This is a genomic window from Bacillus hominis, assembly GCF_018332515.1.
GTDB classification, from domain to species: Bacteria; Bacillota; Bacilli; order Bacillales; family Bacillaceae_G; genus Bacillus_A; species Bacillus_A hominis.
Window position 1 is genome coordinate 1 of record NZ_BOQD01000018.1, and the last position, 47,980, is coordinate 47,980.

The 47,980-nt window shown below is 35.6% G+C and carries 51 protein-coding genes and 1 riboswitch; of the genes, 33 read left to right on the plus strand and 18 right to left on the minus strand.

What is annotated here, in order from left to right; translation table 11 throughout:
- Window positions 1–443: 443 nt before the first annotated feature.
- The 7 genes from KI356_RS02650 to KI356_RS02680 all read left to right on the plus strand — a co-directional run bounded on the left by KI356_RS02650 (window position 444) and on the right by KI356_RS02680 (window position 7,074).
- Complete coding sequence (locus tag KI356_RS02650; RefSeq protein WP_212934727.1) at window positions 444–1,532, plus strand: DUF871 domain-containing protein; 1,089 nt, start codon at window positions 444–446, stop codon at window positions 1,530–1,532.
- A 146-nt stretch (window positions 1,533–1,678) separates the two neighbouring features.
- On the plus strand, window positions 1,679–3,619 hold the full coding sequence (locus KI356_RS02655) for a BglG family transcription antiterminator (protein WP_212934728.1): 1,941 nt from the start codon (window positions 1,679–1,681) through the stop codon (window positions 3,617–3,619).
- Window positions 3,620–3,730: 111 nt separating this feature from the next.
- Window positions 3,731–4,051, plus strand: coding sequence for a PTS lactose/cellobiose transporter subunit IIA (locus tag KI356_RS02660; protein ID WP_212934729.1), 321 nt, complete (start codon window positions 3,731–3,733; stop codon window positions 4,049–4,051).
- Between the two features lies 1 nt (window position 4,052).
- Window positions 4,053–4,358, plus strand: coding sequence for a PTS sugar transporter subunit IIB (locus KI356_RS02665; RefSeq protein ID WP_212934730.1), 306 nt, complete (start codon window positions 4,053–4,055; stop codon window positions 4,356–4,358).
- A gap of 76 nt (window positions 4,359–4,434) precedes the next feature.
- A complete protein-coding gene (locus KI356_RS02670; protein ID WP_212934731.1) occupies window positions 4,435–5,745 on the plus strand; it encodes a PTS sugar transporter subunit IIC in 1,311 nt (436 codons plus the stop codon).
- Window positions 5,721–5,999 carry a hypothetical protein gene (locus tag KI356_RS02675; protein ID WP_002150399.1) on the plus strand — a complete coding sequence of 93 codons (279 nt, stop codon included), beginning with the start codon at window positions 5,721–5,723 and terminating at the stop codon, window positions 5,997–5,999. Before KI356_RS02670 ends, KI356_RS02675 begins: the two co-directional genes overlap by 25 nt.
- Window positions 5,989–7,074, plus strand: a complete 1,086-nt coding sequence (locus KI356_RS02680; RefSeq protein ID WP_212934732.1) for a DUF871 domain-containing protein — start codon at window positions 5,989–5,991, stop codon at window positions 7,072–7,074. The genes KI356_RS02675 and KI356_RS02680 overlap by 11 nt, the downstream gene beginning before the upstream one ends.
- A 192-nt stretch (window positions 7,075–7,266) precedes the next feature.
- On the opposite strand, the gene entC is transcribed toward KI356_RS02680, so the two are convergent.
- The 8 genes from entC to KI356_RS02720 all read right to left on the minus strand — a co-directional run bounded on the left by entC (window position 7,267) and on the right by KI356_RS02720 (window position 15,247).
- Window positions 7,267–8,655 (minus strand): cell wall-binding protein EntC, encoded by a 1,389-nt coding sequence (entC, locus tag KI356_RS02685; RefSeq protein ID WP_212934733.1) that lies wholly within the window; start codon window positions 8,653–8,655, stop codon window positions 7,267–7,269.
- Window positions 8,656–9,218: 563 nt separating this feature from the next.
- Window positions 9,219–10,370 (minus strand): ABC transporter permease, encoded by a 1,152-nt coding sequence (locus KI356_RS02690; RefSeq protein WP_438820835.1) that lies wholly within the window; start codon window positions 10,368–10,370, stop codon window positions 9,219–9,221.
- A gap of 26 nt (window positions 10,371–10,396) precedes the next feature.
- Window positions 10,397–11,071, minus strand: a complete 675-nt coding sequence (locus KI356_RS02695) for an ABC transporter ATP-binding protein (protein ID WP_212934735.1) — start codon at window positions 11,069–11,071, stop codon at window positions 10,397–10,399.
- The gene (locus KI356_RS02700) at window positions 11,068–12,171 is read right to left on the minus strand and encodes an efflux RND transporter periplasmic adaptor subunit (RefSeq protein ID WP_128283144.1); all 1,104 of its coding nucleotides are present in this window, start codon (window positions 12,169–12,171) and stop codon (window positions 11,068–11,070) included. Before KI356_RS02700 ends, KI356_RS02695 begins: the two co-directional genes overlap by 4 nt.
- A 319-nt stretch (window positions 12,172–12,490) precedes the next feature.
- The gene (gene brnQ2, locus KI356_RS02705) at window positions 12,491–13,807 is read right to left on the minus strand and encodes a branched-chain amino acid transport system II carrier protein BrnQ2 (RefSeq protein WP_128283148.1); all 1,317 of its coding nucleotides are present in this window, start codon (window positions 13,805–13,807) and stop codon (window positions 12,491–12,493) included.
- A 217-nt stretch (window positions 13,808–14,024) separates the two neighbouring features.
- On the minus strand, window positions 14,025–14,594 hold the full coding sequence (gene cotJC, locus KI356_RS02710; RefSeq protein WP_016089202.1) for a spore coat protein CotJC: 570 nt from the start codon (window positions 14,592–14,594) through the stop codon (window positions 14,025–14,027).
- 165 nt (window positions 14,595–14,759) lie between these two features.
- On the minus strand, window positions 14,760–15,023 hold the full coding sequence (locus tag KI356_RS02715) for a spore coat protein CotJB (protein WP_212934736.1): 264 nt from the start codon (window positions 15,021–15,023) through the stop codon (window positions 14,760–14,762).
- A gap of 8 nt (window positions 15,024–15,031) precedes the next feature.
- On the minus strand, window positions 15,032–15,247 hold the full coding sequence (locus tag KI356_RS02720) for a spore coat associated protein CotJA (protein ID WP_212934737.1): 216 nt from the start codon (window positions 15,245–15,247) through the stop codon (window positions 15,032–15,034).
- 108 nt (window positions 15,248–15,355) lie between these two features.
- Between KI356_RS02720 and KI356_RS02725 the strand changes: the two genes are divergently transcribed.
- The 5 genes from KI356_RS02725 (at window position 15,356) to KI356_RS02745 (ending at window position 17,747) form a co-directional block, all read left to right on the plus strand.
- Entirely contained in the window at window positions 15,356–15,742 is a 387-nt protein-coding gene (locus KI356_RS02725) for a VOC family protein (protein WP_212934738.1), read from the plus strand.
- Window positions 15,743–16,015: 273 nt separating this feature from the next.
- Window positions 16,016–16,297, plus strand: a complete 282-nt coding sequence (locus tag KI356_RS02730) for a YkvA family protein (protein WP_000733843.1) — start codon at window positions 16,016–16,018, stop codon at window positions 16,295–16,297.
- A gap of 11 nt (window positions 16,298–16,308) precedes the next feature.
- Window positions 16,309–16,914 carry a DedA family protein gene (locus KI356_RS02735; RefSeq protein ID WP_212934739.1) on the plus strand — a complete coding sequence of 202 codons (606 nt, stop codon included), beginning with the start codon at window positions 16,309–16,311 and terminating at the stop codon, window positions 16,912–16,914.
- A 105-nt stretch (window positions 16,915–17,019) separates the two neighbouring features.
- Window positions 17,020–17,388 (plus strand): DUF3992 domain-containing protein, encoded by a 369-nt coding sequence (locus KI356_RS02740; protein WP_212934740.1) that lies wholly within the window; start codon window positions 17,020–17,022, stop codon window positions 17,386–17,388.
- A 20-nt stretch (window positions 17,389–17,408) separates the two neighbouring features.
- Window positions 17,409–17,747: a DUF3992 domain-containing protein gene (locus tag KI356_RS02745; RefSeq protein ID WP_128283154.1), complete on the plus strand. Its 339-nt coding sequence runs from the start codon at window positions 17,409–17,411 to the stop codon at window positions 17,745–17,747.
- 71 nt (window positions 17,748–17,818) lie between these two features.
- Here the strand turns inward: KI356_RS02745 and KI356_RS02750 are convergent, their stop codons facing one another.
- Window positions 17,819–18,253, minus strand: a complete 435-nt coding sequence (locus KI356_RS02750) for an S-Ena type endospore appendage (protein WP_212934741.1) — start codon at window positions 18,251–18,253, stop codon at window positions 17,819–17,821.
- Between the two features lie 305 nt (window positions 18,254–18,558).
- Here KI356_RS02750 and KI356_RS02755 point away from each other — a divergent pair, with 305 nt between their 5' ends.
- Window positions 18,559–21,021 carry a LamG-like jellyroll fold domain-containing protein gene (locus tag KI356_RS02755; RefSeq protein ID WP_212934742.1) on the plus strand — a complete coding sequence of 821 codons (2,463 nt, stop codon included), beginning with the start codon at window positions 18,559–18,561 and terminating at the stop codon, window positions 21,019–21,021.
- Window positions 21,022–21,101: 80 nt separating this feature from the next.
- Entirely contained in the window at window positions 21,102–21,305 is a 204-nt protein-coding gene (locus KI356_RS02760; protein WP_000391508.1) for a hypothetical protein, read from the plus strand.
- Window positions 21,306–21,434: 129 nt separating this feature from the next.
- On the opposite strand, the gene bcaP is transcribed toward KI356_RS02760, so the two are convergent.
- Complete coding sequence (gene bcaP / locus KI356_RS02765) at window positions 21,435–22,838, minus strand: branched-chain amino acid transporter BcaP (RefSeq protein ID WP_212934743.1); 1,404 nt, start codon at window positions 22,836–22,838, stop codon at window positions 21,435–21,437.
- Window positions 22,839–23,092: 254 nt separating this feature from the next.
- On the opposite strand from bcaP, the gene KI356_RS02770 reads away from it, so the two are divergent.
- The 7 genes from KI356_RS02770 (at window position 23,093) to KI356_RS02800 (ending at window position 29,726) form a co-directional block, all read left to right on the plus strand.
- On the plus strand, window positions 23,093–24,220 hold the full coding sequence (locus KI356_RS02770) for a cation:proton antiporter (protein WP_002116450.1): 1,128 nt from the start codon (window positions 23,093–23,095) through the stop codon (window positions 24,218–24,220).
- Between the two features lie 124 nt (window positions 24,221–24,344).
- On the plus strand, window positions 24,345–24,662 hold the full coding sequence (locus tag KI356_RS02775) for an outer surface protein (protein ID WP_212934761.1): 318 nt from the start codon (window positions 24,345–24,347) through the stop codon (window positions 24,660–24,662).
- Between the two features lie 30 nt (window positions 24,663–24,692).
- A complete protein-coding gene (locus tag KI356_RS02780) occupies window positions 24,693–25,556 on the plus strand; it encodes a MurR/RpiR family transcriptional regulator (protein ID WP_212934744.1) in 864 nt (287 codons plus the stop codon).
- A gap of 150 nt (window positions 25,557–25,706) precedes the next feature.
- The gene (gene murQ, locus KI356_RS02785) at window positions 25,707–26,591 is read left to right on the plus strand and encodes an N-acetylmuramic acid 6-phosphate etherase (RefSeq protein ID WP_212934745.1); all 885 of its coding nucleotides are present in this window, start codon (window positions 25,707–25,709) and stop codon (window positions 26,589–26,591) included.
- A 23-nt stretch (window positions 26,592–26,614) separates the two neighbouring features.
- Window positions 26,615–27,979, plus strand: a complete 1,365-nt coding sequence (locus tag KI356_RS02790; protein ID WP_212934746.1) for a PTS transporter subunit EIIC — start codon at window positions 26,615–26,617, stop codon at window positions 27,977–27,979.
- Window positions 27,980–28,035: 56 nt separating this feature from the next.
- Window positions 28,036–29,088, plus strand: a complete 1,053-nt coding sequence (locus tag KI356_RS02795; RefSeq protein WP_212934747.1) for a DUF871 domain-containing protein — start codon at window positions 28,036–28,038, stop codon at window positions 29,086–29,088.
- A gap of 314 nt (window positions 29,089–29,402) precedes the next feature.
- Window positions 29,403–29,726, plus strand: coding sequence for a hypothetical protein (locus KI356_RS02800; RefSeq protein WP_212934748.1), 324 nt, complete (start codon window positions 29,403–29,405; stop codon window positions 29,724–29,726).
- Window positions 29,727–29,767: 41 nt separating this feature from the next.
- Here KI356_RS02800 and KI356_RS02805 read toward each other — a convergent pair whose 3' ends face one another.
- Window positions 29,768–30,679 (minus strand): DMT family transporter, encoded by a 912-nt coding sequence (locus KI356_RS02805; protein ID WP_212934749.1) that lies wholly within the window; start codon window positions 30,677–30,679, stop codon window positions 29,768–29,770.
- A 205-nt stretch (window positions 30,680–30,884) separates the two neighbouring features.
- On the opposite strand from KI356_RS02805, the gene KI356_RS02810 reads away from it, so the two are divergent.
- Window positions 30,885–31,379, plus strand: coding sequence for an Lrp/AsnC family transcriptional regulator (locus KI356_RS02810; RefSeq protein ID WP_212934750.1), 495 nt, complete (start codon window positions 30,885–30,887; stop codon window positions 31,377–31,379).
- 138 nt (window positions 31,380–31,517) lie between these two features.
- The gene (locus tag KI356_RS02815) at window positions 31,518–32,012 is read left to right on the plus strand and encodes an N-acetyltransferase (RefSeq protein WP_212934751.1); all 495 of its coding nucleotides are present in this window, start codon (window positions 31,518–31,520) and stop codon (window positions 32,010–32,012) included.
- 39 nt (window positions 32,013–32,051) lie between these two features.
- On the opposite strand, the gene KI356_RS02820 is transcribed toward KI356_RS02815, so the two are convergent.
- On the minus strand, window positions 32,052–32,822 hold the full coding sequence (locus KI356_RS02820) for an SDR family NAD(P)-dependent oxidoreductase (protein WP_128283166.1): 771 nt from the start codon (window positions 32,820–32,822) through the stop codon (window positions 32,052–32,054).
- 141 nt (window positions 32,823–32,963) lie between these two features.
- Here KI356_RS02820 and KI356_RS02825 point away from each other — a divergent pair, with 141 nt between their 5' ends.
- The 5 genes from KI356_RS02825 to KI356_RS02845 all read left to right on the plus strand — a co-directional run bounded on the left by KI356_RS02825 (window position 32,964) and on the right by KI356_RS02845 (window position 36,598).
- Window positions 32,964–33,323: a MerR family transcriptional regulator gene (locus tag KI356_RS02825; RefSeq protein WP_212934752.1), complete on the plus strand. Its 360-nt coding sequence runs from the start codon at window positions 32,964–32,966 to the stop codon at window positions 33,321–33,323.
- 469 nt (window positions 33,324–33,792) lie between these two features.
- Window positions 33,793–34,149 (plus strand): DMT family transporter, encoded by a 357-nt coding sequence (locus tag KI356_RS02830; RefSeq protein ID WP_128283168.1) that lies wholly within the window; start codon window positions 33,793–33,795, stop codon window positions 34,147–34,149.
- A gap of 2 nt (window positions 34,150–34,151) precedes the next feature.
- Window positions 34,152–34,466: a DMT family transporter gene (locus tag KI356_RS02835; RefSeq protein WP_000539672.1), complete on the plus strand. Its 315-nt coding sequence runs from the start codon at window positions 34,152–34,154 to the stop codon at window positions 34,464–34,466.
- Window positions 34,467–34,604: 138 nt separating this feature from the next.
- On the plus strand, window positions 34,605–35,183 hold the full coding sequence (locus KI356_RS02840) for a TetR/AcrR family transcriptional regulator (protein ID WP_002116480.1): 579 nt from the start codon (window positions 34,605–34,607) through the stop codon (window positions 35,181–35,183).
- Window positions 35,184–35,395: 212 nt separating this feature from the next.
- Window positions 35,396–36,598 (plus strand): MFS transporter, encoded by a 1,203-nt coding sequence (locus KI356_RS02845; RefSeq protein WP_128283169.1) that lies wholly within the window; start codon window positions 35,396–35,398, stop codon window positions 36,596–36,598.
- Window positions 36,599–36,651: 53 nt separating this feature from the next.
- Here KI356_RS02845 and KI356_RS02850 read toward each other — a convergent pair whose 3' ends face one another.
- Window positions 36,652–36,990: a winged helix-turn-helix transcriptional regulator gene (locus KI356_RS02850; protein WP_128283170.1), complete on the minus strand. Its 339-nt coding sequence runs from the start codon at window positions 36,988–36,990 to the stop codon at window positions 36,652–36,654.
- A 169-nt stretch (window positions 36,991–37,159) separates the two neighbouring features.
- Here KI356_RS02850 and KI356_RS02855 point away from each other — a divergent pair, with 169 nt between their 5' ends.
- Window positions 37,160–37,699 (plus strand): ester cyclase, encoded by a 540-nt coding sequence (locus KI356_RS02855; protein WP_212934753.1) that lies wholly within the window; start codon window positions 37,160–37,162, stop codon window positions 37,697–37,699.
- 23 nt (window positions 37,700–37,722) lie between these two features.
- Window positions 37,723–38,268: an NAD(P)H-dependent oxidoreductase gene (locus KI356_RS02860; RefSeq protein ID WP_128283171.1), complete on the plus strand. Its 546-nt coding sequence runs from the start codon at window positions 37,723–37,725 to the stop codon at window positions 38,266–38,268.
- Between the two features lie 146 nt (window positions 38,269–38,414).
- On the opposite strand, the gene KI356_RS02865 is transcribed toward KI356_RS02860, so the two are convergent.
- Together KI356_RS02865 and KI356_RS02870 are read right to left on the minus strand one after the other, a co-directional pair.
- Window positions 38,415–38,933 carry a general stress protein gene (locus tag KI356_RS02865; RefSeq protein ID WP_212934754.1) on the minus strand — a complete coding sequence of 173 codons (519 nt, stop codon included), beginning with the start codon at window positions 38,931–38,933 and terminating at the stop codon, window positions 38,415–38,417.
- Between the two features lie 32 nt (window positions 38,934–38,965).
- On the minus strand, window positions 38,966–40,705 hold the full coding sequence (locus tag KI356_RS02870; protein WP_212934755.1) for an SgrR family transcriptional regulator: 1,740 nt from the start codon (window positions 40,703–40,705) through the stop codon (window positions 38,966–38,968).
- 252 nt (window positions 40,706–40,957) lie between these two features.
- Between KI356_RS02870 and KI356_RS02875 the strand changes: the two genes are divergently transcribed.
- A complete protein-coding gene (locus tag KI356_RS02875; RefSeq protein ID WP_238486168.1) occupies window positions 40,958–42,220 on the plus strand; it encodes an MDR family MFS transporter in 1,263 nt (420 codons plus the stop codon).
- Window positions 42,221–42,272: 52 nt separating this feature from the next.
- Here KI356_RS02875 and KI356_RS02880 read toward each other — a convergent pair whose 3' ends face one another.
- The 3 genes from KI356_RS02880 to KI356_RS02890 form a co-directional block, all read right to left on the minus strand.
- Window positions 42,273–42,476, minus strand: coding sequence for a hypothetical protein (locus KI356_RS02880; protein ID WP_002150326.1), 204 nt, complete (start codon window positions 42,474–42,476; stop codon window positions 42,273–42,275).
- A 160-nt stretch (window positions 42,477–42,636) separates the two neighbouring features.
- Window positions 42,637–43,836 carry an ABC transporter permease gene (locus KI356_RS02885; protein WP_212934757.1) on the minus strand — a complete coding sequence of 400 codons (1,200 nt, stop codon included), beginning with the start codon at window positions 43,834–43,836 and terminating at the stop codon, window positions 42,637–42,639.
- Between the two features lie 60 nt (window positions 43,837–43,896).
- Entirely contained in the window at window positions 43,897–45,321 is a 1,425-nt protein-coding gene (locus KI356_RS02890; RefSeq protein WP_212934758.1) for an amino acid permease, read from the minus strand.
- 147 nt (window positions 45,322–45,468) lie between these two features.
- A riboswitch (Lysine riboswitch) is annotated at window positions 45,469–45,650 on the minus strand.
- A gap of 201 nt (window positions 45,651–45,851) precedes the next feature.
- Here KI356_RS02890 and racE point away from each other — a divergent pair.
- Both racE and KI356_RS02900 read left to right on the plus strand, forming a co-directional pair.
- Entirely contained in the window at window positions 45,852–46,682 is an 831-nt protein-coding gene (racE, locus tag KI356_RS02895) for a glutamate racemase (protein WP_212934759.1), read from the plus strand.
- Window positions 46,683–46,794: 112 nt separating this feature from the next.
- Entirely contained in the window at window positions 46,795–47,886 is a 1,092-nt protein-coding gene (locus KI356_RS02900) for a DUF3626 domain-containing protein (RefSeq protein ID WP_212934760.1), read from the plus strand.
- Window positions 47,887–47,980: the final 94 nt, after the last annotated feature.

Consider the following 47,980-nt stretch of genomic DNA (forward strand, 5'->3'; position numbering starts at 1 on the left):
AAGGTTAATCTTTTTGTTTATTTTATTAAACCCTTGTTTTGGGGTGTGAGTGCTGGTTGGGGGATTTGGGGGCTAGCCCCCAAGATTTTAACGTAACTAAATACGGCATAAGAATACTATTCAGAGCGATAGAACTGGGTGGTTCGGCTGGTACAATTGCTAGTCCAAGATTTGTAGATTGATTGCAATTGTCCTGAAGTTTTTGCACCAGAACCACAATTTTTGAGGCGAAAAAACTGACAAATTTGTGGAAAGACTACACAATTTTGAAAAAAAGATGTAAAGTATAGATGTATAGACTAGTAGTTGTTATGAATGATAGAAAATATTTTTTCTTTAAAGAAAGCGGATTCAAATGGTAGTGGATGAGAAGGGGATACATACTTTTTTACTACATATATTTGAAAAGGTTTACAATATGATGAAGAAAGAGGCATGTACATATGAGACGCTTAGGTATTTCTATTTATCCAGAACATTCAACAGTGGAGAAAGATAAAGAGTATGTAACATTAGCAAGTAAATACGGATTTACACGTGTATTCACATGTTTATTATCTGTAGCTGGCGAAAAAGAGACAATTATAGAAGAGTTTAAGAAAACGATCTCTCATGCGAATGCATTAGGGTTTCAAGTATTAGTTGATATTAGCCCAGCTGTTTTTGAACAAATAGGTATTTCGTATAATGATTTATCGTTCTTCCATGAACTAGGTGCGTACGGTATTCGCTTAGATGTTGGTTTCTCAGGATTAGAAGAATCAATTATGACTTACAACCCGTATGGATTAAAAATCGAGATTAATATGAGTAACGGTACGAAATATGTAGATAACATTATGAGTCATAGACCAAATCGTGAAAATTTAATTGGATGTCATAACTTTTATCCGCACCGTTATTCAGGATTATCATACGATCATTTCATTAAATGCTCGAAACAATTTAAAGATTACGGTATGAGAACCGCTGCTTTTATTTCATCATTCGATGCAACATATGGGCCTTGGCCAGTAACGGAAGGCTTATGTACGTTAGAGCAGCATCGTGAATTGCCAATGACGACACAGGCTAAGCATTTATTTGCGACAGAATTAATTGATGATGTTATTATTGCGAACGCTTATGCTTCAGAGGAAGAATTAAAAGCATTAGGTACATTAAATAAAGAGAAACAAACATTTGATATAGGAATATATGATACAACAACAGAATTAGAAAGAATTATTGTGTTAGATGAACCGCATTTTTATCGCGGAGATGTATCTGAATATATGATTCGTTCTACACAAAGTCGTGTGAAATATAAAAAAGAAGAGTTCAAACCACACAATACACGTGAAATTAAACGTGGGGATCTTTTAATTGATAATGAACAATATGGTCAATATAAAGGTGAATTACAAATCGCTTTAAAAGATATGGTGAATACAGGAAAAACAAATGTAGTTGGCCGAATTGTAGAGGAAGAAATCTTCTTATTAGATTATTTACAGGCTTGGGATAAGTTTGGATTTATGCTAAAGAAATAATGAAAGCGGGATAAAGTGAAACTTTAATCAGTGGGGATTTAGTTCATCTCCACTGATTATTATCCTTCACCAACCGGGATAAAAGGGAAAAAACTACTGATTTTAGTGGCTTTTTCCTTTTTATATAAAGAGCGAGAGGAAGAGCTATGACAAAAGTGCATCAGCGATTAATTTCCATTTTAGAGGAGTTTTTAGAAGAGAAATCGATGTTAAATCGAGCTTTTTTAGCGAGCCGTTTACATGTATCAACGAAGACGATTCAAAAGGATATAAAATTATTAAATGATATATTGGAAGAACACGGAGCGAAAGTTGAATCACAAAGGGGAAATGGGTACGAACTAGAAATTATACAAAAGAAGAAGTTTGAAGATTTTTGCGTAAATGTATTTCAAAAACAGACGGAAAAGATTCCTACTTCTTATGAAGAAAGAGTAGCATATATTTTACAACGTATTTTAACGACAGATGGGTATGTGAAGCTTTCACAGTTAGCAGAAGAGATTTACGTGAGCAAATCTACTGTGAATTTAATTATGAAAGATGTTACGGATATTTGTAGTCGCTATAAATTGCAAATTGAAAAGAGACCATACTATGGTATACGTATTGTTGGAGAGGAATTTAATATTCGTTCTTGTTTATCACAATATGGTTTACCGCGTTATGACCATACTCCGTTTCATGAGCAATTTGAGCAGACGGATACATATTTATCGTTACCCCATATTTCTCTCATCCGCTCAGTTATACTAAAGTATATCGAGGGAGGAACGATATATTTATCAGATATAGAAGTTGATAATTTAGCAATTCATATTGCGATTGCGTTAAAGAGGTGCAGGGATGATCATTACATTCAAGCACTGCATGTAGAGAAATCTGAAATTATAATAAAGAAAGAATATAAAATTGCGAAACAGATTTTAGGGGATTTAGAGGAAGAGCTAAAACTTCAATTTCCAGAAGAAGAAATTTTATATGTGACGATGCATTTATTAAGTACAGCTGTTACAGCGAGAGATCGCTATGAAAATGTGGAAGAGCTATTAGGGAAAGATGTATATGCATTCATGCAGCATATTCTTTTCAAAGTAGCGGAAGAACGGAATCTTACTTTTTATTATGATGAAGAATTATTATTTGGATTTGGTGTTCATTTAAAAACGTTATTAAATCGTTTGAAATATAAGTTGAATACGAGAAATCCTCTTTTGGCAGAAGTGAAAAAGAATTATCCGTATGCCTTTGAAATTGCGGTTCTCGTTGGAGATATAATTGGTGAATATACGGGTGAATCGATTCCGGAAAGTGAAATTGGTTATATTGCTATTCACTTCGGCGGGGCGATGAGCCGTTTACAGGAAAAGAATCAAAAGAAAAGATGTTTATTAGTTTGTGCGACTGGTCAAGGAAGTGCACAGCTACTGAAATATAAAATTCTATCACAGTTCCGAGATAAATTAGAGATTGTAGGTATTACAGGCTATTATCAATTGAAAGTAGAAGACCTTTATAAAGATAAAGTAGATTGTATTATTAGTACGATTCATATACCGAGTGGTTTGCCTGTGCCAGTTATAAAAGTGAACTCAATATTTGATGATAAAGAGATTAAATCGATTGGTCAGCAGTTGTTTACACATGTGGATAATAGTGTGAAGCAATATATTAAGGAAGATTTGATCTTTTTAAATCGTAGTGCTTCTACGAAAGAAGAAGTTATCCAGTTTTTATGTGAGAAAGCTGCTGAGAAAAATTATGTACCAGCAAACTTTTATGCTTCTGTTATGGAGAGAGAGAACACATCTCCTACAGCGGTTGGGAATTTAGTTGCGATTCCACATCCGATGCAGTTATTAAGTGAGCAAACATTTTTGATGTTTTGTACACTTGATAAAGCAGTTGACTGGGGAGATAAGAAAGTACAAGTTATTATTTTATTTAGTGTGAAGCGTAATAATAATGAAGATTTACAAAAGCTTTATGATTTTTTATATGATATTATGTCTAGTCAAAGTGCGATAGAGAAATTAACGCAGGCTGAAGTAATTGAAGATTTCCAAGAGATATTAGTATCTTTATAAGAAAAGTATATAAAAACTTCCGTTACATAACGGAAGTTTTTTGTGTTTAATTGTATGCGTTTTCATAATAAGATAAAAATATAGAAAAAACATAGCTTGGGGGAATTTAAAATGACTGATATGCAAACTCCATTTGCGTTAATTTTACATGGTGGCAACGCTAGAAGCGCGGCACTTGAAGCAATTGCTTTTGCAAGACAAGGAGATTTTCAGAATGCGAGTGAAAAGATGGAACTTGCTAGTGAGGAAATTTCAGCAGCTCATCGCATTCAAACAGATTTAATTCAAGAGGAAGCAAGAGGGAATCATGCAGAAATAAGTTTATTATTAGTGCATGCACAAGATCATTTAATGAATGCCATTACAGTGAAAGAACTTGCTGAAGAATTTATTACTCTTCATAAACGAGTGGAAGAGAAAGTGACAGTATAATATGTACATTTTATTATGTTGTGCGGCAGGCATGTCGACGAGTATGGTTGTAAGAAAAATGCAAGAAGAGGCAAAGAAACAAGGGAAGGATTATAAAATTAAAGCAGTCGATTCGGAACTTGTGAAACTGGAAATAAAAAATGCTGATGTTGTTTTAATTGGACCACAGGTGAAATATTTGTTTCCAGCGGTACAGTTTCTTGCGAAGTCATACGATATACCAGTTGCAATTATAGAGCAACGAGATTATGGCATGTGTGATGGTTTGAAAGTACTTAAGCAAGCCGAACAATTGGTTTTAACATAATTATATTTTTTTAAACAGTAACATTATAATGTTATAACTTTTGTTTTCGTCAGATTGAAAATAGGGAGGGTTATCGATGAATGGTTTTATGAGTTTTATGGAACAGAAGATTATGCCGACAACGCAAAAGATTGCGGGGCAACGACATTTATTAGCAATTCGAAATGGAGTTATTTCTACATTACCGTTAACGATTGTCGGTTCATTTTTCGTTATCTTTTTAAACTTACCAATTGATGCATATATGGAGTGGATTGCACCGTTTCGCCATATTTTAGATATTCCATTCCGATTTACAGTAGGTTTAATGGCTCTATATGCAGCATTCGGGGTAGGGGCCTCACTTGCGAACTTTTATCAGCTCAATCAATTAAGTGCAGGATTATTATCTGTACTCGCCTTTTTACTAGCATCAGTTGAACCTATTCAAATAACAAAAGCTGTACCAGGTGTTATTGATGCAGGAAGATATATTTCAGTAGGGACATTAAGTGCGACTTCTTTATTCGGAGCAATTGTTACAGCATTAATTGCAGTTGAAATTTATCACTTTATGATTAAGCATAATATTTCGATTAAATTACCAGATAGTGTACCACCAGCAGTTGCAAATTCATTTGCAGCATTAATTCCAACTTTAGTCGTTATTCTTTTATTCTGGGGTATTCGTTACGGTTTGAAATTTGATGTAAACACAACAATCACATATTTGATCGCACCATTAAAATCAGTATTAGTAGGAAATAATTTATTCGGTGGTTTATTAACAGTATTCCTAATCGTATTCTTCTGGTCGTTCGGTATACATGGACCAGCGATTTTAGGACCAATCATTCGTCCGATGTGGGATTCAGCAATTCTTGAAAATATGGAAGTATTCACGGCTACAGGAAATGCACATCAGTTACCAAACTTATTTACAGAGCAATTTATTCAATGGTTCGTATGGATCGGTGGATCAGGCTCAACGTTAGCTTTAGTTATTATGTTTATGTTCTCTAAATCTAAGTTCCTAAAAGAATTAGGTAGATTATCATTCGTACCAGGTTTATTCAATATTAACGAACCAATTATTTTCGGGGCACCAATTGTAATGAACCCAGTTTTAATTATTCCGTTCGTAATTACACCGTTAGTTACAACGACAGTATCATATTTCGCAGTTGTTTCAGGGATGATTCCGATGATGATGGCGAAACTGCCATTTACGATGTTGGCGCCAATTGCAGCGGTTATTAGTACGGACTGGACAATTATGGCTGGCGTACTTGTAATTATTAACTTTGTAATCTCATTTATTATTTACTATCCATTCTTCAAAATGTATGAGAAACAACAATTAGCAGGAGAGGAGAAAGCAGAATGCTCGGAGCGATTATCATCTTAATTACATTTGTAGCGGGACAGTGTATTGCACATTATTCAAAATGGGTACAAAGTAAATCTTTATTAGTTTTACTACTTGTGTCGATATTATTTATCGGATGTTCGATGGGAGCTTATGTGGCATTTAGTTTACAATCACCATTCTTTATCATCGTACCAACGATTTTATGTGCAACATGTTTATCTGCAAAATATAGATTTACGAGCATGGCATTAATACAACGTGTGAAGGAGATGCAAAAGCATGGAGCGTAAATTAGGAATTTCACTTTATCCAGAGCATTCAACGAAAGAAAAAGATATGGCATACATTTCGGCAGCGGCACGCCATGGTTTTTCAAGAATATTCACTTGTTTATTATCCGTTAATCGTCCGAAAGAAGAAATTGTAGCTGAATTTAAAGAAATTATTAATCATGCAAAAGATAACAATATGGAAGTTATTTTAGATGTGGCTCCGGCTGTATTCGATCAACTTGGCATTAGTTATAGTGATCTATCATTTTTCGCAGAGTTAGGCGCAGACGGTATTCGATTAGATGTAGGATTTGACGGATTAACAGAAGCAAAAATGACGAATAATCCGTACGGCTTAAAAATTGAGCTAAACGTAAGTAATGATATTGCATACTTAGAAAATATTCTTTCGCATCAAGCGAATAAACCAGCTTTAATTGGTTGTCATAACTTCTATCCGCAAAAATTTACTGGCCTTCCGTATGACTATTTCATTCGCTGTAGTGAACGTTTTAAAAAGCACGGTATTCGCACGGCAGCCTTTATTACGTCACATGCAGCTGACATTGGTCCATGGGATATTAATGACGGATTATGTACGTTAGAACAGCATCGCAGCCTACCAATTGAAGTACAAGCGAAGCATTTATGGGCGACAGGGCTTATTGATGATGTGATTATCGGAAATGCTTATGCAAGTGAAGAAGAGTTAGAGAAACTAGGAAACTTAAATCGTTACATGTTACAGCTGAAAGTACAATTTGTAGATGAAGCGACTGAAGTAGAGAAGAGAGCGACCCTGCAAGAAGTACACGTAAGACGCGGTGACATAACAGAATATATGGTACGTTCTACAGAAGTACGTAAAAAGTATAAAGACTATGACTTCCCGGTGCGCGAAAGTGTACGACAGGAAAGAGGGCAAGTTGTAATTGGTAACAACTCCTTTGGAAAGTATAAAGGTGAACTACAAATTATCTTGAAAGAAATGCCGCTAGATGAACGGAAAAATATTGTCGGTACAATTGCGGAAGAGGAGTTATTCTTACTAGATTACGTAGGGGCGTGGACACAGTTTACTTGTGTGGAATAGGGAAGAGAAGGAGAGGATGCTATGGCATCCTCTTTTTTCTGTTGAAATGATAGTCTATCGTATATAGAATTCAAAGGGGTAGATTTCATTTGGACGGGAGTGAAGGAGATGGAAAGAATGTAAGAGTCATAAAAAAAGAGTCATAAAAAAAGAGTCAGCCTCAACGTTGAGACTGACTCTTTTTTATAGTAATTAGTTTAAAATTTTCACTGTAACTGTTTGGCGTCCCCAGTTACTTGATGTACCTTTATCTGGCATTAAAACATCAATTTTATTACCTTTAATAGCTCCACCAGTATCACCAGCGATTGCTACTCCGTAACCTTCAACCCATACTTTTGAACCTAATGGAATTACACTTGGATCAACTGCAATTAGTTTCATGTTTGGATTAGCTGTTAAGTTATGACCCATAGCTGATTTTACTTGGTCGCCTGCTTTATAACCATTTTCAAGTGGATCTGCTGTGTAAGCTGTCGCTTCAACGCGTAATTCACGAGAAGATGATTGTGTGTTTTTCTCAGTTTCTTTTGCAACAGGTTGTTGTGTAGCTGGTTTTTGAGCTTTAGCCGCTTCACGAGCTTTAGCTGCCTCTTGAGCTTTAGCTGCTTCGCGAGCTTCAGCAGCCTCTTGAGCCTTAGCTGCTTGAGCTTCAGCTGCTTCACGAGCTTTAGCTGCCTCTTGAGCTTTAGCTGCTGCTTGAGCTTCAGCCGCTTCTTGAGCTTTAGCTGCTTCACGAGCTTTAGCCACTTCTTGAGCTTTAGCTGCTGCTTGAGCTTCAGCCGCTTCTTGAGCTTTAGCTGCCTCTTGAGCTTTAGCTACCTCTTGAGCTTTAGCTACTGCTTGAGTTTCAGCCGCTTCTTGAGCTTTAACTGCTTCACGAGCTTTAGCCGCTTCTTGAGCTTTAGTTTTTGCTTGAGCTTCAGCTGCCTCTTGAGCTTTAACTGCTTCACGAACTTTATCTGTATCTTGAACTTTAGTTACTTTTTCAGCTTTAACTACTGGCTGAACTTTAACTGGCGCTTTCCCTGTTAAGTAAGGAACGTGTACATAAGCTGTTTGGCCGTTATATTCAAATTGGATCCAATCATTTTGTACTTGGTGTGTTGTTTCGATTACATCATCTTTTTTCAATTTACCAAGAATCGCTGAATCTGTATTCGCTCCAGCACGTACGTTTAATACGTTTGCTGTTACGTAGTAAGTATCTTTTGTGTAGTCAGCGCTTATGAAAGCCTCTTTACCACTATTTAATTTAACTTTTGACCATCCGTTTTCTGTATGTAAAACGTTAACTTTATATCCATCTAATAACTTTCCGACAACTTGTGATTCAGTAGTTGGGTTTTCTCGTACATTTAGTACATCAGTCGTTACGATTGTTTCTGCTTTAGCAGATGTTGTGAAAATCCCAAGACCAAAAACCGCTGCTGTTGCTATACCCATAAATTTTTTCATAATAGCCTCCATTGCATTTGTTTTCGTTGACCTCATTATAGCAACCATTATTTTCTTATTTGCGGAAAACACAAAACTACAAAGCATTCGTAACGAGGCATTAATATTCTGTAATAATTCCATTAATATCCTGATAGCGTTTTCTTTGCGTTTTTGGGGGGATTAGAACATATGATTCATAAAATCAATACTATTTTAATTACTAATAGATTAATAATATGTCAGTAATATTGCACTGAAGTTTCTGTAATGTTACAAAAGAGGGGTGTTTAACGGTTTGAATCGCAATGTAGTTATGAAAATATAATCTTTTTGTGTGTGAAGTCATATATATAGGGTGAATTTTAATAAAATAGAGATATAATTGTTACAAAATAAGTTGTAGTATGGAAAAAATTACGCCTTGAATTTGTTCTTTTACATATTATTTTTGCAATAATAGGATTGCTTGATAGCTGTAACGCGAAATGAAAGTTTAAATGATAAAAAGATAATCGCAACATGAAACATATATAATAGAAGAAACATGATTTAAAGGGACGATATTGTTATGAATTGGTTCGCCAATTGTTGTAGAGTTACATAGTAGAAGTTAGAGACTCATATTTTTAATAAAACAGCGATAAAATTGTATTCGCCTTCAATAAAATAAAAAACGTAGGAGTGTAAACTCCCACGTTTTTTATTTATTCATATCGTAAACATTCAATTGGATCAAGTTTTGCAGCTTTGTTAGCTGGTAGTAGACCGAATGCAATACCGATTAGCATTGAAATACCTACTGAAAGAAGTCCAAGTTCTTTTGAGATAACGAGTGGCCATCCGGCAAAGATTGAGACGATCCAAGCGAAGAAAATACCGAGCATGAATCCGATGAAACCACCGAGTCCCGTTAAAATACAAGATTCAATTAAGAATTGCATTAATACTTTACCACGTGTTGCGCCAAGTGCTTTACGAATACCGATCTCACGTGTACGTTCTGTTACAGATACAAGCATAATGTTCATTACACCGATACCACCAACAAGTAAGGAGATAGCAGCGATACCACCGAATACCATTTTCATCATACCGATTGATTCGTCTAGTTGCTTCGTAAAGTCACCCATATCTTGCGCTTCAAATTTATGCTCAAATTTAGGAGCTTTCATTTCATTTAAAACGGAAACGGCTTGTTTTTCTACACTTTTACGTTCTGCTGGAGAAACTAGTGTTAGTTTTACAGTTTCATATTCAGTTACTCCAGAAATAACAGGAGCGTTTTCAATAGATGTATAACCTTCAGCCATAGCCATTCCGAAGTCATTTTTTGTTTCATACACACCGACTATTTTATACGGTTTTCCTTTTATATCGGCGTATAAATTTGATTCCCAACTATTAAATAATTTGTTGAAAGCTTCTTCATTTAATATAATAGCAGGAATTGCTTGATTTAATTCACTATCGTTTAATTCACGACCATGAACTAATTTTAGCTTTTCATCTGTCATAAAGCTACCGGTTCCACCTTTTAAGTTGAGAGAGGTAGTTTTTGATCCAGCTGAAGCGTTGATTTGCATACGCACATCTGGATAAACATCTTTAACGCCTGGTACAGTTTGAAGACGTTTCAGCATATCAGCTGTAATTTTGGCACCATCTGTTCCAAAGTCGGGATTGTTGTAGTAAATCGTTACTTCATTATCTTTTCCTTGGCCTAATTCTTTTTTAAACTTTGCGTTTGTACCATCCCCCATTGAAATGATAGTAATAATAGCGCTAATACCGATAATAATCCCCAGCATTGTTAAGATAGAGCGCATTTTATGAGCAAATATAGAGGAAAGGGCCATGCGTATATTTTCACTCGTGTTCAAAATTAACCTCTCCAATCTTGGACGATATTTCCATCACGAATTACAATTTGGCGTGCAGCTGCTTCCCCAATTTCACGATCGTGGGTAATCATAATGATTGTTGAGCCTTGTTTGTTTAATTCGTAAAAGAGGTCCATAATTTGTGTACTTGTTTTCGTATCAAGTGCACCCGTCGGTTCATCGGCTAAGAGAAATTTCGGGTTATTTACGATTGCACGTGCGACTGCGACACGCTGCTTTTGTCCACCTGATAATTCGTTCGGTAAGTGAGTAGCACGATCAGCTAAACCAACTTTTGTTAAAGCGGCTAATGAGCGCTCACGTCTTTCTTTTTTATCGACTCCAGCGTAAATAAGAGGTAGCTCTACATTTTGAAGTGCTGTAAGTCTTGGTAGTAACATAAAGTTTTGGAATATGAATCCGATCTCTTTATTACGAACGTGTGCAAGTTCTGTCTCAGACATGTTTGAGATATTTTGACCAGCTAGTTCGTACGTACCTGTCGTTGGTTTATCTAAGCAACCGATAATGTTCATTAACGTTGACTTACCAGAACCAGAAGGTCCCATAATAGAAGTAAATTCGCCTTGATTTAGTGTTACATCAATTCCATGTAATATTTGAACTGATTCAGCGCCGTTTTGAAAGGATTTCGTGATGCCTTTTAAGTTAATCACTGGGCGACAACCTCCATACCATCTTTTAAGTCTTTTTCAGGTTTAGAGATAATTTGCTCTCCTTTTTTCACTCCAGAAACTTTTGCTTCGCTATCTGTCTCGAACTCAACAGTAATCGCTTGTTCTTTCGCTTTACCATCTTTTACAACGAAGACAACATTTTTGTCCCCTTTTTTCACAATACTGCTCTTCGGAACAACCGTACCAGTTGCTTCGCCAGATTTACTTGTTACGTAAACGTGAAAGCCGTTTTGTAATTCTTCACTGTTATCTAATGTGACAGTAAATTGATAATTAGAAACAGTTTTATTTTCGTCCATACTCTTTAATGGTGTAGAACCGATTTCTGTTACTTTTCCTGTCCAAGTCTTACCAGCGATAGTTTTTGATGAAACGGTTACTTCTTGCCCAACTTTCATACTAGCAAGCTCATATTCAGAAAGTTGACCTTTTACTTTAAATGGACCAGCGTGACGAAGTGTAATGCCGCTCATACCTGTTTTTTCATCAGCAGTTTTCACGATATCATCAATTACGCCATCGACAGGGCTTGTTACAGTAAGAGTATTTACTTTCTCTTTTGCTGCTTTAATCATTTCATCAGCTTTTTCTACTTCAAACTTCTTCATTTCAAGTTGTGATTCTAATTGTTGCACTTCAATTTCCGATGCTTTTAATGCTTCCTGAGGAAGACCTGCATTTTTATCTTTTTGTAATTTTTGTTTCGCTGCATCAATTTGTTTTTGATGTAATGTTACGTCTTTTTGTGCGATTCTCTTTTGCATTTCTGCTTCCGTTACACCTTGTTTAGCAGTAGGGTCATTATATTTAAATAGAAGCTGACCCTTTTTCACTTCATCACCTTTTTTAACAGCTAATTCATACGTACCTTTTGTTGGATCGAATGAAATTGTTTCAATTCCATTTGGGATTACTTCGCCGCCAAATTTTTGGGCATTTTCAATTTGTTTTTCCGTAACTTTATAACCGCTATATGCCATTGCTACTTCTGAACTACCGCCAGCTAAAGCAAAATATGATCCAGCTGCAATTCCGATTGCTACTACACTAGTAATTAACACTTTATTTTTCTTCTTCATCTATTTATCACCTTTTCGTTCGTTTTAGTATCTACATTAAGTATAGAAGAGGTGAAGAATATGACAAATCGTTTTAGCTTACAATAACCTTACAGTTTTGTAAGGTATAAATATGTAGATGTAAGGTAGAGGTTGTCTCAATACATTTTCGTGTTTTAGGGAATATGATTGTAAAAAGTATAGAAGAGGCGATGATGAAAGTTTGATTAGGGGAGAGATAAAGAAACGGAACACACTACTGTGCAGTCAGTTTACATTTAAACAGACGATGTGAAAATAAAAAAGAAGCAAGCATGGATTTCATGCTTGCTTCTTTTCTTTATTTCGTAGAAACTTCACCTTCAGCTGCTGTTTGCGGAATAAAGTATCCGATTATACCACCGATTATTGCTGGAACGATCCAGCCAATTCCTAAGTTGTACAAAGGAATTGTGTGTACGATATTAGCGATAAAACTTGGTATCATTCCCACATTATCAAGTGCATGAATACAGCTAATAATGAATGCTGCGATCATCGCTCCGATATAGACGGAAGGTTTACGTTTCGTATATTTATCAATAAATGACACGAAAATTAAAATGATTGTAATTGGATATAAAATAATTAATACAGGTAATGTAATTTTAATTAATAAACTTAATCCTAAGTTTGAAATAACAAAGCTAAAGATACAAACGTATAGTACAAGCTTCTTGTATGAAACGTTTGTTAGGATTGCTGTGAAATAGTTGGCGAATGCACTTACAACACCGATTGCAGTTGTTAAACAAGCAGCTATAATCGCGATGCTTAATAAAATGTTGCCGCTTGTCCCGAAGAATTGGTACATAATAACTGCTAGCAGCTGACCACCGTTTTCAAATTGTCCTAAGTTTCCGTTTGAAGCGCCGATATAACCGAGTAAGAAATAAACAATTGTTAAGAAAAGAGCAGCAATGCTTCCACAAATAATTGTATATTTCGCAATGGACTTTTTATCTTGTATACCGTTTTGGCGAATGGCATTTACAACAATTGTTGATAATACGAGAGCACCGATTGCATCTAATGTTAAAAAGCCTTCGAGAAATCCTTTGAAAAATGGAATTTCTTTATAGTCACCGATAGGTTCTGTAAATGATCCTGGTGAAAGAATTGCTTTTGTTGCCATAATTGCAATAATTAAAAGTAAAATTGGCGTTAATATTTTACCGATATGATCTACTAATTTGGATGGATTTAATGATAAGAAGTAGACGACTGTAAAGAAAATCGCACTAAAGACTAACATAGAGTACCATTGATCTGGGAAAAGTGGTGCGATCCCAATTTCGTAAGATACAGATCCAGTTCGTGGAATAACAAATAGTGGGCCGATTGAAAGATAAATAATGATAGCGAATACTGCTGCGAATTTTGGATGAACACGGCTTGCTAAAGTGTTGAAACTACCACCGGCAAGGGCAACAGCAACGATAGCTAGTAAAGATAAACCGACGTCTGTAATAATAAATCCTGTAATGGAAACCCACATATTTTCTCCAGAAGAAAGACCAAGAAGGGGCGGGAAAATCATATTACCAGCACCGAAGAAAACTGCGAATAGTAATAAACTAATCGAGAGTATTTGCGCTGGTTTTAAAGTTGTACGCATATAAAGAAAATCCTCCTAATGAGTATTTTTGTCGAAAATTCAAATAATTTGTCGAGTAACTGTTATTATTTTAAAGGTCTGATGACTAGAAAGCAATAGGGAATTTTAAAAATATTAAAAAATAATGCACTAAATTGAATAAATATACTATTTATATGTTAATTAGGAAGGATTTAACTTTTAACGTAAAAAAACACATATCGCTAGGATACGTGTTCTAAAAATATATTTTTCTATCGCGTTCTTCTTTTAAAATTTCAACCGCTTCTCGGAAACGTTGTGAATGGACAATTTCTCGTTCGCGTAAAAAGCGTAAGCTATCATTTATATCGGGATCATCTGATAAATCAATTAGCCATTGATAAGTTGCTCGTGCTTTTTCTTCAGCTGCAATATCCTCGTATAAATCTGCGATAGGGTCTCCTTTTGCTTGAATATAAGTAGCAGTAAAAGGCACACCACCGGCATTATGATAAAACAACGCACTATCATGATTAGCGTATTGCGCATCTAATCCAGCGGCCTTCATTTGTTCAGGTGTTGCATCTTTTGTTAATTTATAAATCATTGTAGCGATCATTTCTAAATGCGCGAACTCTTCTGTACCAATATCAGTTAGTAAGCCAACGACTTTGTCAGGAATAGTATAACGCTGATTTAAGTAACGAAGGGCAGCAGCTAGTTCGCCGTCCGCACCACCGTACTGTTCAACTAATAATCTTGCGAGTGCCGGATTACAAGTACTCACTTTAACAGGATATTGTAATTTTTTTTCATAAATCCACATAGTTTCTCTCCTTTATCCCGCTATTTGTCGGCAGTAAGACTCCTACCTCAAAATTCGGCTGGAGCAAAGAAGTTAGGTGGGAGCCCTGCTGCCCGTAAACGCCCGATTGGTGAGGGCTGATAATCAGTGGGGGATGAACAAAACCCCCACTGATAAAGTTTCACTTCATATTTGCCATGGCCAAGGTCCTTTGCTCCATTCCCATGGAGCGTTAGAATAACTATTTCCAAACTGCTGAAGTGGCCCATATTTTTCTTCAATTTTTTGTTGTAATACTCTTCGTTTATAAGAGAAATCATTGAATTGATTTATAGCTGCAGTATCGTCGGGATGCGTATCTAAATAGAGGGTGAGTTCAACTAATACAAAGTCTAGCTCTTGTAGTTCTTCGATCCATTTGTAATATTCCTCAGGCAATGTTTGTGTCACGTTTTTGTTCACCGTCCTTTTTTGTGAGGGTTTTCATAAAAATCATAAAATGCAGGCCATAGAGTCCCTTTTCTTAAAGCTTCTTTTGGTGGGAATTGGGGTAAATTAGTTGGTTGAAAGCCCATGTATAAGTGGGGGGGAGTTGAGTAATATTTTTTTCCAATTGGAGGGCAAGGATCGTTTGGGCCGTGATAAGGTATGTAAGATTTCATGTATTTATCCATGTTACACTCCTCCTTTATTAATGAAATATTCATCACTACGTATTGTATTCGTACATAATTAAGATTTATGACACATATAGAAAACTAATAGAGACAGGGGGAGTGCGGATGGAAAGGATTACAACATGCATTGTATTAGAATCTAAAAACTTAAAGGAAACATTATATTTTTATGAAGGAATTTTAGGTTTTAAGCCAAGCAAGGAGAGACCACAATTACGTGTAACAGGTGTTTGGTATGATATTGGTTCGACGAGAATTTGTTTTGTTGTAAACAGGGGACTGGGAGAGTATAGAGAGACTGTCACATCACCAGCTAAGGAGATATTTTTAAGAACTGCAAATATCGAACGAATAAAGAAGAAGTTGAAATTTTATCATATATCATTTACAGAAGAACGCTGTGGTGAAGAAGTAAGAATAATTTTCTATGATCCAGATTGTTATGAGCTCCAAATCGTTTCAAAAGAGAATATGGAAGAGAGTCTCTTTTAATTTAATAATCGTAATAGGAAATGTAAGTAATGAAAAAAATATTGACAAGCCCCTCCAAATATTTTAATGTGATTGTATAAAATTGTGTATCTAAAGGGGAGTAACTTATTACAGTAAAGTCGTCATTACAGGGAGAAACCCTCGGCTTTATTGGCAACATTACGTTGTTAGTGAGACCTTTACCAGCAATGGTAAAGGCCCCTTATTGTCTTTTTAGGACCCTTACCATATTTGGTAGGGTCCTTTTTGTATACAAAGAGAGGAGATATAAAAATGAAAAAACTTATTAGTAGATTAAGAGTTGTATTTCATGTCCGCCGTTTTGTTCCATTCCTATTTGACTTTTTCACTTCAAAAGAGGTTTCAATAAAGAAGAAAATTTTATCTATTGCTTTTTTAGTTGGTTATGTTGCAATGCCACTCGATTTAATTCCAGACTTCCTGCCGTTTATTGGTATTTTAGATGATATTGGAATTGTTTTATTTATTTTGAATCGAATTGTAAAAATGGCACCAGTGCAATTGCAAGAAAAGCATAATGTAAATATCGGATAGGAGTTAAAAGTATGGAGCAAATTATTTTAGATATAATTGAGTATTTAAAGCAGTTTTCTTATTTTGGAGTTATGCTAGCGTTAACGTTTGAGTTTATTCCAGCAGAGGTAGTTTTGCCTATGGTTGGATATTGGGTATACGAGGGTGATATGAATTTTTGGCTTGCTGTATTGGCTGGAACACTTGGCGGAACGACAGGGCCATTAACTTTATACGCGCTCGGTTATTACGGGGGGCGCCCTATATTAGTGAAGTATGGGAAATACTTCTTTATTAAAGAAGAACAAATTCAAAAAGCAGATGATTTCTTTGCGAAGTATGGTCCAGTTGTGGCATTTGTTGGACGCTTCGTACCGGGAGTTCGAACACTTATTTCTGTACCGTGTGGTATGGCGAAAATGAACATATGGAAATTTAGCATATATACATTTGTAGCAATGTTCCCGTTAACGACTTTGTATATTTATTTTGGAATGAAATTAGGACCGCATTGGGAAAAAGCAGCGGATGTTGTTGGACAATATATGTTACCTATATTAGTAGGCGTGCTAATTATTGTAGGTGGTATCTTAATCTATAAATATATGAAAAAGAGGGACAAAACGGAATCTATTTAAAGATAAAGGCGCATAATTTTTGGTGAATATAGATGAATAATACAGGCAAAGGACTCTTAAGGACATACACATATAAGGAATAAGTAAGAGAGAGGGGAAAATTCTATGGCTTGTGAATGCTCAGGAACAGCGTTAACATGTTGTCCAGATAAAAATTTTGTACAAGATAAAGTGTGTAGTCCATGGTCAGGAACTGTAGTTGCTACTGCAATTATAAATGTGCTGTATAACAATAATATTAATCAAAATATGATTGGAACAGGGTTCGTTCGATATGACGTCGGGCCAGGTCCAATCACGCTGACAGTTTTAGATGGAACAGGAGCTACAATTGACACACAAACATTAAATCCTGGAACGAGTATTGCTTTTACGTATCGTCGTTTCCAGACAATTGAAGTAACTTTACCTGCTGGAACAGCTGGAACATATCAAGGAGAGTTTTGTATAACAACACGTTATCCACTTTCATAATAGAAAAGGAGAGGACTAGGATGTGCAATTCTAACTTATCATGCTGTTCCAATAAAACACTTGTTCAAGACCAGGTATGTATAGATTGGTCTGCTACTGGTGCAGTCACTGAAACGGTATATACGAATAATATTACACAAGACTTGTACGCATCTGGATATGTAAAATATGATGTAGGTGTAAATCCAGTTACAGTAAACTTTTTAGTAGGAGCGACAGTAGTTAATACAATTACTATACAACCACAAAGTAGCGGGTCGTTTACAGTAAGGTATTTTACTACCATTCAGATTGTAACGACAGGAATAGGAACGAGCCAAGGACAGTTGTGTCTTACGGTACGTTATCCGATTTCATAAAAAAAGCATACCACAATGGTATGCTTTTTTTATGGTTTGTAGGTTCATAAATAAGGAAGTGGAAACCTATTCTATAAACAAAATGAAAATTGGCAACAATATTTTCCCTCTATATATTGAGTCGGGGTATTCGGAATATTAATGATTGTAACGGACTGTAATGACTTCCCTGTGTACGACATCGTGTTGCCAGGATAAACAGTAAAGGTATTTGTAACTTGGCCGACAATTTGAACAGTGACTTCTCCTGTACTACTAGTACTATTATATATAGAAATTGTACCGGATATTTTAAGCACGCCATCACCTTCCCAAAGTGGTAATGTACGGAAGGGATTTGGATTCTCTTTGGGAGGTAGTGGAATTTCATTAGTTATGAAAAAATTACCGGCAAATTCATTCATAACTAATTCACAGCCTGGTGGTTCTGGTGGATTAGGCGGGGCACAGGGAGGACAGATGATAGATAAAGGAGCATAGCAGCCGATATTTTTTTTACAAGCCATTAATAGTTCCTCCCTTCATAGCTACTATTTATTACTATTAAATGTTGTAAAGCGATAGGTTGTGTTAATAAAGGGACGAAAAATTTCACGAAAGATGTTTAATAGGCTTACAGTTCGTAATAAGTTATGAGAGTCTGTAAGACAAAAGGTGGTTGTATAAGATAATACAAGTAATGTGGGATGTCACATGAAATTGACTGTATATTTACAAAAAATAAATAAATTTCATTCTTAATTTAAACGAAGTTAATATGTGTCCGATACAATAACCATTGTAATTAATTTATTATATGAGGAGGATTTACGTGGAAAGAACTGCTTTACGAAAAGTAAAAGGTCTTATTGGATTATTGATGGTTTTTGTGTTAGCTTTTGTATCATTGCCGTGGAATACATCAGTCAAAGCGGAAGAGAAAAAACAAGAAAAGTCGCCAAGTGAGAAGAAGCTTGTTTTTCCAGTTGTAAGTGATGTGCATATTAAAGATAATGAAACGGATGATATGTTCCGCTGGAAACGAGCGATTGAACAATTGAATTCAATTGCACCAAAGCAAGATGCCTTTGTCATTGTAGGTGATTTCACGGATACAGGATCAGTAAAACAATATGATCGTTTCATGCAAGTGTATAATGACAATGCAAATAAAGATGCGGTACGAATGAATTCTCTAGGTAATCATGATTATTGGAACGGTTTATCTGTAGAGGGAGCGCAGAAGCGTTTCTTAGAAAAGACAGGAATGGAATCGATTTATTATCATAAAGTGGTAAAAGGCTATCATTTTATCGTAATGTCTCCAGAAAATGAAACGACACATGGGTATTATTCGGACAAGCAAATTAATTGGTTAAAAGAAGAAATGGCAAAGGCACAAAAAGATGATCCGGAAAAACCGATTTTTGTGTTTTTACATCAACATATTAAAGATACAGTGTACGGTAGCCAAGAATGGGGAACGAAAGATAGTGCGAAAATTAATGCGGTATTAAAAGAATACCCACAAGTAATTACGTTTTCAGGTCATTCGCATTATCCGTTAGATGATCCAAGATCGATTCATCAAAAAGACTTTACATCAGTTGGTACATCTTCTGTAAGTTATATGGAAGTTGAAGGTGGTAAAGTGCAAGGGAATATCCCTGCAGAATCTCGTGCATTAAGTCAAGGTTTATTAGTAGAAGTGGATGATAAAGAAGTAACAATTAATCGCCGTGATTTCCATACAAATTCTTGGACAGGCGAGCCATGGAAAATTCAGCTGCCATCAAAGAAAGAAACATTTACGCATGTAGAAGATCGTGATAAAGAAAAGCCATCTTTTACGAAAGATGCGAAATTGTCAGTATCAAATGTAACGGAAAACGCAGCAACAGTAACATTCCCGCAAGCGGTGGACAACCTTCTTGTTCATTCTTATCGTGTACAAGCGAAGGATAAACAAACAGGAGAAATTAAAAACAAACTGTTAGCATTCTCAGAGTTTTATCGTGATCCAGTGCCGAAAGAACTTACATTTACACTTGCAGGATTAGATGGCGGGAAATCATATACACTTGAAGTAGTTGCAATTGATTCGTTTGGTAATGAAAGCGCACAGCCGTTAACTGCAGAAATCACAACGAAAAAAGATAATATTGATCCGAATGTAAAAGTGCCAAAGGCAGACGTTTTTGATGTGAATTTCTTAGATGGTACATTTAAAGACAACTCACCGTTTGGAACAAAAGGTGATGTGAAAGGGAATGTATCGATTGAATATGATAAAGCGTTGAAAACAAATGTAATGAAATTAAGTGGAAAAGCAAATACATTTGGTTATCTTCCATTTTCAGCAGCACAAAAAGAAAAAGTAGCAAATTCATTTACGTTAGAAACTGTATTTTCGATGAATGAAATTCGTGGACAAGGAATTTTACAAAATACAGAGAGCGGCGGAATTGGTTTTGAGTCGACAGGAAGTGGATATGTTGAATTATGGGCTCATATTGGCGGTAGCTATAAACGTGTTGGCGTTCAGTTAGAAGCAAATAAAACATATCATTTAACAGGAACGTATAACGGAAGTGAAGTAGCCATTTATGTAGATGGTAAAAAAGTAAATAGCCAACCAGCTCAAGGGAAAGTATATCATCCAAACGTACCGTTTGCATTGGGAGCTGATCCAGATAGCAATGGAAATGGTGGCATTCCGTTAAATGGTCAAATTGCGCTAGCAAAATTATATAGTAAAGCATTAAGTTCTTCAGAAGTAGTAGCAGCGTACAATGAGTTTTCTAATCGTACGAAGTTAGAGCAAGTAAATGCGTTATTTGAAGAGCTTGGAAAAGTGAAAGAAGTATTGGCAGGTACTTATGAATTTGGTGAAAAACCAGGCCAATATTCACAAGAAGCTTTCAAAGAATTACAAAAAAACTATGACAATGCTAAGAAAGTGTTTGGGAATATGACAAGTACAGGTGAGCAGGTTGTTCAAATGTATAATGAATTAAAAACAGCAAACCAAACATTTGTACAATCAAAAGTGGCAGAAGAACAGCCAAAAACACCGAAAGAAAAATTACAAATCAATATTGAATCTGCTAAAGCTGTCGTAAAGAAAGCGCAAGCTGCCAATGTAACAGACGGTTCAGTTAAATCATTAAGTCAAAAAATCACTGTTGCAGAAGTTGTGTTAAAAGATAAAAATGTAAAAGATGGGTATGTTGAATCAATGAATCGTACATTAGAGCACGCTATTTCACTTGTTGAAAAAAGTATCAACAAGTAAGGTATAAGAAAAAGAAGCTTATCATGATAGGCTTCTTTTTTGTTATACTAAAAGTAGTATAGAAAAAGGGAGCGAATAATTTGGAAGAGAAAAAGCTAAAAAGAATTCTTGAATATGTATGGATCGCCGTTGTGCTCCTTGTAGGATATTATTTATTAAAAGATAAAAGTATATGGGTTTTATTTTTAATGACATTTTTATTAGCGGGATTAGGAACGCTATTTATTAACTTTTTCTTTGATAGTGTAAACGCGTGGAGAAAGAAAAAGAAAGAAACGAAGTAAGGGAGAATAAGTATACCAATGCAGATTATGTACTAACTTGCATTGGTATACTTTTCGTTTTACAATCGTTAACGAAAAAACATAATAGAACATGAAAATAGCTCGCCTTTATTATAGGCAAGCTATTTTTTATGCTTCTTTTTTCTCATCACCTGTTTTTTCAGTAGCTAAATGACTATGTTTTCTAGAGTAGAAGAAATAGACGCATAAACCGACTATAAGCCAGACTGCAAAGCTGATCCATGTCGTTTTAGACAAATTAATCATTAAATATAAACAACAAAGAATAGCGACAACCGGTAGCGCAGGTACGAGCGGCGCACGAAAGCCTCGTTTTAAATCAGGATGAGTTTTCCGTAAAATAAGTACAGCAAAGCAAACGAATGTGAAGGCTGTTAACGTACCGATGTTTACTAAATTCGCTAGTAAATGTAAATCTAAAAGCCCTGCTAATAAAGCTGCAAATACTCCAGTAATCCATGTGTTTAGTAAAGGGATTTTTACTTTTTTATTTACGCGTGATAACGCTTTTGGGAGTAAGCCGTCTCGGCTCATTGCATAAGAAACACGAACTTGTCCATACATAACGACTAAAAGAACGGTTGTCATTCCTGTCATCGCACCAACTGCAAGTAGCCCCGCAATAGTATCTTCGCCAACGAAATGCAGTGCAAATGCAACTGGATCAGAAACATCTAATTGCGTATAAGGAACCATACCTGTTAAAACGAAAGATACGATCATGTATAAAACTGTACAAATAAGAAGGGAACCGATAATGCCAATTGGTAAATCACGCTGCGGTTTTTTCGTTTCTTCTGCCGCAGTTGCGATTGCATCAAAACCTAAAAAGGCGAAGAAGACAGTGGCAGCGCCAGTAATAATACCGTCGTATCCGAATGGAATGAACGGTGTCCAATTTTCAGGCTTTACATATTTTGCGCCTGCTACGATAAAGGCGATAATAACTGCTAATTTTATAAGGACCATAATATTATTAATGCGTGCGCTTTCGCGTATACCAAAACTTAAAAGGCCAGTAATGAGAAGTAAAATACAAACAGCCGGTAAATCAATGAGACCACCTTTTCCTGTTCCGGGGGCTGAGGAAATAATGGCGGGAAGGTGTATATTGAACCCTTGAAGCAATGATTGTAAATATCCAGACCAGCCAACAGCTACCGCTGCAACTGCGAGTAAATATTCGAGCATTAAACACCAACCAACGATGAAGGCGACGACTTCTCCGACGGTCATGTATGCATAAGTATAAACACTGCCAGAGACTGGTATAGAAGAAGCGAATTCGGCATAACAAAAGGCCACACAAGCACAAGTAAATGCAGCAATAAGGAATGATAGCATAATACCAGGACCAGAATGTTTCGCCGCTACAATACCTGTTAATACAAAAATCCCTGTCCCAATTACGGCGCCGATTCCTAAAAACGTTAAATCGAGTGCCGTTAATGTTCGATCTAGCTGCCTCGGTGATTCAGTACTAAGCGCTTTTTTTCGTAATAATGACTTCACTTTGGACTCTCCCCCCGTTTTTCATCTCCATAACTGTGAATAGTGTGAACCGATTGGAAAAGAGTACGTAAGTGAATGAAGGTACAGTTATGGTATGTAGTTTTTTGAAATTTCTGGATTAATTTTAATATAATTCAGAATATTTTGTCAAATAAAACTTTAACAAATAAAATGCCAGTTGTAAGGAGAAACTATGTGCAGAAATAGATACGTGTTAACAAAAAGATTCACTTTATATAGTAGGAGAAGATGCTATGTTATTTTATTTCGAACTTGTTGTTATTTTACTTTGTACGAAATTAGCTGGTGATATTAGCGTTAGGCTTGGCCAACCTTCTGTACTTGGTAAATTAATCATTGGTATTATTATCGGTCCTGCGGTGTTTGGTATTATTAATAGTTCAGAACTTATTGATGAGCTTAGCGAAATCGGTGTTTTGCTACTTATGTTTATGGCGGGACTCGAAACAGATTTAGAAGAGTTAAATCGGAATTTAAAAGCGTCATTCGCAGTAGCGGCTGGTGGGATTATTTTCCCTTTCATTGGTGGATATGTAACGGGACTGCTTTTCGGATTAATGCAATCCCATGCTATTTTTTTAGGATTATTACTTTGCGCAACATCGGTTAGTATTACGGTGCAAACGTTAAGAGATTTAGGGAAAATGAATACGAGAGAAAGTACAACGATTTTAGGAGCGGCTGTATTTGATGATGTGATAGTCGTTATTTTATTAGCATTTGTAATGAGCTTTTTAGGAACGCAAGATGTGAATATAACACTTGTCATTGCAAAGAAAATTATTTTCTTTGTAAGTATTGTTTTTATCGCATGGAAAGTCGTTCCATGGATTATGAAAATGCTTGTCCCACTTCGTGTGTCTGAAGCGTTAATTAGTGCGGCTCTTATTATTTGTTTTTCATTTGCTTATTATAGTGAACAAATGGGAATCGCAGGTATTATTGGAGCTTTTGCAGCAGGAATTGCGATTTCTCAAACCGAGTACAAGCATGAAGTGGAACATAAAATTGAACCGATTGCGTATGCGGTATTTGTACCAGTTTTCTTCGTAAGTATTGGAATGGAAATTACATTTCAAGGTATCGGAAGCCAACTTTGGTTCATTATCATTATGACGCTCATCGCAATTTTCACAAAGTTAATTGGATCAGGTTTAGGAGCAAGACTAACAGGATTTAACTTACAATCTTCTATTAGTATTGGTGCGGGGATGGTGTCGCGTGGGGAGGTAGCGCTTATTATCGCAGCAAATGGATTAACTGCTAATTTATTAGCGAAAGAAAATTTCACAGCTATTGTCATTGTTGTTATATTGACGACGATTATTACGCCGCCACTTTTGAAGAAGTATTTTGTATAGAGAGAAAGGGCTTATCTTATGTAGGTAAGCTCTTTTTTTATCACAAAAAGCAATAGTCATGTAGCGTGAAGAGGTTGTAATTATGGTAAAATCTACGTATATGTTAGGACAAGGAGAGAAATGTGTGAAGATTACGAAGGGGAAGGTTATAGGTGTAGTTATACTCCTTTTACTGTGTTTACCATTTATTATAGGGAAAGAATCAAAAGTGAAAGGTTTTCCGGTTTCTATTTTTTCTTCTCAAGTGGAAGGCCGTTATCCACAAGAATATAAATACACTGCATTTCTACCTGACTTTTCAGTTTGGATAAATGGATGGGAAAAGAAGTGGACAGAAGGGGAAAGAACCGTGTATCAAAAAGGGGAGCGTACTGTAAATGTGTTTCATCCTCCTGGTGATGATGGCTATTATCTCTATGAAGAAGGAGAATATGCGAAATAAAAAGCAGCCGCAAGAAGTGGAGGGTAAATAGTGAAAGCTTCAACATTACTATTTAAAATTGAAAATAATATGGATCAATTTTCACCAGCTGAAAAGAAGGTTGCCATGTACATAATGGAGAACGCAGAGATTGTTCCAAATTTAACGACAAAAGAAGTGTCTACAAATGCGGGATCGAGTGAGGCGAGTGTTGTACGTTTTTGTAAAACAATCGGTATTGGAAGCTTTAAAGCATTTAAGCTAGCGCTCGTTCGTGAATTAACAATTGTTGATTATAATATTAACGATTTTTCAGTGATGAATACAGAAGATGGACCGTATGATTTGTTTAATAAAGTTACATATGTGAATAAAGCTGCAATTGAGGCGAGTGTTACTGCGATAGATAAGAAGGAACTTGAGAAAGCTGCAGATAGTATTGTAAATACTAATAAGATTATATTTTATGGTGTTGGTGGATCAGCTACACCGGCGATGGACGGAGCTTATAAATTTACTAGGCTTGGATTTACTGCGATGATGCTATCCGATTTTCATATGATGTTGCCACTCGTAACAAATTTAAAAGAGGGAGATATATTTGTGGCGATTTCAACTTCTGGGCGGACGAAAGATGTACTTGAAATGGCGCAATATGCGAAAAGACAAGGTGCTACAGTTATTGCGATTACGAAGCTAGATCAATCATCTCCTTTATATAAAGCGGCAGACATTCGCCTTTGTATGCCAGATGTAGAGCAAGATCATCGCATTGCAAGTATTGCTTCACGAATGACGCAACTGAATATGATTGATGCTTTATACGTTATTACTTTTAACCGTATTGGTAATAATGTGATAGATCAATTTATGGAGACAAGAGAAGAAGCTCTGCGGTTACGGAAGTTAAAGTAAAAAGATGGGGCAACCCATCTTTTTTTGTGGCTGGACATAAATTTGTCATGAAAAGAAATGAAATTTCATAAAATAAGAAAGTAATATTGATTTTAAATTTCTTAAAGTTATAATAAAAGTATGAAATTAAATTTCAAAGAAGGTGACAACATGTTAGAAAATTTATCTACAGAACATCGTAATGAGAAGACAATGAATTTAGATGAGATGAGCATAAAAGAAGTTTTACAAAGTATGAATCAAGAAGATCGAACTGTTGCGTTAGCAGTTGAAAATGAAATAGAAGAAATTGAAAAGGTTGTACAGATTGTTATTAAATCTTTTGAAGAAGATGGACGATTAATTTATATTGGTGCTGGTACGAGTGGTCGTTTAGGCATTTTAGACGCAGTGGAGTGCCCGCCGACATTCGGTACAGATGACAAAATGGTACAGGGATTTATAGCAGGTGGATTGAAAGCGTTTACTAAGGCGGTAGAAGGTGCTGAAGATCGTGAAGAGTTAGCAGAAGAAGATTTAAGAAGTATTGGATTAAACGAGAAAGATACGGTTATTGGAATTGCAGCAAGTGGTAGAACACCTTATGTAATTGGCGGATTGAAATACGCAAATAGCGTGGGAGCGAGTACGGCGAGTATTTCTTGTAACAAAAATGCTGAAATAAGTAAATATGCAAAACTAAATGTGGAAGTGGAGACAGGCGCAGAAATATTAACAGGCTCAACACGTTTGAAGGCTGGGACAGCGCAGAAGTTAGTACTGAATATGATTTCTACAGCGTCTATGATTGGTGTAGGGAAAGTATATAAAAACTTAATGGTAGATGTTCAATCAACAAATGAAAAATTAGTAGAACGCTCAAAACGAATTATTGTGGAAGCGACAGGCGCTAGTTATGAAGTAGCCACAGAGTATTATGAGAAAGCAGATCGAAATGTGAAAGCTGCAATCGTTATGATATTACTACAGTGTGAATATGGGGAAGCACTAGAAAAATTAAAAGGTGCGAAAGGATTTGTGAAGAAGGCACTTTAAACTCTGGGGAGGGGGATTCTGTTATGAAGAAAGAAGAGATAATGGCGAGTAGGATTACGGAGCAACTTGGGGGAGTAAAAAATATTCGTGGCATTGCTCATTGTATGACGAGGTTACGATTAACGCTTCATGATGAAAGTAAAGTGAACATAGACCTTTTGAAAAAGGTTGAAGGCGTTATGGGTGTGATTGAAGATGAAACACTTCAAGTTGTCGTTGGTCCAGGAACGGTAAATAAAGTAGCGGCTGAAATGGAAGGTTTAACAGGACTGCGAATTGGTGAAGTGGCAGATCATCATCTTGAAGATCTTGGGCAAGAGATGAAGTCAGAAATTAAGAAGAAAAATAATACACCAGTGAAAAACTTTTTACGAAAAATAGGAAGTATTTTTATTCCGTTAATTCCTGGTCTTGTTGCATCGGGAATTATAAACGGGGTTGCCAACTTTGCGAAAAATGCTGGTGCTGATCCAAATGCTACATGGCTACAAATGTTACTTTTAATTGGCGGCGGTATCTTTACATTCTTAGGCATTTTAGTCGGCTGGAATACAGCGAAAGAATTTGGAGGGACACCAGTTCTTGGGGCAATTGCAGGTATTTTAATTTTCAACCCAGCGATGGCGAATGTAAAATTATTCGGTGAAGCGCTCGTACCTGGACGGGGCGGATTATTTGCAGTTATTTTTGCAGCATGGCTTATGGTTGTAGTTGAAAGACAAGTTCGAAAAGCAGTGCCAAATGCAGTTGATATTATCTTGACACCACTCATTACTGTATTAGTGGTAAGTATAGTAACGATGTTAGCAATTCAGCCAGTTGCAGGTTTCTTATCTGAAGGAATTACAAGCGGAATTAATGCTATCTTAAATATTGGCGGAGCATTTGCCGGAGCTGTGCTTGCCGGAACATTTTTACCTCTCGTTATGGTCGGATTGCATCACGGTTTAACACCGATTCATATGGAATTTATTAATCAAACTCACGTAACGCCTTTATTACCAGTACTCGCAATGGCAGGTGCTGGGCAAGTAGGAGCAGCGATTGCTATTTATGTGAAAACAAAAAACAAACGACTTCGCAACGTGATTAAAGGTGCATTACCAGTTGGTTTTTTAGGAATTGGCGAACCGTTATTATACGGGGTTACATTACCACTTGGGAAACCGTTCCTTACTGCTTGTTTAGGTGCAGCTGTCGGTGGTGCATTCCAAGCGGTTATGCACACAGCTGCACTCGGAATTGGCGTATCAGGATTATCTTTAATCCCATTAATTGCTGATAATAAATATTTATTATATTTCCTTGGATTAGTAGTTGCATATACTTTCGGATTCATCTTTACGTACTTCTTCGGCTTTAAAGAAGAAATGGCAGAAAATATATAGAAAAAGAGAAAGGGATTTCCTTTCTCTTTTTCTATTAAATAGAGAGGGAGATTTATATGATAGGAGTTTCAATTTATCTTTCAAAAGAGAGAGTAGAGAAACAAGAAGAATGGTTAAAAGTAGCGAAGGAAAACGGTTTTTCATCTATTTTTACATCACTTCATATACCAGAAGATGATCCGGGTACGTATCGGGAGTTAATTCAAATACTTGGGAAACAAGCTCTTGAAAATGAAATGGAGTTAATGGTCGATGTGTCGCCAAAGTCGTTAAACCATTTAGGAATAACATATGAAAACGTGGAGGAGTTATTGAACTGGGGCATTACTGGTTTACGAATGGACTACGGCATTGCGCCGAAAGAAATTGCACGCGTATCTCATAAGATGAAAGTGGCTTTAAATGCGAGTACGATTACAGAATCATTTTGGAAAGAGTTACTTGCAGAAAATATACAAGTAGAGAATGTAGAAGCATGGCATAATTTTTACCCGCGTCCAGAAACAGGACTAGCAAAGTCTTTCTTACAAAAGAAAAATCAATATTTACATGAGTGTGGAATAAAAACGATGGCATTTATTCCAGGTGATGGGGAAAAACGTGGCCCATTATATGAAGGTTTACCAACGTTAGAAAAGCACCGCAATATGCGCCCGCTGGAAGCGTATTTAGAGCTTGTTCAAGATTGTCATGTCGATAAAGTGTTAATTGGAGATATAAGCGGGAGTCTAGAAAGTGTACAAGAAGTCGCGAGTGCAAGTGGTGGAATTATTCCGGTGCGGTATCAATCATTTATAAATGATAGCCGTGCGGTACAACTGATAGAACGGGTGCATACGAACCGGCTTGATCCAGCGCGTGATGTAATTCGCTCTGTAGAATCGCGTGAAGAAAATAAAGTTGTATTACAACCGATGAATACAATTGCAAGAAAACGTGGCAGTATTACAATCGATAATGAATTGTACGGTAGATATGCTGGGGAGCTGCAAGTTGTTATAAATGATTTACCTGAAGATGAGAGAGTGAATGTTGTTGGAATGGTGATTGAAGAAGATGTGTCTTTATTGTCTTATATTGGTGCTGGGAAAAAATTTCAACTTTTTTAAGTAATGGAATGAAAGCTTGAATTAGCACTATTTTGTAAAAAACATTATTCGTAAAGAGGATAATGTTTTTTGTTTTCTTTAAAAAAGCATTTGACGAATAAAAGGAAATATTTTGTTGTTTTTATAAATAACTATTCAAAAAACACAAAAATTGAAGGTGATAACTTATTTTTTGTTGAATCATATAATCACTTAAAAATGAGTGGGAAGAGCAATACCTGGAGTAGGCACATTAATTAGTATAGTAGCTTGGGGAAATGCTATATATCATGCAAACAACGCATACCGTTCCATTTAAATAAAGGAGATGTAATATGGAAAATTCATTTTTAAATATTGTTTTCCCAATCCTTTTGTACATGATAAGTATGCAATTTCTAGGAAAAATGGTAGAAAAATATATAAGTAAAAAGAGTATGTTCGTAGAATATATTTATGGATCAAGTTTCTTTATTTGTTTTATTGTCACACTGCCGATTTTATTATTAACAACTTCTACTTCAGGTGTACATTCCATTTTATTAGCAGGGGTATTAGTAGGTGGATTAGGAACACTGTTTTATGGAATATTATTCGTGCTTAGAAAAATTAATAGCCGAATGTATGAGAAGATTAGTAAGTGGTTAAAGGCTGATTAATAAATACACCTCGCCATTATTTATATGGTGAGGTGTATTTATTAAGAATGTTTCCGCATTAAAGCTCTAGTCGGCTGAACAGCAACGGTTTTAAAATGAGAAAATAAATAACATCCTGTCACGACGATAATTGTCCCGAAAATTTGAATCCATGTTAGTTCTTCTCCGAGGAAAATAAATGCTAGGATAGCTGTAAAAATCGGATTGAAATTTAGAAAAATTCCCGATGTAGTAGCACCTAATTTTTGTACACCAATATTCCAAAATACCATACAAAGGACTGTTGAAACGAGTCCTGTATATAAAAGTGATGTAATAAAGGAAGAGTTAACATTTGAAACAGTGAAGTTGCCTATGTTAAATGGAAGCAATAAAATGACGCCAAAAATGCCAGAATATAACGTCGCCATTAGTGGTGTAACTGTTTTTGTCGCCCATTTACTACAAACAGAATATATCCCCCAAATACATACTGCCGCCATCATCCATAAATCTCCGCTATTAAAATGTAGTGAAAATAATAGAGCGAAATTTCCTTTCAAAAGAACAAGGATGACCCCGGAAAATGAAAGAATCATAGAAAGAATTTGAAGTGTATTAACTTTTTCTTTTAGAAATAACACAGAAAATAATGCAATCGAAATAGCGTTCAATGTAGAAATAAGACCTACATTCGTTGCGGACGTTTTTTCTAGTGCTAAAAATTGAAAAATGTTAAAAAGGACGACTCCTGAAATTCCCATAAGTATTAATGGAAGTATTGCAGAGCGTGGTGGTATGATTTTTTTCTCTTTAAACCATACGATCGGTAATAAACAAATGATCGCAATCATCCATCTTAAACTTGTTAGTGTCATCGGAGACGCATGATCAACGAGTGATTTCCCAACGACGAAATTTCCTCCCCATAGTAAGCTCGTTAGTAATAGTAAAAAGACGTAAAAATAAGGCATGCTAAAAACCCCTTTGTTGAAATAAGAATGAACTGTAAATAATTTTAGCATTTTTCTTTATTATCTAATATATTCTTTTGTATAATGATAAAAACTCGATAAAATGTTTCGTTAGAAATCTTATTTACAGAAAAACATTCAGTTTTATATAAGTTATGAGATGTTTCTTCGAATAATCGTCGGTAAGAAAAAAGGGGGGATTTTGATGGAGTCATCTGTTATTAAGGTGTTAGATGATTTGGATATACAAATTTTAGATATACTGCAAAAGGAGTCACAAGTAAGTAATGCGGAGCTTGCACGCCGCGTTAATTTATCACCGGCTGCGATGCATGCACGAATAAAAAGATTAGATGGGGAAGGGTTTATTGATAAGCAAGTGGCAATTTTAAATCAAGAAAAGCTTGGGTTTGATTTATTATGTTTTATTTTTATGAGTACGAATATTCATCAATCGGATAAGTTGGAAGTGTTGGAGAAAGAATTAGAATCGATGCCGGAAGTGTTAGAATGCCACTGTTTAACAGGAGAGTATGATTATTTATTAAAGGTGGCGAACCGTGATCGTAAAGAGCTGGAGCATTTTATTAGAAAGCTGAATAAGCTTGGTATTACACGTATACAGACGAGTTTAGCACTTCGTGAAATTAAATATTCGACGGTATTGCCGATACGAAACGAGGGACCAAGCATCGATTAGATTGCTTGGTTTTTTGTTTGTGTAATATTCAGAAAAGTGATTGACGGGGAGAAAAGAGGACTGTATTATTATATATAATTATGAATTAATATTCATTTCTTTTTATAAATATTAATGTGCTGGGTAAGGGGATATAATATGAAAATTTGTAATGCGGTTACAAGTGATGTGAAAGAGATTTATAACTTAATTGAAGTGTACGCGAAAGAGGGAGTTGTTTTGCCACGTTCTCTCTTGTCTCTTTATCAATATTTACAGTGTTTATATGTCATGAAAGAAGACGGGAAAATTGTTGGAGTTGCTGGATTGCATGTATTAGGGGAAGACCTTGCAGAAATCCGGTCATTAGTAGTTTCGCATAAATATGCAGGGAAAGGGATAGGGCGCATGCTCGTAAATCATGTGATGGAGGAAGCTACGAAAATAAATGTAAAAAGAGTAATTTCCTTAACGTATGAAACAGTATTTTTTCAAAAGTGTGGATTTGATTTTGTAAATAAAGAAGCATTGCCAGAGAAAGTATGGATTGATTGTAGACATTGTCCAAAGGTTGATTATTGTGATGAGGTGGCGATGGTTCGGTATGTTGGTGAAAATTTTATAGAGAAAAAGAGCCCACTATTATGTAAATAATAGTGGGCATCTATATTTCAATAAGAAATGAGAGTGTTATTAAGAATTTGAATTCGTTTGTCTCACGGCAAAATTATAAAGTGGATCTCTAAGTTCATAGTTATACGTAAAACCGTCGACAATTCCTACAACTTTATCGTTATCATAAAGGTCGAGCATAAATTGTGCCATTTGTTTTGCAGTGTGGAATTTCGGTACAACATTATCGTATTGGAACTCATCAATATCAAATGAGCGTTTTGCAAATTCTGTTTCAGTTGCAGCAGGAGCTAAAACTTTTGCTTGCAGTTTTGCGCCTTGTTCTTTCAGTTCGTGAGATAGTCCTTCTGTAAATGCACTTACATAAAACTTCGTAGCGCAGTACGTAACAGCATTGGCAACAATCGTGTATCCACCGCCCGATGAAACGTTGATAAGCTGTGTTCCATCAACCATTGAATAATCTCGAACGAAAAGAGAAGAGAGTATAGTTAGTGCTTCTATATTTAAATGCAACATCGTCTCTATTTTATTTAAATTTTGTTCAGCAATTGAGGCGAAATTACCAAAACCTGCGTTGTTAATCCACGTTTCAATTTGAAAACTTTGTAGACTTTCATAAAGTTTATAAACTTCTTCTGTGACGGATAAATCAGTTTTTCGAATGACAACATCCAATTTCGGATTCATTTCGTTAATTTTCAATTTTAACTCTTCTAATTCTGCTTGTCTTCGAGCTACAAGTATTAAGTTTTTTCCGCGAGATGCAAAGGCTAAAGCTGATTCGTAGCCGATTCCTGAACTAGCACCAGTAATAACAGTATATTTCATATAAAAGCCTCCTAAATTCAAATTATTTTATTATGGTTAGATTGTATTTGTTAGAGTATACTCTAAGTCAAATGTTTTTTTATAATCTGGATGTGGCAGTAAAATATATGAGGATAAATGGCATGCGGAGGGAGTATGAGTATGTACACAATTAGTGAGGTAGCTAAATTATTAGGAATGAGCACACATACATTACGTTATTATGAAAAGGAAAATATATTAATTGCAAATCGCGATGCAAATGGGAATCGAATTTATGAAGGGTCACATATAAAGTGGTTGCAGTTTGTAATGAAATTAAAACAAACACAAATGCCGATAGCAAAAATAAGAGAATACGCTAGATTATATACAGAAGGTGAGCATACAACCGGGGCTCGGTTGCAATTGTTAGAGGATCATAAAAAATCTATTCAAACTCAAAGAGAAAACTTAGTAATTACAGAGAAGATGCTTGAAAATAAAATTATTGCATACAAAGCCTCGTTGGAAAATAAATAGATTAAAAAATACTCTGTTCCTTGTTACGTGATGAAAGATGGATTTGATCTATGAGTATTTCATCATAGTGTGCGGACAAATTAAAAAGAGCAGCTAGCAAAAGCTAACTGCTCTTTTTAAGGGATCTCTCCAAGGGGGAATGGAGAAAATCTTATGTTACTAGCATTATTGACAGATTATTGAGAAATATACATGCAAATTTAAGAAATTTAAAATGTTTTTTGGTTAATAAAATCCGGGTGTTGACACTTTATCAATTGGTCATGTAGAATATTTGTGAATGACATTCAGTCATTTTTCTGTAAAAGGGTGTAGATAAGCAACTTTTATATGTAGTTAGCTTAATAACGGAACAAATATAAAGATAAATGAGGATGATATTGTTTTTTAAATAGTAGTTAGCATGAGATTATATTTTTTAATTAAAAATGACTGACGGTCAGTCATTAAAAAATAGAAGGTGAGAGATATGAAAAATAAATCTTGGTTATATGTCATATTAACATGTATTTTTGAAGTCTTTTGGGTGTTTGGTTTTAATACAGCTCATACTTGGTGGCATTGGGTCATTATTGTAGGAGTTATCGCTGTTGATTTTCACTTCCTTTCTAAAGCGTGTGAACATCTTGCGACAGGGACAGTATATGCGGTGTTTGCTGGGGCTGGTACTGTAGGTACTTTCTTAATGGATGTTTTTCTTTTCGGTGGAAGTTTTAGTTTAGGAAAACTATTCTTCATTGTGATGGTTGTAGCAGGCGTTATCGGTTTAAAATTGGCTGATAATAAAGCAGAGACGGTGGAAGAAACTATGGAAGGAGCTGCTTAAAAATGGGTTGGTTTTTCGTATTTTGTGCTGCAATTAGTGAAATAGTCGGTGTGATAGGCCTTAAAATGTATAGTAAAGATAAGACGTTAGCAAATGGAGCGATTTATATAGGTGGATTTGCAACTTCCTTCGCATTTTTATACACATCTTTCTTGTTCTTACAAGTAAGTGTGGCTTATGCGGTTTGGATTGGCATTGGAACAGCAGGCGCAGTTTTATTAAATATGTTTCTGTTTGGTGAATCGAAAAGTAAGGCACGTTTGATTAGTGTAGCTCTTATCGTATGTGGAGTTACGGGATTAAAGGCTCTTTCATAAGAAATTGATATTAAATTTGAATCTCCTAACGATTTGTTGGGAGATTTTTATTATGAAAAGTGCACTATAATTGACAGTACAGCTAGTTATTTTATAAAATGAGTGACAGTCATTCAATACGCGTGTGAAAGGGTTTAAATGATGAATAAAAAAGAGAAAATTGTCTTTGCGGCTATTGAAGTGTTTCAGGAAAAGGGCGTTGAAAAGACGAAGATTTCTGATATCGTGAAGTTGGCTGGTATTGCGCAAGGAACTTTCTATTTATATTTTCCTTCTAAGTTATCTGTTATGCCTGCAATAGCAGAAGTGATGGTTGAGAAGATGATACTTGCAGTGAAAGAAAAAGTACAGAACGATGCGCCTTTTTCAAGTAAAGTTGAGCAGGTAATAGATGCAGTATTTAACTTTATAGCTGAATATCGTGAAATACAAGCATTAATGTATGCGGGCCTTGCATCTACTGAACATATAAAAGAATGGGAAGCTGTATATGAGCCTCTTTATATATGGCTAAGTGAATTTTTAAGTGAGGCAAAAGAATCAGGTGAAATTCGCGATTCAGTTCACGCAGAAAGAACAGCAAAGCTATTTATCGCCCTTGTTGAATCAGCAGCGGAACAAGTTTATTTATATGATCATAAAGATGATGAGCAAGTCGAGCTACAAAAGGCAGAAGTACTAGATTTTTTAACACATGCACTACATATAAAGAAATAGTAAGATGAACCTGTCTGAAAAGGTAGGTTCATTTCTGCGGAAAACTGAATGATAGTCATTCACCGTGTATTTATGTATGTGTGGAAGAATAGAGTGAAACTTTAATGAGTGGAGGGCATCTTCATTCATTATTAGCCCGCAAAGAGCAGGATAAAGAAAAAGCTTCTTGGGCATTATTTTTGAGAGGAACTTACGGGAAGAGGTGTTAAAAAGTGAAGAAACCGATAAAAGAACAAAAGATGGTATTGATCATTCTTTTGAGTAATATATTTATCGCTTTTTTAGGGATTGGATTAATCATTCCGGTTATGCCATCCTTTATGAATGATATGAATTTAACAGGAAAGACGATGGGCTATCTCGTTGCAGTATTTGCAATGGCTCAGCTTATTTCTTCACCTATTACGGGTCGTTGGGTCGATCTTTACGGTAGGAAGAAAATGATAATCATTGGATTATTTATTTTTGGTGTTTCAGAGCTTCTGTTTGGATTAGGAAAAGATGTGTGGATGCTTTATGCAGCGAGGGTGTTAGGCGGGATTAGTGCTGCGTTTATTATGCCGGGTGTTACGGCATATGTTGCTGATATTACATCTATTAAGGAACGTCCAAAGGCGATGGGATATCTTTCAGCGGCTATTAGTACCGGGTTTATTATAGGGCCTGGAATCGGTGGCTTTATTGCAGAATACGGTATACGTGTACCGTTCTTTGTGGCAGCAGTTATTGCTTTTGTCGCATGCGTGATTTCTATATTTATTTTGAAAGAGCCGTTAACGAAAGAAGAACTTGCAGAGATTTCCGCTAATACGAAAGAATCAAGTTTTATCGGGGATTTAAAGAAATCATTAAATCCAATGTATGCAATCGCATTTATTATTGTATTTGTACTCGCATTTGGATTATCAGCATATGAAACTGTGTTTAGCCTGTTCTCTGATCATAAATTTGGTTTCGCGCCGAAAGATATTGCTGCCATTATTACAATTAGCTCAATCTTTGGGGTAGTTGTGCAAGTATTTATGTTTGGAAAATTGGTAGACATGTTCGGTGAGAAAGTATTAATTCAAATATGTTTAGTTGTAGGAGCAGTGTTAGCATTCGTTTCAACTGTAGTCTTTAATTATTGGAGTGTACTTCTCGTTACGTGTTTTATTTTCTTAGCATTTGATTTACTTCGTCCAGCTTTAACGACATTTTTATCAAAATCAGCTGGAAAAGAGCAAGGATTCGTTGCTGGTATGAACTCAACGTATACGAGCTTAGGAAATATTGCAGGACCGGCGATGGGTGGAATATTATTTGATATAAATATTCATTATCCATATGCTTTCTCAGGTGTTGTTTTAATCGTTGGCCTCGGCATTACATTTATGTGGAGAGAGAAACAGCTAGCTCAAAGTTTTGCGAAGTAATGTAGTGAATAACGAAAAGCCTCTTACTATTTTTATGGTAAGGGGCTTTTCGTTTATAAACTTAATCCAAACCGCTTTAATTCAATAAATATTCCCTCTAATTGCTTTCCTTTATCCGTTAACGTGTACTCTACACGAGGCGGAACTTCTGGATATACTTTTCTCGTTAAAATCCCTTGTGCTTCCAATTCTTTTAGGCGAAGTGATAATGTTTTCGGACTAATCCCTTCCATTGATTTTTGTAAATCACTAAACCGTAATGTCCCTTCGATAAGAAGGTCACGAATAATTAAAAACGTCCATTTTGTACTAATTACGTCAAGAGTTTTAGCGATAGGACAAGGTATACCAGGTAAACCTTTCGTTAATACAACTGGATCTATATTGCTCATGGAAATAGCCTCCATAAAAATTTTTTGAATGAATTTGCTTTATAGTATCACAAAACTATCTTTTTGGTAACTATATGAAAAAAATATCACTACTTCCATAACGGAAGTTAATACATATACAATAGAAATACGAAATACAAAGGGTTTGTATGAGGAGGAGGTGATTTCCATGAGTATAAAAAAGTTGTTTGGGTTCTTTAGTTTTTTTGTCATTTGTATTGTGCTTGTAGCATGCGGCGCGGAACAAAAAACTGAAATCCAGTTATTAAAAGAAATGCCAAAGCCAAAAGCAATGACAATTGATCCTTCACTAAATAAAAAGGAAGCGACAGAAATCGTGCATGTAGCTCAGCGTTTTTACGCATTTTGGGATACAGGTAAAGAGGAGATTATTCCGCAGGCTGTTACGGGAAATTTCTTCGATAATACGTTGCCGAAAGGACGTCCACAAGGCATTGAAGGATTAAAGTTTGCAGCACAAAATTTTCGTAAAGTCGTTCCAAATATACATTGTGAGATTGAAGACTTATTAGTTGTTGGTGATAAAGTAACAGCTCGTCTTTCTTTTACAGGAACGCATAATGATAAGAAAATTAATTTTTTTGCAATTGATATTTTGCATGTGAAAGACGGAAAGATAACGGAAGATTGGCATTTAGAAGATAATCTTACGCTGAAGCAGCAACTCGGCTTAATAGCTGAAGAGTAGATCATATAAGGGAGAGAAAAGTGATGAAAAATATTTTTATTATAAATGGACATGAAAAATACGGTACGAAAGAAGGACGATTAAATAGAACGTTAGTAGATTATATGGTAACCGTATTAAGCGAGAATCATCATGTGAAAACAACAACGATTCAAGATGGCTATAGTATTAAGGAAGAACAAGAGAAGTTTTTATGGGCCGATGTTGTGATTTATCAAACACCAATTTACTGGTTTAGTGTACCGGGATTATTTAAAACGTATATGGATGAAGTATATGAATATGGCTTGTTCTTTAAAGGTGCAGATGAATACGGAACAGGTGGTTTATTAAACGGGAAGCAGCATATGTTTTCTACAACTTGGAATGCACCTGAAAAAGCATTCGGAGATAAGACGAAGTTCTTTGAAGGAGAAAGTTTAGAATCAGCGCTTAGTCATTTACATCGTGTGCAGAAGTTTATTGGTATGAGTCCGTTAAAGAGCTTTGCATGTTATGATGTGGTAAAAAATCCGGATATTGAGAAATTTTTGATGGACTTGAAGAATCATTTGGCTGAAGTAATTTAATAATAGTTTGCATCTTTGTGCGTAAGAAGGTTCATCTTTTAAAATGTAAAAGAAGGTACTACTAAGAGTGTAGTACCTTCTCTTGCATTCATAAAAATTGCTTAGTTTTTCTTAGCTTAAAGTCTTCATAAGCGGCATTTAACCTTTTATGAAATACGTTGAAAATCTTTACTCAAACAGGACTGTTTTAGTTTTTTTGATTGTATCAAATATTTAATATCAGAGATGTTATCATATGAAAGCTGAATATGATAATAGTTAATATACTCAAATAATGCAAAAACATAAACAAATAGTGCGAATGATAGCCCGCTTAAAGGTAAATGGGGATACCAAATTAAAAAATCAATAATAAACATACCAAGTCCTGTGATAATCAATCCTATATTTATCTTTTTTAGTCTTTTTAAACATTGAATGATCCAAATAGGCGTAACAGATGTTTTCTCTTTTTTTAGTCGTTTCCACTTTACGTACCAGTAAACCGTCCCTTGTAGTAAGAGAAACTCTAAAAGAAGAAATGAGACCCAAAAAGAGTATAGGGAATATAAATGTAATGTAGGATAAGCATAATTAAGTAAGTAACTTGTAAAAATAAAAGTAATGACTGAAAATAACTCACCTGTGTATAGATAGGAAAGCCTTTTTTCTAGGTTGCTTTTCATAGTTAGTCTCCTTTTATAAAAAACTTCGCATTTTAACGCAGGGATGGCTGTATCCATAACTTTGCAAAATTCGCCCAACCGAATGAATCAATTGTTACGTTTTTTAAAGAAGAAGGATATGTTTTTCTTTTTAAAACGTGATAGTTAAATAAAATGATGTGCTCTGCTTGTAAAAACTCTTCAATCTCATACATGAGTTCATAACGCTTTTCTTTATTTTCCTCTAGTAAAAATGTATCTAGCAAACAATTAATTTGTTTTTCATAGTGCGGGTCCATAAAGCGATTTACGAAGCAACTTTTATTTTTAAATATATTTAAGAATGCAAGTTCATGATCTGCAGCAAATACCTCTCCCATTAAAATAATATCGGCGTGTTTATCGATAGAACGATCCATATAATCTGAAACGAGAAATGGATGGAGCTCTACTTGTATACCTAAACTATCACAACATTCTTTTAGGAAATGTGCGTCATTTGCACTATCTTTAAATGCGAAGAAGTAAATATGTATCGTTTCTCCATTATAGGTGCTCTTTTTCAAATACCCTTTTGCTTTTTCTAAAGAGTAGGATCTTCCCTGAGCTTGGCGGCTTCTTTCAGGGAAAAAGCTTGATGCAGCAATTGTTCGTCGCCCCTCTATATTACGAAGTATCGTTTCAACATCATATATTTCTCTCCAAGCTTTACGAAAGTAAATGTCGTGGTGGGGACCAGGTTTTGTAAAGTTGAAGCTAGCATAAATACAGCCTATTTCTTCTATTTGTATGTCATGTCTTTCATTTTCATTCTCATTTGGTAATTCATAATCAGAATGTATTTTCACATGATCTGGAATACGCCAAAACTCAATGCGGTCTAGTAATGCACGCTCTTTGAAATAATGCGTGAAAGCTTCGAGCACTATATTATCTTCAGAGTAATGAGCAAGTTTGAAAGGTCCAGTACCTATGTAGTGATGATTCTGGATACTAGCATCACGCGGTAAAATCGCGAGTTGCATGGAACTTACATAGTGTAAGAAAAATAAATTTGGTTTTGCTAAATGGAATCGAATTTGCAGTGGTGATGGTGTTTCAATTTGAACAATTTCTTCTGTTAACCATTCGAAAGGAGATTGAACTTGTTTTAGTCTTTCAAATGAAAATTGTACATCTGTAGAAGTTAGAGCAGTTTCGTTATGAAAATGTATATCTTTTCTTAAATGAAACGTCCACGTAAGCCCGTCTTCGCTTAATTCCCACGTATGTGCAATGTGTGGTTCCATTTTTTCAGTAACATCATTATAAACGACTAACGTATCAAAAATTTGACTAGTAAGATGGCTCTCCGTAGTTACAGCCACAAAAGCAGGATCTAATGGGAATATCTTTCTTGATATAGGAATCTTCAATATGTCGTACATATCATTTGAAGGTTTGTATCCAAAATGATGATGTAGTTTGTTTTCTATTTTTTTTTGAAGCGCAAGAGGAAGGGGTTCTTTTAAAAGAAGAAAGACATCTTTTAATTTTTCTTGTGCTAATAAGTCATCTGAATAAGATTCAATTGCTTCTATTAAAGTATGTGAAAATATAATTTCTGATTTATTCCCGCGGCCTCGCCCTGGGGTCCAGTGAATTAATTGTTCCTCACTCATTTTCTTTAATAAAATCTTCACGTTTTTCGTACTGCAATATAAAATATCCGCTAATTCTTGTAAGCTATTTCGTATATGTTGTTGATCTTGTGCATGTAGCCTTAGTCTAATGTAATAGTCCATAATTTTCATATGTATACACTTCCTTCTATAATAAAGTGAAACTTTAATCAGTGGGGGGCATCCCCCACTGATTATTAATTGAACCAATCGGGCTTTTACGGGCAGTTGATCCCCACCTAACTTCTTTGCTTTCGCTGAATTTTGAGGTGGGGGTCTTAATACCCGTTAATGCGGGATAAAAGGGGAAACTCTTTAGAATATTCTAACCTTTTTCTTCCTCTTTTTCAAAGTAAAATGAATAAGCATAAGGAGGGGGAAACAATGGGATTTTGGAGTATGCACCGAAATATAAAAATTAGAATTATAACTTCGTTTTTAACACGCACTGTATCCACAATGATTTTTCCATTTATGGCGATTTATTTTTCAATAAAATTAGGTAGTGCGATTGCTGGTGCTTTATTACTTATCAATGTGCTAGCTTCATTAATTATTGGTTTATATGGTGGGTATGTTGGAGATCGACTCGGTCGTAAAAAAGTAATGATTATTGGTCAAAGTATACAAGCCGTTTCCATTGCTTGTATGGGAATTGCAAACTCAGATTACGTAGATTCACCGTGGCTAACATTTGTGTTTATGTTAGTGAATAGCTTAGGGTCTGGACTTATGAACCCAGCGACTGAAGCGATGTTAATAGATGTGAGTACACCTGAAAATAGAAAGGTTATGTACAGCATTAACTACTGGGCTATTAACTTATCAATTGCGATTGGAGCAATATTTGGTGGATTATTATTTGAAAATTATAGATTACAATTGTTTATCGTATTAACGGCTGTTGCGGTCATTACTTTATATGTGATGGCTGTATATATGGAAGAAGTGTATGTGGTACGAAAAACAATGGAGAAGAAAAATGTATTAAAAGATATGGCAGATAGTTATAAAGTCGTGATGAAAGATAGAGCATTTTTAATTTTTTGTGCAGCGAGTATATGTACATTATCTTTAGAGTTTCAAATTAATAATTATCTAGGAGTACGTTTGCAGAAGGAATTTGAAACGGTGCACTTTTTATTCGGAAATGGTTTTACGTTTGATTTAACAGGTATTCGCATGCTCAGCTGGATTTCAGCAGAGAATACAATTTTAGTTGTGCTATGTTCAGCGCTTCTTATTAAAATGCTGAAAAGCTTCAATGATTTGAAAATCTTATATGTAGGTTTATTCATTTACACGATTGGATTTACAATACTCGGAACGAGCAATAGCTTATGGATTTTATTAATTGCAGGGCTTTTCCAAACGGTAGGCGAGATGATGTATGTGCCGGTTCGTCAATCTATAATGGCAGATATGGTGCCGGATGAGGCGAGAGGTTCTTATATGGCGATAAACGGAATGGTCTTTCAATTTGCGAAAATGAACGGTGCATTAGGGGTTATGTTAGGTTCATTTATTGCCTCTTGGGGCATGAGTGCTCTATATTTTATCGTTGGTATGAGCAGTATTTTATTATTTATGAAGGCGATTGGGAGAGAGAAGTATGAGGACGAGAGGGAGGTTTCTCAGATTGGATAAAACTATATGAAAAGCGAACCAGTTATACTGGGACTCGCTTTTTATATAGTTTTTAGAACGGATCAACTTCAGCTAAATTTGGAGTAGTGCTAGGCTGTAGTAAAAGATTTTTTAACGTTCCTACTTCAGAAAGAGCTACTAATATGTAGCCACTAATAAGTACAATAAGCCCGATAACGCGTAATGTTTGTAGGGTCACTTCACGATTATTCGTTTCCGTAGGATTTTGGGGCGTTGAAGGTGGATTGTTATTCATAATAGGGCTCCCATCTGTTTATTTTATATGTGCGAAATCATTATTTAACGTATGGATAGGAATTGTATAGTCATTTTCACTATATGAGAAATGCCTATGAATAGTGATTAGAAATTTTAGGACGAGAAAAGAGGCTGTGTTGTGTACAGCCTCTTTTTTATCAAAATGAGGAAATTCGTTTCTTCGTTTTTCGTACAATAATAAATTTGATCCAGAGTAACCCGACAATCATAATGATAAGACTATGTAGAAATTGTCCTGTGGCAACAAGTACAACAGCCGAAAAAACGATTAATTGAATGCTTATTAAGATGGAAATTAAGCTGAGAAATTGATTCATTCTTTCTTCAGTAGTAATCGGATATAATGCTACAATAATATTTCCCGAAAAATATTTCCACAGAGAACGAAGCTGCATAGAAATCATATATAGCACGACATAAGCAATAGCACCTTTTACGTATATATTCGGAATAAAATATAGGGTGAAAGCACCGATTAACCCTAAGCGAATATATATACCGAAATAATCATTACCACGTAAAAACGCTAGTGTATGTAAATAGAAGAACGTTGCTTGTTTTTTATGTAATATAGGTTCAATCCAATTTGTAAGCCATTTTCTTTTGTTTACTTGTTTTTTTAACTGCGGAACATCGGTGAAGATGCTAGCAAATTGATAAAAGCGTATGTCTATTTTTTCTTCTTGCTCGATTATGTAATCCCACGGTATTCGTTTTGTAGGTTGTTTTTTCGTATATAGAAGTAGGAAAGCAAGAAGTAAGAGTAATCCGCCTAATACGATCACATTTGCTGTATAAAACAGCATGTAAATGATAAGTGCGTTACAAGCAATACGAATGATAAGCCATATGTTTTTTTCATGACTATCACGCCACATCCAGTGTATGTACATGTTCCAAGCTTTCGTAATCATTAAAACTATAAAGATTGTACATAAAAAAGGTACAGTTAATTGTAATGATTGCATGGCAAGCGGTACAATAATAAGGAACGTAAATATAAGCGGGAAAAGCTGAATGATGTAATTATATAGAAGAGATTTTTTAAAATAGGATGTTAATTTCTCTTCTAGTGCTAGTAAATAGACGGCGTCAGGTTTTTGAATAAATGTGCGAATTGGGCATCTCGTTATAATGAGTGTAAGTACGATTGTGATGAGTAATAAAGATATTCCTTTAGAAGGATCCGTTTTAAGAAACTTGGCGTAATAATATGCACCTACACATGAGACGAAGATGAAGCTATATAGTAAACCGTTAATCATACGTACAAAATATGTGATGGCATTTTGAATATGTTGTTGAAAGCGAGAGCTCCATAGTGATTCGATTGACATGTTTTTCACCTCTTTTTTCTATTATATATGTTTTATTAAGCAAAAAACGAGCAAATTGCGTTACGCAACTTGCTCGTTTTTCTTTTCTTTATTTTTTTTCTGATCACGATTCATTAATGGATAGAAGGCAAAGCCAATTACGAATAAACCAATTCCGAGAAGGAATGTTTTAATATCGGATGCGCCTGTTTTAATAACCCATAGTGCATAGCAAAGTGCGATCATTGCGACTATGCCATCTGTAATTCTTGCCCGCATTTCATTTTTATACGTTTCACCAGTTGCGACTAGCTTTAACTGGAAGATTGGTGAAACGAGATATGGAATGAGATAGGCCAGTGTTGATACGGTAATAACGAATGTATAAGCTTCCGCAATTGTTCCTGATAATGTTGAGAATAAGAACACTTGCGACATAATGTTTGTTAATCGTAGTGAATGAATCGGACTTCCTTTTTTATTTGTTTTTGCGAAGAAGGAAGGGAAGAAACCTTCTTTTGCTGCTTGATAAGGTACTTCTGAGCTTAATAAAATCCAGCCTAATATGGAACCGAATAGGGAAGTAAGAGCAAGTAATGCCATAAGTTTCCCGCCGCCGTGACCCATTGCAGCGTTTAATGCATCTGCTAATGGACGTTCAGAAGCTTGTAATTTGTCAACGTGAAGTACACCCATTGTTAAAATTGTAATTCCTAAATAAATTGCAACTGTTATTAGTAAACCAGCAACAGTCGCACGTTTTACCGTTTTGGGAGAGGTAGCTCGGTTTGATAAAAGAACGGCTGATTCAATCCCGATAAATGCCCAAAGCGTTGTAAGAGCCGCCAAATTTACTTGTGAAAGGAGGCCGTGTGATACGCCTTCTTTATCGATCATTGGTGTGTACCATTGTCCAAATTTTGAAGCTTCGAACGCAAATAACGTAACGACGATGAATAGAAGGAATCCAGTCACTTTCGTTGTTGTTGCTAAGAAGTTTAGCTTCCCAGCTCCGCTTACACCGTTTGTTAAAATCAAATGTGTTCCCCAAAGTAAGATGGAACAAATAGTAAATGTAATTAGTTTTCCAACTTCTATATTGAAAGAGCCAATTGAAAATAGTAGTCGTGTATCTTTCATAATTGGGAAGAAGAGCGATAAATATCCCGCGAAAGATGTAATAATGGCAACGTTACTTGCCCAGTTTGCAACCCAATATCCCCATACCATGCTGAAACCAGCCATTTTCTTTCTTTTTGGTGTTGAGAATAAAGCATATGCATGACTTTGTGGTCCTGTCGTTAAATCAGGACGACGAATTGCTAAATTACCGAAAACAAGAGCTAGCATTAAAACACCAAACCCTGTTGTTAACCAAGCTAAAGTGACACCGAGTGGGCTAGCTGTTTGTGCCAACGTACTTGGTACCATGAAAATACCAGCGCCAACCATGTTACCGACAACGAAAGCTGTTAGTACCCAAAAGCCCCATTTTTTTTGCTGCATAGAAAATACCTCCAAAGTTAGTATAACCAAGTCAAGCGAGGAGATATGTATGTCTTCCCGAGTCAGGAAGAGAAGTCTCAAACAAAACAAAAAAAGCACGTAATCTGCCGCTACATGCTTTCTATCTTATAAGAAACCCACGACATACCTCTCGATAGCTCTCCACAAACGAAACGTTTGTGACAGTTCTGCACTTATTAAATGCAGACCCAGCAAGCGTGCATGGTGGACACGACTTACTTCGGCAACCATTCCTTTCTCATTCACTCATCAATGCCACTACATCTCCTGAAATGATACTCTTAATGATTGCAACCTCTACCTCACCGAGATACGAATGAGGATTTATGTATTAAATTAACATGTTTAAGAGTAACAAATGTATTTTTATACGTCAATGGATATGGTAATAATCAGATTATAGGGAAGAGTTTGTGATTAAAAGTGAGAGGGATTGTTATACAATATTTGAATTTTCGTAATATAATACATGTTATTAGTGCTAGAAGATTGAGAAGGGGATGAAGTATATGTCTGTATGTAATAAAAATTCCGTAATAGGTGTACTAGATTCAGGGGTCGGGGGATTAACAGTTGCTAGTGAGATTATGCGTCAATTGCCTAAAGAGAGCATTTACTATATTGGTGATAATGAGCGTTGTCCGTATGGGCCAAGAAGTGTAGAGGAGGTACAATCTTTCATATTTGAAATGGTTGAGTTCCTCAAACAGTTTCCATTAAAAGCTCTAGTGGTAGCATGTAATACTGGTGCAGCTGCTGCATTGACTGATTTGCAAGAAGCACTTTCCATTCCAGTTATTGGCGTTATACATCCGGGAGCAAGAGCTGCAATTAAAGTGACAAAGAAAGGGAAAATAGGGGTAATTGGAACTGTAGGTACGATAAAATCTAACATGTACGAAAAAGCATTACACGAGCTTGATACATATTTGGAAGTGCATAGTCATGCGTGTCCGACTTTAGCTACAGTTGTAGAAAATCACTTAGAAGATACAGCATATGTAACGCAGCAAGTGAAACAAGCTTTACTGCCATTAACGAAAGAAGATATAGATACGTTAATTCTTGGGTGTACGCATTATCCACTTTTAGAGTCCTATATAAAAAAGGAGTTAGGAGAGGCTGTGACAATTATTAGCTCTGCAGAAGAAACAGCGATAGAGTTAAGCACAATTTTACAGCATAAAGGAATTTTGTCTGACAATCTTAATCCGAAGCATCGATTTTTTACAACAGGCTTTGTTTTATCGTTTGAACATATTGCTGAGCGTTGGCTAGGGTATCAAATTTCTGTAGAATGTGTGAATTTACCTATAAAAAATGCTCGTATCTGTAACTAGGCTTTATTAAAGTACTTTTTGTTCAATAAATTAGGTTAGTTGCATAAGAAGGAAAAAATGAACTTTTAATTGAAATGATTAAGGCCATTTCAATTAAAGGAGAGATTTGATTATGGAATTATCAAGGTCTCAACTATTTGCTTTAGAGTATATTTCAAAATATGCAGAGAACGAAAAAAGCGGGGCTAAAGCAACAATTAATCATATACTTAAAATGTCTAATATTACAGATGAAATATTTGAAGAAGCTGTCGCTAATTTAAAATCTCATGCAAAGATCGCTTTACACTTTCATCCAGACAGACTAGATTCGAATATGAAAAATATTGCCGAAGCGCTGTTTGAGCAAGGAATATATAAAAGTCAGTTTGAAACATTGCTATCTAACGGAAGCGTGTCTGCTTATCCTGGTGGTGAACGTGACCTTTGGGAAAAGAGAATATTTGGAGGGGCATATCAATTGGAGGGCGTAACGAATAATCAACGGCCAAAGTATGGAGCACTAAATTTGATGTTACATCCAGATGGGTCTGCTCCGCGTTTTGGATCATGTTATTTTCTCTTATCTCCAAAAGTTTCTTTGCGCTCTACATATACGTATTTAGATTCGCATCAAAATCCAAAAGAAAAGGGGACTTATGAGGAGTTTGATATGATTTTAGCTGCTCTTTTGGAAGATGCATTCGTAAGAGAGTGTGCAATTGGTGAAGGGAATTTGACTCCAACAAGATTAATTAATCAGTTACTGGCTAACCTGGAAAGGCCGTTTATAGATCTCGTAAACAAAGGGTCAGCCCGTAACCTTAACCATTATATTGAAGCACAGATTCATGGAGATATTTCTCTTAAAGAAGACGTGGAAGCGCTTGTTGTAGATCCTTCATTTAAGGGTACGGATGTAGGGAGAACTTTAGAAGGAATTTGCCTAAAGTATTCTATTGATTTGTATTGGCACATGGGTTTTGTACTTATGGTAGATGAAGTTCCAATGGATTTTAGAGGTTCAAAAATGCCATCTTTAGCAAGACGTATTGCACGGAATAATTGTATCGATGCAAATATAATTGGCTCTGCTGTAGTGGATTTGAAACGCAATCCATTATCTTGGAGTGATCGTGGAACTTATCAAGAAGTGCTTCAGGAATTAAAATTATTATGGCATGTTTTAGTTCGATTTGGAAAACCAAATAGGAAGCAGAACTAAATACCCCGTTTTTTTGGAAGTATCTATATAAAAAGAAGCTGATCTAAAATTAGACCAGCTTCTTTTTATAAGATTAAACTAAGTTTAATACAGT

What these genes read in the sequence shown, in the direction of transcription:
- KI356_RS02650 (WP_212934727.1), top strand. Translation starts at nt 444, where the DNA reads ATGAGACGCTTAGGTATTTCTATTTATCCAGAACATTCAACAGTGGAG.
- KI356_RS02655 (WP_212934728.1), top strand. Translation starts at nt 1,679, where the DNA reads ATGACAAAAGTGCATCAGCGATTAATTTCCATTTTAGAGGAGTTTTTA.
- KI356_RS02660 (WP_212934729.1), top strand. Translation starts at nt 3,731, where the DNA reads ATGACTGATATGCAAACTCCATTTGCGTTAATTTTACATGGTGGCAAC.
- KI356_RS02665 (WP_212934730.1), top strand. Translation starts at nt 4,053, where the DNA reads ATGTACATTTTATTATGTTGTGCGGCAGGCATGTCGACGAGTATGGTT.
- KI356_RS02670 (WP_212934731.1), top strand. Translation starts at nt 4,435, where the DNA reads ATGAATGGTTTTATGAGTTTTATGGAACAGAAGATTATGCCGACAACG.
- KI356_RS02675 (WP_002150399.1), top strand. Translation starts at nt 5,721, where the DNA reads ATGCTCGGAGCGATTATCATCTTAATTACATTTGTAGCGGGACAGTGT.
- KI356_RS02680 (WP_212934732.1), top strand. Translation starts at nt 5,989, where the DNA reads ATGGAGCGTAAATTAGGAATTTCACTTTATCCAGAGCATTCAACGAAA.
- entC (WP_212934733.1), bottom strand. Translation starts at nt 8,655, where the DNA reads ATGGAATTATTACAGAATATTAATGCCTCGTTACGAATGCTTTGTAGT.
- KI356_RS02690 (WP_438820835.1), bottom strand. Translation starts at nt 10,370, where the DNA reads ATGGCCCTTTCCTCTATATTTGCTCATAAAATGCGCTCTATCTTAACA.
- KI356_RS02700 (WP_128283144.1), bottom strand. Translation starts at nt 12,171, where the DNA reads ATGAAGAAGAAAAATAAAGTGTTAATTACTAGTGTAGTAGCAATCGGA.
- brnQ2 (WP_128283148.1), bottom strand. Translation starts at nt 13,807, where the DNA reads ATGCGTACAACTTTAAAACCAGCGCAAATACTCTCGATTAGTTTATTA.
- cotJC (WP_016089202.1), bottom strand. Translation starts at nt 14,594, where the DNA reads ATGTGGATTTATGAAAAAAAATTACAATATCCTGTTAAAGTGAGTACT.
- KI356_RS02720 (WP_212934737.1), bottom strand. Translation starts at nt 15,247, where the DNA reads ATGGATAAATACATGAAATCTTACATACCTTATCACGGCCCAAACGAT.
- KI356_RS02725 (WP_212934738.1), top strand. Translation starts at nt 15,356, where the DNA reads ATGGAAAGGATTACAACATGCATTGTATTAGAATCTAAAAACTTAAAG.
- KI356_RS02730 (WP_000733843.1), top strand. Translation starts at nt 16,016, where the DNA reads ATGAAAAAACTTATTAGTAGATTAAGAGTTGTATTTCATGTCCGCCGT.
- KI356_RS02735 (WP_212934739.1), top strand. Translation starts at nt 16,309, where the DNA reads ATGGAGCAAATTATTTTAGATATAATTGAGTATTTAAAGCAGTTTTCT.
- KI356_RS02740 (WP_212934740.1), top strand. Translation starts at nt 17,020, where the DNA reads ATGGCTTGTGAATGCTCAGGAACAGCGTTAACATGTTGTCCAGATAAA.
- KI356_RS02745 (WP_128283154.1), top strand. Translation starts at nt 17,409, where the DNA reads ATGTGCAATTCTAACTTATCATGCTGTTCCAATAAAACACTTGTTCAA.
- KI356_RS02750 (WP_212934741.1), bottom strand. Translation starts at nt 18,253, where the DNA reads ATGGCTTGTAAAAAAAATATCGGCTGCTATGCTCCTTTATCTATCATC.
- KI356_RS02770 (WP_002116450.1), top strand. Translation starts at nt 23,093, where the DNA reads ATGTTATTTTATTTCGAACTTGTTGTTATTTTACTTTGTACGAAATTA.
- murQ (WP_212934745.1), top strand. Translation starts at nt 25,707, where the DNA reads ATGTTAGAAAATTTATCTACAGAACATCGTAATGAGAAGACAATGAAT.
- KI356_RS02790 (WP_212934746.1), top strand. Translation starts at nt 26,615, where the DNA reads ATGAAGAAAGAAGAGATAATGGCGAGTAGGATTACGGAGCAACTTGGG.
- KI356_RS02795 (WP_212934747.1), top strand. Translation starts at nt 28,036, where the DNA reads ATGATAGGAGTTTCAATTTATCTTTCAAAAGAGAGAGTAGAGAAACAA.
- KI356_RS02800 (WP_212934748.1), top strand. Translation starts at nt 29,403, where the DNA reads ATGGAAAATTCATTTTTAAATATTGTTTTCCCAATCCTTTTGTACATG.
- KI356_RS02805 (WP_212934749.1), bottom strand. Translation starts at nt 30,679, where the DNA reads ATGCCTTATTTTTACGTCTTTTTACTATTACTAACGAGCTTACTATGG.
- KI356_RS02810 (WP_212934750.1), top strand. Translation starts at nt 30,885, where the DNA reads ATGGAGTCATCTGTTATTAAGGTGTTAGATGATTTGGATATACAAATT.
- KI356_RS02815 (WP_212934751.1), top strand. Translation starts at nt 31,518, where the DNA reads ATGAAAATTTGTAATGCGGTTACAAGTGATGTGAAAGAGATTTATAAC.
- KI356_RS02820 (WP_128283166.1), bottom strand. Translation starts at nt 32,822, where the DNA reads ATGAAATATACTGTTATTACTGGTGCTAGTTCAGGAATCGGCTACGAA.
- KI356_RS02825 (WP_212934752.1), top strand. Translation starts at nt 32,964, where the DNA reads ATGTACACAATTAGTGAGGTAGCTAAATTATTAGGAATGAGCACACAT.
- KI356_RS02830 (WP_128283168.1), top strand. Translation starts at nt 33,793, where the DNA reads ATGAAAAATAAATCTTGGTTATATGTCATATTAACATGTATTTTTGAA.
- KI356_RS02835 (WP_000539672.1), top strand. Translation starts at nt 34,152, where the DNA reads ATGGGTTGGTTTTTCGTATTTTGTGCTGCAATTAGTGAAATAGTCGGT.
- KI356_RS02840 (WP_002116480.1), top strand. Translation starts at nt 34,605, where the DNA reads ATGATGAATAAAAAAGAGAAAATTGTCTTTGCGGCTATTGAAGTGTTT.
- KI356_RS02850 (WP_128283170.1), bottom strand. Translation starts at nt 36,990, where the DNA reads ATGAGCAATATAGATCCAGTTGTATTAACGAAAGGTTTACCTGGTATA.
- KI356_RS02855 (WP_212934753.1), top strand. Translation starts at nt 37,160, where the DNA reads ATGAGTATAAAAAAGTTGTTTGGGTTCTTTAGTTTTTTTGTCATTTGT.
- KI356_RS02860 (WP_128283171.1), top strand. Translation starts at nt 37,723, where the DNA reads ATGAAAAATATTTTTATTATAAATGGACATGAAAAATACGGTACGAAA.
- KI356_RS02865 (WP_212934754.1), bottom strand. Translation starts at nt 38,933, where the DNA reads ATGAAAAGCAACCTAGAAAAAAGGCTTTCCTATCTATACACAGGTGAG.
- KI356_RS02870 (WP_212934755.1), bottom strand. Translation starts at nt 40,705, where the DNA reads ATGAAAATTATGGACTATTACATTAGACTAAGGCTACATGCACAAGAT.
- KI356_RS02875 (WP_238486168.1), top strand. Translation starts at nt 40,958, where the DNA reads ATGGGATTTTGGAGTATGCACCGAAATATAAAAATTAGAATTATAACT.
- KI356_RS02880 (WP_002150326.1), bottom strand. Translation starts at nt 42,476, where the DNA reads ATGAATAACAATCCACCTTCAACGCCCCAAAATCCTACGGAAACGAAT.
- KI356_RS02885 (WP_212934757.1), bottom strand. Translation starts at nt 43,836, where the DNA reads ATGTCAATCGAATCACTATGGAGCTCTCGCTTTCAACAACATATTCAA.
- KI356_RS02890 (WP_212934758.1), bottom strand. Translation starts at nt 45,321, where the DNA reads ATGCAGCAAAAAAAATGGGGCTTTTGGGTACTAACAGCTTTCGTTGTC.
- racE (WP_212934759.1), top strand. Translation starts at nt 45,852, where the DNA reads ATGTCTGTATGTAATAAAAATTCCGTAATAGGTGTACTAGATTCAGGG.
- KI356_RS02900 (WP_212934760.1), top strand. Translation starts at nt 46,795, where the DNA reads ATGGAATTATCAAGGTCTCAACTATTTGCTTTAGAGTATATTTCAAAA.